We start from the raw sequence: 47,638 nt of genomic DNA, 5'->3' as shown, positions 1-47,638 counted from the left end.
GCTTCACTTTACCTTTTTATGGCACGGAGACATCATTTTTGTCTATGGGCTATTTGGCTTACTTCTTACCTTTTTCTTTTTTAGAGCAGATAGAACACTTAAGATTTGGTCCCGAATTGTATTTTTCGTCTCAACATTTTTCATGGTGTTGATTGGCGCATTGGCCCTCATGGCTGAGTACTTATTAAAGGAAGATCTTGGATCAAGCACTGTGTCGAGCCTTGATGAGATTCTTAGGAGCGGAACTTTCCTGGAATCAATACCGGCGAGACTAGAAGCTTGGGTACTCGGCATCGCAACGGGGATATTCCTGCAAGGTGGTTTGGCTTTTGCGGCGTTCTTGCTTGGAGTTCGTTTGGCTCGCGCTAATTTCTTATCTTCACCGATGGATAAAGCAGCTAATGAAAGATTGATCAAAAAGGGTCTCATTCTTGGATTGCCAATTCAGATTATTGCTGCGGTGATCCTTCTCCAAAACGAACAATCCGCTGAACCTTCCGAAAGCGTTTATCTAATCTCGCTAATTGTTTCATTGGTAACAGCTCCACTGCTTTCAGTGTTATATGTGGGACTTATTCGTAAGTTAGTTGAGGAGCGGCCAAATCTAGTTTTGTGGATGAAACCAGCCGGCAAAATGTCGTTGACGATCTATATCTCGCAATCAGTAATCACTTCCCTCATCTTTGGTCCTTGGGGTTTTGGCTTATTCCAGGATCTGCAAACTTGGCAGGTATTTGTACTTGCATTCGCGATTTGGCTGCTTCTTTCCTACCTTGCAGCACTTTGGCTAGAGAGATTCAAGCAAGGACCTCTTGAATCACTCATGAGCAATATGACTAGATCTCGCTAGCGTTTATTCTTTGCCACAACTTAACTGATCTATCCCATTAATTATTTGGGGGCAATTATGAGGGCAATTGCATTTATTGAGCGTGACCTTACGCATAACAATGTCGTCTCCGGCTTATAGGGAGACTCTTCTTCACAGATTGTTACTCTGCGTAACATCGTTTTGTGTAATGATTGGCGCAACGATTGTTTGGTAGTAATTGGGACTTGGTTAATCACCGAGTCCCTTTTGCTTTGCTGCTTCTAAATCTGTGCAATAATTCATTTAACAACGGATTGGTAGTGATCGGGACTTGGTTAATCGCCGAGTCCCTTTTGCTTTCGTCCCATAATTTTTTATCCACAGGTTTGATTGTTAACGATATTCAACTATCGGCAAAGCCTTAACTTCACCCTCGTGTTGGGGGCGTGTTGTAATTGGCAGCCTAACTGATTACCAATCCGTTGGAGCGGGTTCAAACCCCGTCGCCTCCACCACAGTCTTAACTGCTACAACTCGATCTATTGGTAATGGTCAAAAGAGTTGCATCAGCTTTGCATGGGAGGGCCTCGAGAGATCGGGGCCTTTTCCAATTTTCTGGCATATAGGGCGACCCTTCTTCATTTTTGTTTGTAGATACATTAAAATTTGCTCATGGCTGAGAAAAAAGTTACTGGTCCTGCTTCACATTTTCCTTCTATCGAAAAGAAGTATGGAAAGCCGATTGAACATTGGATGAAAGAATTGAAGAAGGTTTCAAAGCTTGCACATATGGAACAAGTCGCTCACTTAAAAGAAAAGTTCGAAATGGGCCATGGTCATGCAAATGCAATCGTGGCTGTGTTCCGCCAGAAGAATGGCCTTTAGGGAGACTCTTTCATAGACATTGGGTTATTCGGGTAGTTATGATCACCTTCAGATTTAAATCGACGAAGGGTCAAAAGTGAGTAATTTTCTAGCTGAAGCACAAGAAATCCAAGATGAGTTAGTCACCCTTCGCCGACGCTTTCACCAAGAACCTGAAATTGGACTAGATCTACCTAAAACGCAAGCAAAGATTTTGGCCGCACTCGATGGTTTAGGCTTAGAGGTTACAACTGGAAAATCACTTACCTCTGTCACTGCAGTACTACGCGGCGCTAAATCTGACAAGACAGTGTTGCTACGTGCAGACATGGATGCACTTCCTGTGACTGAACTAGCAGATCTTCCTTACAAGAGTCAGATTGATGGTGCTATGCATGCATGTGGCCATGACTTGCATGTTTCAATGTTGATCGGTGCAGCTAAATTGTTAGTCAAGAATAAGTCACAGCTCAACGGTGATGTGGTCTTCATGTTTCAACCAGGTGAAGAAGGATTTGACGGCGCGGGACACATGATTAAAGAAGGTGTCTTGACTGCAAGTGGACGTAAAGCTGATTCAACGTATGGCATTCACGTTTCGTCATCTTCAACTCCAACAGGAGCGTTCACCACTAAAGGTGGCACCATGATGGCCTCTGCCGATGAAATACATGTAACCGTACTTGGCATGGGCGGACATGGATCACAGCCTCACACTGCAAAAGATCCAATTCCAGTTGCTGCCGAAATGGTGAGCGCCTTGCAACTAATGATTACTCGCTCCTTCGACGCTTTTGATCCTGTAGTAATTACTGTCGGTCAATTTCATGCTGGCACAAAGGCAAACATAATTCCAGATACTGCAGAGTTCCAGGCGACAATTCGAACATTTTCCCCAGAGAATAGAGTTCGCATCAAGACCGAAGCAGTTCGCTTGTGTACTTCAATTGCTGAAGGATATGGACTAAAAGCTGACGTTAAGGTTGTTGAGCAATATCCAGTTACAGTAAATAACGATTCGCACGCGCAATTTGTAGGGAAAGTGGCGGCTGAGCTCTTTGGCAAAGATGCGTACATGGATATGCCACACCCAATAGCAGGAGCGGAGGATTATTCCCGAGTTCTAGAAGCGGTTCCAGGTTCTTATATGTTCCTTGGTGCATCTGTTGATGAGGATTTCATGAACTCTGAAGTCAATCATTCACCTCGAGCAATGTTTGATGATTCAGTGCTGTATCGAGGAACCGCCATGCTAAGCGAGTTAGCAGTTCGATCACTTAATGAAATGGTGTGAAGCTCTGACTGTCCGTGCGTACTTCAGGACAGGGGATTCCAGGAATCGCCACGATGTTGCGGCAATCAGAATAGATGCCAAGAGAACTACCGAGCTGATAATCACCCATTGCAACGAATCTGTAAACCCGTAGTAAACATATTTACCCAGGAACTTTCGCTGAATAATTTCAATGATAAAAAAATGCCACAGGTAGATACTGAACGATAACTTGGCTATCCAACTAAACAGTTTATTGTCCAGCAATCTATAAATCTGAGTACTCATTGATGCCGAGACCAAGGCTCCTGCCATGAGAATCGCATAAAAAGGAGCAACATATGGCTGTTTAGTAAAGCTATCGGGTGCACCAGGTGTAAGCCGAGTAGAAACTAACCAAGTCGCAGCAGCAGCAAATAGTACAAATGAAAGATCAAATGTGCGTGACTTCAATGTGCCACGAGCTCTTAAAGCAATGATGATTAACGCGGCAAGTGATCCACACAAGAATTGCCCGAAGAAAGAGCTAACATTCCAATATGGCAGCCACTGCTTTGCGCCACCAGTAAGTCCATATTGCCAGCCCTTTAATTTGTCACCAGTCATGAAAGTGCTGATGATCCATGGATTCAATAGTTGCAGAGCAAGAATCCAAGTGATCATTCCTATGATCGCAAAAGATATCTTTCTGGTGTTTTTTATGATTACAAAGAGAACAATCGGAAGCAACACGTAACAGGAGACTTCAAGTCCTATAGACCATAAGGGACCATTTAGTTCTGCTGGGAAAAATGATGAGTAGTGGTAGCTATTGATGAATAGAAGGCCTGAAATCAATCTCCACCAATTTACTTTCTGATCGAACATCCAGATCGCAATAACTGTGCAAAAGATCAAGTTAAACCAATATGCCGGAATGATTCTTGCAGCACGATTAATTGCATAGAACCGAAGTCGTGGGACAGGATCACCATTGACGAAGGAATTCCAAAATGGAAGAGAGAGCAGGCACCCTGAAAGCACAAAGAAGAGACTGACTCCAACCTCGCCCCGCATTCCAAAGAAATGGATGTTCTGGATCCACGTCGCTGAATTTTCTGGATTAAAGCGCTGCGTGGTGTGGTGCCAAACCACTAAAAGACAGGCCACTGCCCTAAGTCCATCAGCACCTGGGATGCGCAAGAGTTGTTTACTCATGCCGCTAAGTATCCATTACAGCTCTTGTACTTCATGGACGACTCTTCTTGTATTGACTAGTTTGCTTAACTTCCTGGGCTAACCGTCGACATATTGAAATCTTTAATGACAAGAGGCGGAATAGCCATATTTGACATGTCGCCAGCCCATTCACGAGGCTGAGTCCATTCAGTTGCACCAGCATGTGCGATGCGCGAGAGAACAGAAACTGGAGAGTCATTCCAGCGGAAGTTGTTAGTCGCTCCAACTACTTCGCCACCCTTAACATGATAAACACCGTCTCGAGTTAAACCAGTAAGCAATAGTGAGTTGGGATCAACCATGCGGATGTACCAGAAGGTTGTCAGTAGAAGTCCGTTATCAACTTTCTTGACTAGATCTTCGAGAGACCCGGATGCTCCATCAACACTCATCACCAAGTTTTCACCTAGTGGTGTGAAGTCTAGATTTGTCAGCTTTGCTGATGCGCGAGTTTGAATCAGCGATTGCAGCACGCCATCTTTGAGCCAGTCAACGCGTTTGATGGGTTGACCATTATCAAAAACAGATGAGAATGGAGAACTTACAGCCGTTGCAACAAAGTTAGCCGCCGGTAGTTGCTTGAAATCTGGATCGCTAAAGAACTGCAAAGAAACATTTGACAGCTTCTCGCCAATTCGCGTTCCGCCACCCTTTTTAGAAAATACTGATTGACCTTCGTGAGCATCGCGAGCAGTTGATACCCACATCATGTAGGTAAACAAATCTGCCACAGAACCTGAAGGCAAGATGGTGTCATAGCGCCCTGCTGGTAGATCTACTTTGGTTCCTTGCCAGTTAAGACGTTGACGAATTTGTCCATCAATATCTGCAACAGATACATCGGTAAAGTCGCGAGTTTCAACACCGGCCCAGGTAGAACGGGAACGATCGTGGGACTTTCCAGTCATTTCTACACGGCCAACTGGTGAATCCTTTCGCAAACGCAAACCACCCTTTGATCCGACCCATGTTGTTTCATTGGTGTGTTCGGAATATCCAAAGAGCTCGATTTTGTCTGCAACAGAGCGTGAAAACATGTCACCTAGGGCTGGTGCAAATGTGGAAAACACTTCTGGACCAGTTGGTACATGATCTGCTGACCAATCGCCGATAGAAACATTGGTAGCAAGAGGGGAGTAGTCATCGGCTGGACCTGCAGCTTTTGCTGCAGCGATTGCTTCTTCTAGCAGTGCTGGAATGTCAGCAAGTGAAACATCTGTGCGGGTTACTCCACCAGAGGCCATCGCGCCATTAACTGCAACAAAGGCAACAACGGTGACGCTGCGCTCTTGAATTACACCATTAGTTGTCAGTGTGCTTCCCGCCCAACGCAAGTTTGCTTGAGTCTTATCTTTGACTACAACAATGCAATCATCACACGTTGCAGCAGCTGTAATCTTTTCAATCAGATCTTGAGCAGAAATCATTTTCCAGCCTCCGCAACAGTGTTTAGAATATTTACCTTGTCAAAGATTGCCGCTGGGCAACCATGACTTACCGCCGCAATCTGACCCGGTTGAGCTTTGCCGCAATTAAATGCGCCACCTAGAACATAGGTAGAAGGTCCGCCAACAACCTTCATAGATCCCCAGAAATCAGTTGTAGTTGCTTGGTACGCAACATCCTTTAATTGACCAACAATTTTTCCATTCTTAACACGGTGGAACTGTTGCCCAGTAAATTGGAAGTTGTAACGCTGCATGTCAATTGACCATGACTTATCGCCCTTGATGATGATTCCATCTTCCATTGAAGAAACCATCTCGTCATAAGTTGGACCTGTTGGGTTTGGTTGCAAAGAAACATTCGGCATGCGCTGAATTGGCACATGTGCAGGCGAATCAGCAAAGGCGCAGCCATTGCTTCGATCACGGTTAACGCGGGCTGCGATACGGCGATCTAATTGATAGCCAACAAGTAGTCCACCTTTAATGATGTCCCAACGCTGGGCTGCAACGCCTTCATCATCAAAACCGACGGTGCTTAGACCGTGAGAAGTACTGCGATCTCCGGTCACATTCATCAATTTAGATCCATATTGAAGGGTATTTAATTTGTCAGGTGTAGCAAAAGAAGTTCCTGCGTAATTAGCTTCATAACCTATCGCGCGATCCAATTCAGTTGCATGGCCAATTGACTCATGAATTGTTAGCCACAAATTTGATGGGTGAACTAATACGTCATAGCGACCAGGTTCAACTGATGGAGCCGCAACCTTTTCAGCTAATAATGTTGGAAGTTCGGCTATTTCTGCGTCCCAATCCCAATGCTTGTTACCCATCCATTCCCAACCAAAGCCCGCAGGTTGTGCCAATGTGCGCATAGCTTCAAAGCCATGAGCGCCAATTGAAATTGCTTCAATCTGCGTTTGTATCCGAACACGTTGCTGCGTTGTGGATGTGCCATACGAATCGGCGTAATGCTTTTGTTCTTTAACAAACATGGTCTGTGCAGAGGTGTGATTAACGCCTGCGCTCTTGAGCAAACTATTACTTAAATCAGCAAGGCGATCCTTCTTGTCAGAATCAGAAACTGTGAATGGATCAATCTCATAATCAGATACCCAGGTTTGATTTGCATAGACCGGTTCGGCAACAAGTGAGACTAATTCTGTTGATAAAGGCTTAGAAGTCTTAGCCATTGCAACCGCTGTCATCGCTAACTTCTTAGCAACATCAACAGAGATCTCAGGAGAAGAAGCAAATCCCCAAGCGCCGTTGACGATTACACGCACACCAACTCCTGCAATGGTTTCATCGCTTTGTGTTTCAGGGCGAGCATCGCGCAAGGACAATAAACCACTTCGCGTGCGTTCGATTCGCACATCAACATGTGAGGCACCAGCATCTTTGGCTGTGCTTATCGCGGCATCACTAACTGCGGCTAGTGGAAGGGCTAAAAAATCTGCATCAACGGTTTTATTCACCCCCGAACCTTAATTCAAAATTAGGGCTAGGCATAGCATTTTGAACTCCTATCAACAATAATGTAGACATTTGATGGGGGAGAAGAAATATGAGCACTTCATATCAAGCATCACCGGCAGATAAGTTCACTTTCGGATTGTGGACGGTTGGTTGGCAGGCTAGAGATCCATTTGGTGATGAAACTCGTCAACCGATTGATCCGATACGTACTGTGGCCGAACTTGCTCAACGTGGTGCCTACGGGGTTACCTTTCATGACGATGACTTGATTCCTTTTGGGTCCGATGACTCCGCTCGCCTTCATCACATTAATCGCTTTAAGAAAGCTCTTAGTGATAACGGGATGGCTGTTCCGATGGCAACAACTAATTTGTTTTCACACCCTGTTTTTAAAGATGGCGCATTAACAAGTAATGATCGAGACATCCGTAGATATGCGATTCGCAAAGTTATGCGGAATATTGAATTAGCAGTCGATCTGGGCGCTGAGATTTATGTGTGTTGGGGTGGCCGAGAAGGTGCAGAATCAGAGAGTTCTAAAGACGCTTACGTAGCTCTAGAGCGTTATAAAGAAGGTTTCAATATTCTTTCTCAATTCGTTCTTGATAATGGTTACAAAATTAAGTTTGCAATTGAACCAAAACCAAATGAACCACGTGGAGATATTTTCTTACCTACGATTGGACATGCCCTTGGTTTTATTTCTGAACTAGATCATCCAGAGATGGTTGGTCTTAATCCCGAGGTAGGACACGAGCAAATGGCTAACCTCAATTTTGTGCATGGAATTGCGCAAGCATTGTGGCAAAAGAAGTTGTTCCACATTGATCTCAACGGCCAACGTGGTCCAAAGTATGATCAGGATTTTGTCTTCGGTCACGGCGATCTAAAGAGTGCATTCTTCCTAGTTGATCTACTCGAGAGATATCAATATTCAGGACCTAAGCACTTTGATTACAAGCCTGTACGTACTGATGATGATTCTGGTGTTTGGGCATCTGCAACTTCAAATATGCGGATGTACCTCATTCTTAAAGATCGTGCGGCAAAGTTCCGTAAAGATCCACGAGTAATTGAGGCGATGAAGAACTCCAACATTCCAGGTTTAACTGAACCTACCTTGACGGGTACTGAAACATGGCGAGATTTGGCTGCTGACTCCTTTGATGTAGAAGCTGCTGGCAAACGCGGATACAGCTATGAAATTCTGGATCAATTGGCACTTGAACACTTAATGGGCGTCTCGGAAGAGTAATGAAGAAAGTTTTAGGCGTTGATTCATCTACACAATCAGTAAAAGTTGTTGTGCGTGACGCCGAGACCGGTGAGTTCATACAGTCAGCATCGCGCCCACATCCGGATGGGACCGAAGTTGATCCTCACTATTGGTACGACGCTTTGACGGAAGCGATTGCCGAAATTGGTGGGTTAGATTCGGTTGATGCAATTTCTATTGCTGGTCAACAACATGGAATGATCGTTTTGGATGAAAAAGGTGAAGTTATTCGCCCAGCACTACTGTGGAACGACACGAGATCAAGTAGCCAAGCCGACGCGCTTAACTTGGAGTTTCCAGATATTCATGAACGCGTGGGTTCAAAGCTAGTTGCTTCCTTTACAGCTTCAAAGCTTCGATGGTTACAAGAAAATGAGCCAGAGAATGCAAAGAAAGTTAGAGCCGTTGCTCTGCCACATGATTGGCTTTCGTGGAAGATTTCCGGAAGTAAGAATCTAGAAGATATATTCACTGACCGTTCTGATGCATCAGGGACTGGATATTTCAATCCTTCGACTAATACTTACCAGCTAGATATTCTCAAATCTTCAATTGGTCATAGCGACATCCATCTGCCACAGATAATTGCGCCTAATGCATTTGGTTTTGATAACGGCGCTTTGAAAATAGCAGCCGGAGCAGGTGACAATGCTGGAGCTGCACTTGGGCTAGGTGCACAAATTGGTGACTTGGTAATTTCTTTAGGTACAAGCGGAACCGCTTTTCTGATTTCAGCATCGGGAAGTTCTGATGCATCGGGAGAAGTGGCTGGTTTTGCAGATGCGACAGGCAATTTCTTGCCACTTGCTTGCACCTTAAATGCGGCAAAGATATTTGCGACGACCTGCTCAATGCTGGGTATCTCATTTGAAGAATTTAGTCGCTTGGCACTTTCTGCCAACTTTGGAGCTGATGGATTAATGTTCTTGCCTCATCTTGATGGAGAAAGAACTCCTAATCGCCCTAACGCTAAAGGGCAACTTCACAATATTTCACACTCAAATTTCACAGCAGCAAATATTTGCCGCGCCTCTATAGAGGGTGTAATCGCAAGCATGGCTTATGCAACCCAAGCACTGCTAGATCTTGGCCACACCTTCGAAAGATTTATTTTAATTGGCGGTGCCGCACGAAATCCTGCGGTGCAACAAATAGCAGCCGACTTATTTGCTCGCGAAATTGTTGTACCGGCTGAAAGTGAGCATGTGGCCGATGGCGCTGCAAAGCAAGCCGCATGGGCATTGTCTGGCGGTTCGCAACCACCGCGCTGGCAAAGTGGTGGGGAAGCGGTTGTACAACCGTTAAACATTAATCTAGATGTTCGTAACTCTTACTTAAATGCAATCAGCAGAATTTAAGCAAAATTTCTTTTATAATAAAGCCATGAAGTTTTTAATTTCTGTAATCGATGATCTTGAGAGTCCAGGCACTGCAGCTGAGATGATTGAAATTGATAAGTTCAATGATTCCTTGCGCACAAACGGTCAGTGGATATTTGCCTGGGGACTACAACCACCCGAGACTGCAACTGTGATTGATAACCGTAATGATGCGAATTTAAGCACCGGAAAACCTTTGTTTGATGCCACAGAGAACTTCAGTGGATTGTGGTTGATTGAAGCCGAAAGTGCTGAAATAGCTGAAAGGTTGGCGTATTCGGCATCGAAGGCATGTAATAGAAAAGTTGAACTTCGCCCAATGCATTAAGCATGGATACACAACGCGCCAAAGAGTTAGCGGCGATAAATAAGAAAATCTCAAGAATTGATCCGGCTTTCATGCCAGCGATCAAAAATCTAGAACCGTGCACATTCGGTTTAGTTAAACCAAAACTCACTCAATTTCAATCTTTGATTCGAGCAGTGATTGCCCAGCAAGTGAGTACCGCTGCAGCCACAACAATTACTGGTCGTCTAGAAATCAAGTGCGCAGGTTTCATCACTGCCGAAAAAGTTGATGCACTTACACCAAAGCAACTGCAATCTGTTGGGCTAACTGGTGCAAAAGTACGAACCATTAGCGAACTGACATCTGCTGCATTGTCGGGAGATATCAACTTTAGAAAATTTCCTCACATGTCGGATGAAGAGATTATTCAAGAGCTAATGCCCTTGTTTGGCATTGGCCGTTGGACGGTAGAGATGTTTTTGATCTTTCATTTAGGACGATTGGATGTGTGGCCGATTGATGATCTAGCAGTACGGCGGGGTTGGGATAACTTGCATAAAAACGCTGAACCCATCAAACCTAAAGCTCTACAGGGTTTAGGCGAACAATTCGCAGGGATGAGAAGTGTTGTTGCTTGGTATTGCTGGAGAGCATCTTAACTATTGAGCTTGAATTGCATCATGAACATATTGAGCTAAGCCTTTAACGCGTCCGTCGTAATACTCTTTAAATCGTGGATCTTCCACGTACATAACAGCCAAGTTCTTTTGCATCTCAATAGAGCAGTCATAAAACCATTTTGTTATTGCATCCCGATGGGCAACAACTGCAGCCTTTGTTTTGTCGGAATCAATAGGAAGTGAGTTCCCAAAGGCATACACAAACAGTTCAGTAGCAGCTTCTTGATCTACTTTTGCGGCATGAAAATCATCTTTTGAATACTTAGAAGACTTGGCCTGGGATTGCTTATATGCGTCGGTATCACCCCAACTCTCTTGGACTTCTTTCTCATATTCATTCATATGTAAGAACTTTACAATGCCTGTTGGTTAATTCCTAGGATTTGCTTTCAAGTAGCCATTGTTTACGTTCACGCTCTGGTAGCTTTTCGATCGCATACCTAAGCATGGTCCGCGGCATCTCATGTGCATGGTCACTTAAGAATCTTCGCAATAACATCACATCGCGCTTACCAGCTTCGCGAAGCATCCAGCCCACGGCTTTGTGAATCAAATCGTGATCATCTTTAAGTAGCAACTCTGCAATGGTGATTGTTGGTTCCAAATCTCCGGCACGAATTAAGGCAAAAGTTAAGATCATTGAAACACGACGTTGCCACAGAGATTTGGATTTAGATAGTTTGATTAACAGCGGCAATGGATTTTTAACTTCTAATAAATAGACACCCATCCAAGGAGCAGACACATCAACAATGTCCCAGTTGTTGACTCGTTCAGAACTTACTTGCTTCATATAGAAGTCAAATATCTTCTTACGTTCCCGTGATGTTTTTGCTTTAGCAAATTGGTGATTAAGAATTATTGCTGCACATAGACGTGCTTCGTGAAAGGGTGAGCCGAACAACTTTGCAACTTCAACCAGTTCTAAACTCTGGTATTTCTTTGCAACTGATCTTGTTTGGGGGACTGTTCCGCCAAGGAAAAGATCACCCTCGGCATATTCGCCGGGGCCGGTCTTATAGAAGCGTGCTAGATCGCTAATTCGGCTTTTTGTTCCAAAACTTCTCAACTCGTCAATCGCATGACTGGCTTTCATTCCTGAAATATACCGAAACATCATTTTTCACTTCATATAGGGCAATAACTTCTGGTTGCTCGTTACAATTAGGGCTTACTCATGGTGATGGAGGCGGTACGTGCTTGAAGCGTTAATTCTCGGCATAGTCCAAGGCCTCACAGAGTTCTTACCTATTTCATCTAGTGCCCATATTCGCATCGTGGGTGAGTTCATGAACAAGGCTCAAGATCCCGGTGCCAGGTTTACTGCAATCACACAAATCGGCACAGAGCTGGCGGTGGTTGTTTATTTCCGCAACGACATCAAGGCAATCCTTGTTTCCTGGATTAAGCAGGTTTTTCAGCGCGCAGAATTAGTTGGTGAAGCAAAGGGCCAAGCACGCATGGGTTGGCTCATCATTATTGGAAGCGTGCCGATTGTTGTACTTGGCTATTTTGGCAGAGACATCATTACAAATGATCTTCGTTCATTGTGGCTCATTGCATCGGTAATGATCATCTTTGGTGTGATCCTTGGTATTGCAGATAAGTATGGAAAGAGTGAAAGAACCCTGGAACAGCTAAGCACGAAGCACGGGCTTCTATATGGCGCAGCACAAGCGCTCGCATTAATGCCAGGAGTATCACGCTCTGGTGCAACTATTGCGATGGGTCGCTTCTTGGGCTATTCCCGCGAAGCAGCACTTCGTTACTCGTTCTTGTTGGCGATACCTGCAGTTTTTGGAAGCGGTCTGTATCAGTTAAAGGATGCTTTTTCTGCAGACGCAGCACCTAATGTATTTTCGATTCCAGAAACTTTTGCCGCTACTGCAGTGGCATTTGTCATTGGATATTTAGTCATTGCCTGGCTTCTAAAGTTTGTTTCAACAAAGAGCTTTATGCCATTTATTATCTATCGCATAACTCTGGGTTCTGCGATCTTGGTTCTCTTAGCAACGGGCGTTATTTCAGCCTAAGCAATTCTAGTAAAAGCCAAAGCGGGCCTTTATAAAGTCAAATATTGCGCCAGGGGCTAACTCTCATGCAACAGCCAAATCCTTCGACAGATTTCGCACAATGTAATCTGAAATACATGTGGTGACCTACTTAATATTGTGTAAAGAGGTAGCCCTCGCAAAAACTCCCTAACTGATTTTTACAAGTGGAAGCCTTGCTCCTGTCAGAACAGCAAAACTCAGGGAGAGTGGGGATACATAATGAAAAAGAATTATTCAAGAAAAACCAACGCGCTAGTTCTTGTTATTGCAACGGCACTTGTGTTTGTAAACGGTGCACCAGCTAATGCAGCCAATAGAACTATTACCTGCTACAAAGGCACGATAGTTAAGAAAGTAACTGCCGCAAAGCCAAAGTGTCCAACCGGCTATACAACAACTAAACCAAAGGTCACCGCTAAACCAAAGGTCACAGCTAAAGCAACAACACCGGCAGCAGCCGCAACAGTTGCATTCAGCGGCACATATAAAGGAAACCTCGCAATCGTATGGGGAGACACTTACTTGCAGGTTACTTCTGTAACTGGAAAAGGAACTGGAAATGTTCTTGGCCTAACAGATTTGTCTGGAACTGCAGCAGCAGCACCTGCTGGTCTTTGTGACTCATTTGATGCCAAAGGATCAATTGGCGGTGGCGGAAACACACTTAACGTTTCATTTGATACATCAGCAAAGGGTTGCGCAGAAGATGAATCAGCCCCAACAACGATCAAGATCACTGGTAATGCGCAAATAACTGGCGGTACTGGAATCTACGCAGGAGCAACAGGAACTCTCAAAGTTTCAGGAGTTTTCAGTGTTAAGGGTGGGGTCAAGGAGACAGCGGCTTTCACTATGGATGTAAGTGGAAATATCAAAACCAAATAATTAGTAAACCCGTAACAACAAATGAAGGAGTTGTAATGAAGAAGGTAATTTCAGGAATAGCAGTTGTTGTACTGGCAATAGCTGGTGGCGCTGTAACTAGTGGAGCTGCTTATGCGGCACCGGCCGCATCGACATTAATCGTGTCAGGTGGCAACGGAGTATTTGATCTAGGCCCAATCGTCATTAACGGAACAGCAAGTGCTGCTGGTTCGGTCGCATTTACAGTTAACGGCAAAGTTGTATCAGGCTGTGAAGCTGTACCAACAACTTCGGTTACTCCATTTGTTGCAAAATGTTCTTGGATACCAGCAGCATCCGGTACAACCGTGATAACTGGTGCATTTACTCCAACAGATGTAGCAAGTTTCGCGCCTGCTACAAGCAACAATTTGACCGTAAAAATTGGCGTTCCAGTTCAGGGAATAGTTTCACCAATTCACATTTATGTAGACACAGTTCTTGCAACTGGTTCAACTGGCGCACTTGCTCCACGTTTCAACGGTTGCGCCATCATGAATGAGTTTATGGTTGGTCAAACAATCGTTTTTCGTGTCTATGCCAATAACGCCGATCAAGGTGGAGCAGTGATGGATTCATCCAACACTTCAAAAGCATTCATCCAGATAGCTGGCATTAAAGATCCAGTCGCGATGTCCTATGGAAATCACAGCGGTGTTGCTTTTTGGACAGCGATTCTTAAGACAGGTGTCGCACCTTTGTACAGCACCATCGGAGTTATTAACTACAAAGTCACCATGATTGCTAAAGATTCCAGCACTATGAAGGTACTTTCAACAAAGTTGACACCAAAATTGGAGAACGGAAAGCGCGTTCTGGATGCAAACGGTCGCACAGTGTATGAGCGAGTTAGTTACTACCGCACAGTTAAATTGTCAGTTCCACTAAAAGGCGCAACTGGGATTTGGACTTCAAACTTTACTGCCAACTCACAGTTGAGTTTGTTTGCAGCACCAGTCGCTACAAAGTAACAAGAATTAACTAAACGATCGGAGAGAAAATGCTTAAAAGATATGGTGTGGCACGAGTAGGAGCGGTGTTAGTTCTAGCTTTAGGATTCATCACTCCTGCTCAAGCCGCAGATAATCCAGTCAAGCTTGTTGCACCAAAAGAAATTAGTAAGCCTGTACTTCCTTTCACAGGCCTAACTGCACAAAGCTTCACGACGCCATCCACAATGGTGAACCTCGAAGTGACACCAAATCAGGTGGTGCTTGGGGATGCATTTACAATCACCGGAAAAGGTTTACCCGGAAATACTCCGGTGACCCTTACTTGGTCGACAAGTGATGCAACCTGGATCGCTGATGTTCAGCCAAACACTGTTAACTACATGGGTACTTCGTATTCAAAATTCAATGTAGTTATCGCAACAATTTCAACTGATGCACTTGGCGGATTTGTATATAAGACCAAAATCCCATCAGATTTTGGTGGCGTGCATGACATTTATGCGGTCAACAATAATGTTGCCCTGGCTCATGGTGGCCTGCAAATAGCCCGTACTTTAAAGATTTCTCCAACAAGTGGGCCTATTGGAACTCCTGTGACAATTACTTACACAGGCCTTGGACCCTCTTTGTATGCAGCAGGATCAGCGTTGTATTACGACGGCAAGTACACAGGGTCAATGCAGGCACGTTGGACTCGCGGCACTGCAACGACAACGATTCTGGCGACAGGCCCCGTTGGCAAGCACTATATCCAAGCTAATGAAGCAATCAGTTTTTCTTACTTGAATGCCATGCAGTCACCGGTTCCATTTGCCAATAGCGAAATGGGTACATTCACCGTTACAAAAGATAATGGAATATTCAAGCCATATCTCATCTATCCACAATTGATGACGCCAACTGTTGATCAACGTACAACTTTGACAACAGCTGGATTGGATCCTGACACTAAAGCAGTCATGAGTTTGTCCCCAGATCGTGGAATTGTCGGAAGTAAAACAACAATTAAGGTTTCAGGAATTCCTACAAAGGGAGTTCACACAATCGTGTGGTCAACTGTTACAGGCAATCGTGTTAACTGCACAACGGGTACCTGCTGGGTATATAACCCAATTCCACTAGGTACTGTCGACATAACAGATGGAACAGTGAACAAAGTCGTAACTATTCCAGATCACTTGGGTGGTTATCACGTTATCCAAATCAAGCTAGGCGATGTTGTTGAAGCCCAACAAGTGTTCTACGTTAAAGAGAGCATCGAACCTCTTCTTGATAAGAATGGAAAAGTTCTAACACTGGGCGTTGCAAAAGCAGATCTATCAGGCTCTGTAGATGCCTTCCAACGTGGCGGACAAGGAATTCCAACATACACATTCAAGGAAGGCGAAGAGTTCACTCTTAGCATGAAGGGTGTTGGCTGGACACAGATGGATAACACATTGGCTGTTGCCTATGACAATAGTTATGTTGGTTACGGCTGTGGATTTAATTCAAATGGTTACTTAGTAGTGCACTTAAAGGCCTTAGGAGGCGTTGGAACACACATTATTTCAATGCGCCCATTGCTGTATACACAGCAGCCATCCTTTGCTAATACTCCTTATGGAATGGTGCCAATCCTTACATCTGAAAATGATCTTCCAGGCCTAGCACTTGGTTATCAAATTCCTACCGTTTACTTTGCAATAAAAATCGTTAAGTAAACATTTCTCCGGGACTAAAACCCCATCTCTTAATTAGGTAAGAGGTGGGGTTTTTCCTGGCTGCCACCAATTCCATTTACCCAACATGACCATGGCACTAGGCAATAGCAGACCACGAATGATTGTTGCATCGATTAAAACACCGGCAGCAAGCCCGATACCTAATTGTTGCAGTCCTGCAAAGTGACCTGTGATTAGCCCGGTTAAGGCGGTAATAAAAATTAGCGCAGCTGCAGTTACAACTGTTCCAGAGTTTCGCATGCCTTCGCGAATCGCTTCTTCATTACTAGCGCCGCGATCCCATGCCTCTCGCATTCTGGAAACAATGAATATTTCATAATCCATGGAAAGCCCAAACAGAATGGCTAAGAGCAGAACAAGCACCCATGCTTCTAATTGCTCCAGCTGGTATGTCCCAATTCCAAATTTGAAAACAAGTACCAATATTGCATAGGCAGCTGCAATCGAGATCAGATCAAGAACAATTGCTTTGAAGGCAAGAACTACGGACCGAAATGTTCTTAAGAGAATAAAAAAAGTAATCAACAAAATTAAAGAAATTATTGTTGGTAATGAAGATTTAATGGCATTGAGTAGATCAACACCTTGTGCTGGCGCACCACCAAGGTAAATTCTTGATCCATCCGGAAATCCTGCATTAGGGATATATACATCGCGCAGCTGTTGTACTAATTGCTTGGTTTGATCAGAGCCAAGATCATGTTGCCCAAAAACATAAAGTCGCAGATATCGGCCTGAAGCATCCATAAAAGGCCACTTTTCGCCACTTGCCACAGTAAAGACTTCAGGATTAGCAGCTAGTTTCTTTGCAAACTCAAAACGTATTGTCGGAACATCTGGTGAACCCGCATGAACGCCTAGATCAACGACAATTTCATGGGGAGTAATCACGCCAATGCCCACCTTGTCGGTAACACTATTTAAGGCCTGAGCTGACTCTAAATTAGTAGGAATTGCACTGAGCGAGCTTGGAGTTACTTGAAACCACATCAGAGCCGACAGAAGAATTGAAAGGGCAAATAGTGTTGATGCAAAAACCTTGCCCGGTTTGGCGATTGCGATATTTGTGAGGCGATCAAAGGAAAACTCAAGAACTCCATTAAAACCAACTTTGGGCTTTGCTGCCAACAAAGCTAAAAGAATTGGTTGCAAAGTGATAGCTGCAAAGATTGAGACTAAGGGCAGAATTAAACAAGCAAGACCTATTGATCGAACAAACGGAACTGGTACTAATAACAATGTTGCCAAACCTAAGGCAACAGTGATTCCAGAAATCACAGCGGTTCTACCCGCAGTTTTCATAGTTTGGGCAATTGGATCTTGGCTTTGGCCCAGTTCGCGGCGATAGCGATGGACCATAAGTAATGAGTAATCAATCGCAAGGCCCAAACCAATTAATTCGACAATGTTTGGTACATAGAGCACCATCAGAAATTTTTGGGCAAGCAAGTAAATGATTCCAAGAGTTGTGGCAATCGTTGCCAATCCAAAAAGAAGCGGAATCAAAACCGCCCACGAGAATCCAAGTGTTGCAATGAGCAATAGAGTTGCGAGTACGACTGCAATTAACTGACCTCTGTGAAGATCACTGGAAAGAATTGGAACCACATCACTTTCTATTGCCGGGGGACCGGTAACTAGAGCACCAGGGAGACCTTGAGCAATTAGTTCGCCGCGTAGTAATTCGGCATATGTAGCTGCGTCCTTTAGCTCAAAGGGGGTACCGATGTTGGAATACAAGGTCCCTGCGAAAGCTTTTTCATTTGTTATTTCCGAACCGGGGATAACCCGAGAGGCACGAGCAACAGCTATTTTAAAATTAGCAATCTGTTCAGCACTTGCCTGCTTGTATTTATACATCACCGTAAAAGCGCCTTCGGTGTTTGCCTTGAATTCCTTGTTCAATATCTCATTAGCGGCTGCTGATGAACTTCCAGGTACGGTTAATGAAGTTGTTAAGTATTGATCAAGGTTTGATGCACCGAATAATCCAAATGCGGTCAGAGCAATCCACATAGTAAGCACTAGCGCGCGGGCCTTAAGGGCTGCCTTTGACCATGTTACCAACATTTAAATAGTCTATTCATTTACCTAACTGCGCATGCAGATGGCATGATTTGAGTATGAAGGCCAATGTTCTCGTTGAGATTGTTCAACCAAATGAGTGGCAGCGCTTGCGCGCGTTAAGACTCAAATCCCTTCTAATCAATCCAGAAGCATTTGGTGGAACACATGAGATTGAAAGTACAGAGGATGAATCCGTTTGGCGAGCGAAGTTTGAAAAGCTAGATTTTATAATTGCATCAATTGATGGTGTTGATGCAGCACTAATGTCGGTTGAAGAGTTAGTTGGAGATTTTGGAGCAACGTGTTGGATTGGTGGATGCTGGAGCGATCCAGACCATAGAGGAAAAGGCTTATTACGAAAAATGTTTGAGTTTGTAGATTCTCAGAATCGAGATTGGAAGATTCAAGGATTAGGTGTGTGGATCGACAACTACAGTGCAATTGCCGCTTATGAAAAATTAGGTTTTGTAAAGATGGGTGAAGATACGCCAAGCACGCGACAACCAGGCAAGTTTCATCAACGGATGATAAGAAAAACTGCGGTCTAAATGTTTTCTAGTTTGTACCCAAGTCCGCGAATAGTTTGAATTAGGACTGGATTTGCAGGATCTGCTTCAATCTTTGCTCGCAGACGTTTGATGTGAACATCTAAAGTCTTTGTATCACCGTAATAATCGCCACCCCACACACGGTCAATTAATTGCGAGCGGGTAAGAACTCGGCCCGAATTACGCATCAGGAATTCAAGTAACTCAAACTCTTTAAGAGGTAGTGAAATAGGGACTCCATTGACAGAAACCTGGTGCTTACCAGTATTGAGCTTTACGGGACCAACTTCCATCAAATCTTGATCTTGAAGTGAGCCATCATCTGTGATGCCACGTCGCAATACCGCTTTAATACGTGCGATTAATTCGCGCGATGAATAAGGCTTAGTTACATAATCATCTGCACCGATTTCAAGCCCTACAACCTTGTCGATTTCAGCATCTTTTGCTGTCAACATAATTATCGGAACTTGCGAGGTTGTTCGAATTGTTCGGCACACTTCCACACCTGAAACCACAGGAATCATGAGGTCTAGCAGGATTAGATCCGCGCCTTCTTTGGCAAAGATTTCAAGTGCCTTGCGCCCGTCTTCGGCCACTAAAGTTTCAAATCCCTCTTTACCTAACAGAAAGGCCAGCGCTTCTGAAAATGATGCTTCATCTTCTACGATGAGAATCTTGGTCATTAATTGGCCTCCGCTTGGTTGTTATAAATAGGTAAAAGTAAAGTGAATGTACTTCCGATATTTTCTGCGCTCCAGACCTTCACATCTCCGCCATGCTTTGATGCGACATGCTTAACAATTGATAGACCCAGTCCTGTGCCACCTGTTTGGCGAGAACGCGCCGGATCTACTCGATAAAAACGTTCAAAGATTCTTAAAAGATCAGTTTCCGGGATTCCGATACCTTGATCCGTTACTGAAATTTCAACAATGCCATCAATCAACTTGCTCGTGACAGCAACCTTTGTATTTTCGGGGGAGTAATTGATTGCGTTATCAATGAGATTTTGAGTCGCCATTGTTAACTGATCGCGGTCACCCCAGACAGTCAAATTTTTCTCTTCCTGAAAAGTAACTGTGATGTGGCGGCTCTCTGCGTTGATCTGACTTTGATCAATTGCCTCTTTGACTAGATAACTAACTTCTACTTCCTCGGCAAGTTGCAGCGGATCCGAGTCTTGAATGCGAGACAGATTTATAATTTCTTGTACTAAATCAGTCAAGCGCTTGGATTCTGACTGCATGCGAGTTGCAAACATTGTCACCGCTTCAGGTTCATCTTTTGCACCAAGTACAGCTTCGCTTAACAGTGAAAGCGCGCCGATTGGTGTTTTCAATTCATGTGAAATATTTGCAACAAAGTCACGACGAATTTCGTGAACTCGCTGAGCTTCGCTTTCATCAGAAATTAAAACAATGACAAGATCACCTTCGGTCAAAGGAAAAATGTTGACCGTTAATTCGTGAATACCTTCGCCGATTGGCCCACGAGGAATATCTATTCGACCGGTGTGTTTTGTATCTGTGCGACGTACAACTCTTATTGTCGCTAGTAGTTCGGGACTATCGATTCGCCCATCTTTTAAGATTCCAAGTCGATCAATCCCAGATGATGCATAAACGGGTTGCTCGCCCGGGGCCAGAACCAGGGCATCGCCATCTAGGTTATTGAGGGTCTTTATAAGCATGTCTGGCAGAAGGCGAGGGTCACTAGCCTCATCTATAACCCGGCGCTTTAACCTCATATAGAAACTCTATCGCCCTAAAACCCCAGTTAACCGCCCGTTAACCCAATGGTTTGCGTATGTTAATCATTGAGCCTTAGGTTGCACCCATGGCCCTTATTAGATCAGCGTTTCAGGACGAGCTAGACAATGTCTCGCAATCCTTGGTCGACCTTACAAACATGGTTTCTGAATCAATTGTTAAGGCGTCCAAAGCGTTGCTGTCCGCTGATTTAAATCTTGCCGAAGAAGTAATTGCAACAGATGTAAGAATCGATGATTACCAGCACGAACTAGATGCTCGCATCATTGACATCATCGCCCGCCAGCAACCAGTTGCTTCAGATCTTCGGGCATTGATCACAGCTCTTCGCATGAGCGCTGATTTAGAACGCATGGGCGATCTCGCACATCACATTGCAAAAGTGGCACGTCTTCGCCACCCAAGCACAGCCGTTCCTTCTGACTTAGTTTTAGCTTTCACCGAAATGGGACATGTTGCCGAAAAGCTTGCAACAAAGGTGGCAACAGTAATCACAACTCGCGATACAGACATGGCATTGCAAGTTGAAAAAGATGATGACGAAATGGATGAATTACACAAGAAGGTAATTATTGGAATTACAAAGGGTGGCGGAGCAATCAGCATCGAATCTGCAATTGACCTTACTTTGCTCGGTCGTTACTACGAGCGCTTTGCAGACCACGCTGTTGCGGTTGCTCGACGTGTGTACTTCCTGGTCAAGGGCGAGTTTCCACAGTAAAAATCATGTTCCTTGATATTCAAGAAATTGCTTCTGCATACGAGGCGGCAACTAAAGAGTTTCTAAATATTGCAGCGTCCGTTCCTGCAGATAAGTTGGATGTAAATGATGGTGAAAACTGGAGTTCTCGCCAGGTAATTCATCACTGTGCAGATAGTGAAGCTCAGTCTTATGCTCGCCTGCGTCGATTAGTCGCAGAACCCAACCCAGTGATACAGGGCTATGACGAAAATTTGTGGGCTAAGGATCACACCCTTGGATATACAGAGTTGCCTATCGAAAATTCAATTGCTGTCTTTACCGCCGTTCGCGCTGCCTCCTTAGACATCATCAAGCGACTAAAGCCTGAGCAGCTTGAGCTTTCAGGTACCCACACTGAAAGCGGTGAGTACTCACTGAAGCGTTGGCTTGAGACCTACACACGCCATGCCAATAACCACGCAGATCAAATTAAGCAGAATTTGGACCAGAAGTAGCCATTTAAAAATAACCTCTTTATCTCACCCCAACAGGGGTGAGGCAACCTTGAATAAGTAGGGGCTACCCATCACCCTTTAGGAATGAAAAGCGGCGTAACCCTTGGGGTCAATCTGGCTCGTACTGTCGCCCCAGTTGTTCCGGCTAGTTTTCTAACCCGAAAGCACCTATTTCACCTGTTTGAAACCAATATGCCAGGCGCAACCATTGTTGCCGCACCCGCTGGATATGGAAAGACCATGTTGGTGGCTGAATGGGCGCAAGCTCAAACCAGACCAACGATTTGGTGTGCTGTTGATCCAGGTGACTCTCCACAAATGTTTTTCGCACATATTGTGCAGGCGGTTAGAAATGTTTTCCCTAAATTTGGCGCTGATTTTGAAAGTGAAAGATTTTTATCCCCAGATAGCTACATACAGTTTATGGTTCGTGAAGCAAGCGCCGTTAAAGAAGACTTTAACTTTGTCATTGATAACGGTCCTGCAGATGCTCAGGAGATAACGCCATTTGCGCAGGCACTGGTTGATAACTTGCCGACTAATGTCCATGTTGTAATCGTTAGACGCGTTACCCCCGCTACATCACTGGCACGATATGCAAGTCTTGGAAACTTAAGTTTGATCACTAGTCAGGATCTAAAGTTTTCACAGGATGAGATTGAAGTAATCTGTGAATTAAGTGGTCTAGATGCCAAAGACCAGAATGTTTCAAAGTATTTAACTAAGTGCAATGGCTGGCCCGCTGCAATCCAAATGATGGCAAAAAACATTTCCCGTGGTGTCATGGACAGTGAATTTAAAATAGCTGAAACTTCCAACCCACTAGGAATTTTGGCTCTTGAGTCATTCAATTCGCTAAATGAGGAGAATAAGCACAATCTGTTGAAGCTTGGAATAGTTGAAGAGTTTGATCTGGAAGTCGCTGCAATAATTTTGGGTCAGGATTTTTCAGAGACTTACATAAACAAACTTGCAACAGATGGAATGTTTGTGTCAGTTTCATCAGGAACTCAACGTAAATTTACGATGAACCCGATTGTTTATCAGGTACTCCAAGAACGACGGGCTGAATATTTAGATCAAGACATTGCTACTCACAAAAAACTTGCTGATTACTATGTGTCTATTGGCTCTCCGACGGAAGCCCTAGAACACATCTTTCACTCAGGCTCACAAATTGAAGTAACTGAAATGCTTCGAGTCTCGATTAGGGACATGGCGGCAGTTGGACGTGGCGATCAAATTCTTCGTTGGGCTCAGTACGGCGCAGATGACACCCCACAAGGTGAATTAATGAAAAAGAGCATTCAAGTCGTTGGTCACATGGTGAATTTAGATTTTCAAAAGACTGAGGCCTTGGTTGCAGAATTAGATTTTGTTGCCTCACAAAATCCTCAGTTAGAGTTCTTAACTCAGATAACAGCAATGATTATGTCGCATGTGTATTTTGCTCGAGGAGATTTTGAGCGTTCTCGGGTAATGATAACCAAAGCTTTGGCAAAAGATTATGAGTACACATCAATTGAAAACGTCGACAAGATTGCACTTTTGCGGCTGCAAGCAGATATCGCTTACATTTATGATGATGGAGATTTAATTACATCGTCCTTGAATAGCGCTAAGAAAATCCAGGATGGAAACAATCTAACAATAACCGGCTATCACATCGGCTGCATGACAGCTATGTTGCTCTGGTACGAGGGCAGATTTTTTGAGGCAGCAGAATTTGCTTCGATCGCAATCACACAAGCTGAAAATAATGGCTTCTCGGGCATCACAGGCCCATTTGATGCCCTCTTAGTTTTGTCCAGATGCCAACTTGAACTTTCGAAATTAGAGAAATCGATTGAAACGTCAAATGTGATTGAGCAAAAAGCAGAATCTTCACAAATATGGCCTTGGTACTTCATGGCAGTTGGCACTCGTTCACGCATACAGATAACTCAAGGTCGAATCAATCATGTAGTTGATGAAATTGAAGCACAACGTGAAAAACACAAGCAGATTCAGACTCCCAATCAGTTGGGTTGGATAATTGATGTCACCGATATCTTCTTGCGCTTTGTCTTAAACGACTGGAAGCGGGCTGATGAGTTATTGCAACGTATGCCCAAGATCGAAATGGTCCGTCAAATTGATATGAACTTAAAGTTTGAAGCAGACCCTAAGCGTATACACGCACTAGTTGCTCAGCTACCTGAGACAAATCCGCGTGAAAGAGTTAACAAGATTTTGTACCAAGCCACTATCAATATTGATCAAGAAAATGTGGCACTTAACTACTTGCGAACAGCACTAGATCTTGGTGCCGAAGTTGGGTTCCACGAATATTTTGTTCGTCAAAACAGGCTATATCCAATCATGGTGAAAGCTGCTGCAGCTAAGCCAACTATCTTCATAGAAAGCGTGGTGCACGAGATGTCAGAGCGGATTAAGAGTTCAAATTCAGATACCGGTGCTCTTGAAGAGAAATTGACTAACCGAGAACTTGAGATTTTGAAGCACCTGACAACAGGTAATCCCATTAGTGCAATAGCAAAACAGCTTCACATTTCACAAAACACGATGAAGACTCATTTGCGCAATGTTTATCGCAAGCTAGATGTAGATGGCCGCCATACCGCTGTCGAAAAAGCAAGGAAACTGCTTCTTATCTAAAGCAGTCCTCAATCAATGGCTGCCATATAGGGTTGTGGGTATGGGTCCGGCTTTTAATCGCATGTGGGCATCGAGCATTGTTTCCAATCTCTCTGATGGAATTTTAATTGCTGCCGCACCATTGCTTGCAATCACCTTAACTGACAGCACGGTCTTGATTTCAGCAATAGGTGCGATGGTGATGTTGCCCTGGCTGCTCTTTGCAATACCAATTGGCGTCATAGTTGATCGCATCGATCGTCGCTTCATATTGGCGGGGGCTAACGCCACGCGAAGCGCCATTGTTGGCGTTCTTGCGCTTTTAATTGCTACAGACCACGTAACAATTTATTGGTTGCTATTTGCCTCATTTGTGATCGGCGTGTGCGAAGTAGCGGCTGACACAACCGCCCAATCATTGATTCCTCAAATATTGGAAGAAAAGAACTTTGAAAAGGGTAATTCTCGGTTACAAATTTCAGAAACAGTGATTCAAGGCTTTGTCGGTGCACCTTTAAGTGGCTTCATTTATGCTATTGCTATTTCGCTCCCGTTTTTCATCAACAGTCTTGGCTTGGCAGTTGCGGCGTTGCTGGCGTTATCGATTCCGATCAAGTATTTGCAAGATGTTCGAACAGATGATGTTGACCAGGAAAAAAGAAAGTTTGTTGCAGATATGAAGTTTGGCATTAGATATCTGTTTAATGAAAAGGTCTTACGCAGACTTGTTGTAACGACTGCTGCCATAGGTTTGTGTTATTCAATGGGTACGGCAACTATGGTCTTGTTCATCATTAAAGAACTAGAACTACCTAAACAATTTTTTGGTGTGATTCTTACGATTCAGGGGATAGGTGCAATTGTTGGAGCATTTATGGCTCCGCGTTTATCTGAAAAATTTGGTCGAAGCAACGTAATGACATTTGGAATTGTCTCGAGTTCAGTTGTTTTGTTATTGCAAGGATTATCTCCAAACATTTATGTCTTTGTCGCACTCGCAACTTTTGGTGGCTTTGCTATTTCGCAGTGGAACATATTGTTGATGGCCACGTATCAAACGGTGATACCAACCGAGTTGTATGGACGAATTCATGGAACCCGCCGAACCTTGGTGTGGGGGATGATGCCGATTGGATCCTTGCTGGGTGGAGTCCTGGCCCATTACGGGTTGAGATTGCCAATGTATGTCGGCGGGGTCATTGCAACCGTTATTGCTTGTGCATCAATTGGCTTCCTGCTCAATATTGCTGAAACGGCCAAGCCAGTCTCTGATGCAGCCACACCTGCCGCATAGGCCACATATCACCCCGATTTGCGCTAAATCTTTACATGACCGTTATAAAGCCGCGCTCATGCAAACTGTTCACCTCTTGCTCATTTGCCGTTCATTAAGGCAGACTTCCACCACCAAAAGCGCCTATGGGGCAGGTCGACTCTCCACAGACGCTTTTCTTACACCCTCAAGGAGGATCTATATGAAGTTCACTCGTAGCGCAAAGTTTGCGCTCGCAGCTGCAGCATCAGCGGCGTTAGCAGTTTCACTGCTTACACCAGCACAGGCTGCAACTCGTTCAACAGTAGTTATTCACCACACCAACGTACAGACAGGTTTGAACTGTGGTCTAAGTACTACAAACTCAACGGTATGTACTGATCAAGCAGCACTAACAGGTATGGGATTCAATTACTACAACGAAAAGAAAGAACTAATCAAGAACACAACTTTTGGTTCTTACAAAGTAATCAAGAATTCAAAGACTGACTTCCGTGTTACATACACAGTTGCTCCAGGACGTGTTTGGTCAGATGGAACTCCAATTACTGGAGTAGACCTTCTACTTTCACACATTCTTTCAAGCGACACATATTCAATCGAAGCAGGACTTGGCGATCCAGCAAGCAAGACTGAAAAGCCAGCATTCAATACTCAGGGATACGGAAGCACTTACCACAAGAACATTGTGGGAGAGCCAGTTCTTTCTTCAGATGAAATGTCAGTGACATTGCGTTGGAAGAGCCCAATTGCAAACTGGGATCTTTACGGTCCAGGACCATCTCCAGTTCACGCAATGGTTCTTCTTGCTGAAGGAAAAGATGGACTTCAGTCAGCATCTGCAAACCTTTCAGCTAAGGAGCGTTTCCTAACTGCATACAAGAACAAGGAAACTGCACTTCTTAAGAAGATGGGTAAGGTGTGGTCTGAGGATTACACAATTACAACTATCAACAAGAGCACGAACCCATTGCTTCTAATCAGCAACGGTGGATTCATTGTTGAGTCTGCAGTTCCAAAGACATCAATGACACTAGTTCTTAACCCTAAGTACAACTCAGGTCCAAAGATGACTGGTTCAATTGAGACAATCGTATTCAAGGTAATCACAGATGGAACAGCTGCAGTACAGGCTCTTTCAAATGGCGAGCTTGATGTTTACTCAGGACAGGCAACTGCTGATGCTGTTGCAGCTCTAAAGAAGATCACTGCAGTGAACATCACTGGTGGAGAGCAAGCTGTTTACGAGCACTGGGACTTGCACTACGACAGCGTCGAAGGTGAGCCTCCATACTCAGGCATCTTCTCAAAGAATGGTGGAGCGAAGGCTAAGGCACTTCGTCAAGCATTCCTACTAGGTCTACCTCGTGATGAAATCATGGAGAAGATCATTGCTCCAATCAACGGAATCACAAAGCCACTATGTACTGCTTGGGTCGCCCCAGGATCAGCTGCATACGACAAGATCTGTGCTGTTAACGGTTCAGCGTTCTACACTCGTGGAACACAAGAATCACGTAACAAGTCAGCACTTGCATTGGTACAGAAGTTCTACCCAGATGCACTCAAGAACCCAGTTACAGTAAATGTTCTTGTTCCAGGTGGTAACACTCGCCGTGCTGCACAGTTCGCTCTTGCTAAGGCAAACTTGGCGAAGGTCGGCTTTAACCTAGTTGGCGATGTCCAATCTGGTTGGGGAGCACTTCTTGGAAATGGTAAGTATGACGCGTTCTTCTTTGCCTGGGTTTCAAGCTCAGTAACACAGAAGCAGTCATGTTCAGTTCTAGAGACAACTGGTGGATCTAACTACGTTATGGGTTACTCAAACTCAACAGTAGATAAGGTCTGTACTGATCTAGATGTTGCTATGAAGCCTGAACTACTTATCCAGAAGTACATCACAGCAGACCGTGCACTATTTGCGGATGCTGTAACTCTTCCGGTCTTTACTCACCCTGGTGTTACTGCAATTAACAAGAACCTCAAGGGACTAAAGCCAGCTCCATTGTCACCACAGTTGACATGGAACTACTGGGAGTGGTCATACTAAGGATTAATCTCCTTAGTTAGCATTACCTATTTAGTCCATTGGACGCCCGGAGATCACTCTCCGGGCGTCCTTTGGCTGTATAGTCGCCCAGTAATTTAAGTTCACATTCATTTCGAGGGGAATACACAACACATGGCAGCCTTTATTCTTAGACGGCTCGGGGTCTTGGGTGTAATTCTTTTTGGATCTAGCTTTATCTTGTACAACCTTGCTGCGATTTCAGCAGATCCTTTGGCCGATTTGCGATTGAGCACAGATCCGGACAGAGATGCAAAAATTTTGGTTCTAACACGCGAACTCCAACTGGATGTTCCACCACCTTTGCGCTATTTCTTGTGGCTGCGAGGGGTCTTTGGAGTATTTGTAGGAAAGCCCGACTTCGGTGTTGGCCGCGATGGCTTGGCCGTTCTCGACTCATTAGCTCTGGCAATTCCCGTAACTCTACGTTTGGTATTTGCTGCAACTTTGCTTGCAGCAGTTTTGGGAATCATGATCGGTATCGTTACCGCACTTCGCCAGTACAGTCGCTTTGATTACTCAATGACATTTGTTGCATTCCTACTGTTCTCGCTACCAATCTTCTGGGTCGCTGTTCTGCTAAAAGAGTATCTAGCGATTTCATTTAATGACTTTTTGCGAGAGCCAAATATTCCATTTAATTGGTTAATCGGAATTGGACTTGTCACAGGTTTGTTTTGGGCATCGGTTGTTGGTGGCTCGCGAAAAACGTACTGGACTACATATGGTGTTGCCTTTGTCGCATCCACAATTTTGGTCTACACAATTGGTGCTACAGGTTGGCTCCTAAACCCATCACTCGGTCCTATCGTTATCTTGGCACTTTCAATCGGAATTGCATTTGGTGTTACTCAACTGTCAGTTGGGTTGACCAACAAAGCTGCCCTCCGTGCATCTTTAACTATGGCCGGACTTTCAATTGTTGCTTTTTACCCAGTCAATTGGGTCTTCGACAATCACCCAGGCTCACTTAGCATTTTCCTAATGGTGTGCGCGCTCATTACTACAGCCGTATTTGTCGGATTGGCTTTCGCAAAGATCGATCGCGCTCCAGTTGTTCGAACCACAATTATCACTGCAGTTCTTTCAGCTAACTTGGTTTTGGTCGATAAGTTCATGCAGACCTGGAAGCCATATATGGAAACAGATGCAATTAACTATCGACCGGTTCCAACCGTTGGTGAAAGAAATGATCTATTAGATTTAACTGATTTCTGGATCTCTGGTTTAGATGTGATCACTCACCTATTTTTGCCAACGCTTGCTCTAACTCTTATTGGCTTTGCTGGCTATATTCGTTTTGCTCGCGGAACCCTGCTAGAAGTTTTGAATCAGGATTACATTCGTACCGCGCGCGCTAAAGGACTTTCTGAGCGCACTGTGATTATGCGCCATGCTTTCCGTAACACAATGATCCCTATGGCAACTATCTTGGTTGCAGATTTTGCAGGTGTGATCGGTGGAGCATTCATCACGGAAAGCGTATTTGCCTGGGCCGGAATGGGAACCCTTGGGTTGTCGGCAATTCGTGGACAAGACCTAAACCTCTTAATGGGAGTCTTTTTTGTGACAGCAACTATGGCGGTATTGGCTAACTTCGTTGCAGATTTGTTGTACTCAGCCTTAGACCCACGTATTCGAGTAGGAAGTGGTGCATAAAGATGGCACGCAAATCAAAGGCCAGCGTTGAGTCAACAGAGGTTCTCTCTGGTGAAAACGCAATTCAAAACAAGGAAATTGAAGGCTTAAGCCAGGGCCAAATTGTTCGCAAGCGATTCTTTCGCCACCGCGCAGCTGTAATTTCTCTGGGCACCATTTTCAGCATTGTTCTGATTTCCTTCTCTGCTCTAGATTTTAAACTCTTTGGAGTACTGCGAATTCCTGGTTGGTGGAAGTGGACACCAGAGGATTTGCCAGAGCTTCGTTTTGGAGATTGCCCTGGAGGAACAGTTGGATGTCCAACGATTTCTTTCCGCCCTAAGTTTTTAGGTGGAGAAGGTATTGGACTAGGCACTCATCCATTTGGACAAGATGACATTGGCCGTGATTATTTCGCATTAGTAATGAAGGGTACGCAACGTTCCCTTTCAGTAATGGTTGTCATTGGCAGCATTGCAGCAACGCTAGGTGTGGTTGTTGGATCAATCGCTGGTTTCTACCGAGGCCGCATTGATGCAATCTTGATGCGTTTTGTAGATTTCATGATCACAATCCCAGTAATCATTATTGGTTCAGTTGTTGGTTACCGCTACGGAAATCTTGGAGCTGTATTCCTTGCCTTATTGCTTGGTTTGTTTGCTTGGACAGGTCTTTCACGCCTTGTACGTGGTGAGTTCTTGTCTCTGCGTGAACGCGAGTTTGTTGATGCTGCTCGTGTTGCCGGTGCGACCAACAAGCGCATCATCTTTAAGCACATTTTGCCTAATGCGATTGGTGTCATCATTGTGTCAGTGACGCTTCTGCTATCGGGTGCGATTTTGCTTGAAACAGCCCTTAGTTACATTGGCTTTGGTGTAGTTCCACCAGATGTTTCCCTGGGTCTACTTATCAGCCAGTACCAGGATTCATTTACAACTCGTCCATGGCTGTTCTGGTACCCAGGTCTATTCATTATTTCTATCGCCCTAAGTATTAACTTTATTGGTGACGGATTGCGTGATGCTTTTGATCCTCGTCAGCGCCGTCGTATTTCTAAGAAAGAACGCCAGGAATCGGCAACAGCTAGAAAGTTGGCACAAGCCAATGATTAAATCTTTAGAAAATGGCTGCGCCTGCACCAATCAGAACCAAAACAACGAAGAGATACAGCCCGCTGTTATCGCTAATGATTTCAAACTCGCTGGCACCCTTAGCAATGAAATCTTTTCTTCGAATATTGGCCATGTATGCGCAGACACCAGAGTCACTTTTAAGCGAGTCACCTACACGTCGCGGAGAATCAGCACCGGGAAGAAGATCAGTTTTGTGCATTCTTCTACTGTGTCGACCACTCGGCGCGGGAGCAGCCCAAGCGTGGTAGGACTCACCTCTGACCTGAATGGACATGCTGTACTTAGTTTCGATCTCCTCAACCAGATCCCACGTAGCGGTGATCTCTTTGGTTGGATTAACAATCTTGATGCCTTCATCAAAGATCACAACGTAGGGCTTAAGGAAGAGCAGGTAAGTACCAATGGCACCAGCGCCGCAGATTCCAATAGTCAGCATGATGTCGCTGGCGTAAAAGAAACTTTGAACAATAAAACCACCAAAGAAAGCGATCAGGATCCATCCACTAGCAATCGCACTACCGGGTCTGAACTTTTCACTATTCGTCATTTCGCAAGTTTCTCACAGATGGGGTCAACCAAATGATTAAGCCAGTCTTAGAGATCAAAGATTTTAATGTTGATTTCTGGGTAGATGGAGTGTGGTACCCAGCTGTTATCGGTATGAACCTCTCTCTTGAACCCGGCAAAGTCACCGCCATCGTTGGTGAATCAGGTTCTGGTAAGTCCACAACAGCACTTGGCTTGATGTCACTTTTGGCATCAAATGCTCGCATGTCTGGATCTGTCAAAGTTAAAGATCAAGAAATGCTTAATGCAAAGGGAGCAACGCTTCGTAAGTTCCGTGGAAAAGAAGTTGCTTACATTTTCCAGGAGCCAATGACTGCACTTAACCCTATTTACACAATTGGTTTCCAGATTATGGAAACACTGCGTAATCACTTTGATATGGGTCCAAAAGAGGCACATGCTCGTGCTTTGGAATTAATCACCATGGTTGATATTCCAGATCCAGCAAAGTCAATTGATAAGTACCCACATCAACTTTCAGGTGGACAGCGTCAGCGCGCAATGATCGCTCAAGCACTTGCGTGCGATCCAGGACTTTTGGTTGCTGACGAACCAACAACTGCGCTAGATGTAACTGTTCAAGCTGAAATTCTTGATTTAATGCGTGGACTAAAAGATAAGCTCAATTCAGCGATTCTTTTGATCACGCATGACATGGGCGTTGTTGCTGACATGGCTGACGAAATTCTTGTAATGAAGGATGGAATCACTGTTGAATCTGGAACAGCAGATCAGATTTTTAATAAGCCACAGCATCCGTACACGCAACAATTGCTAGGTGCGGTGCCAAAGCTTGGATCAACGAAGAAGCGCGAGCTTCCTTACGCAGAAAGCGCGAAACCAGCACCAGTTTTGAAGTTAGACAATGTCACCATCGAATACCCAAAGCGTGGCCGTATTCCAGCTTTTGTGGCGGTTAAAAACTTCAGCCTGGAAATCTACCCAGGTGAAATCGTTGGACTAGTTGGTGAATCAGGGTCTGGTAAGACAACAGTTGGTCGCGCATCAATTGGATTACTACCAATTAAGGAAGGCTCACTTGAAATTGTTGGCAAGGACATCAGCCATGCAACTCAAAAAGAGCTGTTCACAATTCGTCGCCACACCGGAATTGTTTTCCAAGATCCTGCATCATCACTTAATCCGCGCCTTCCAATTGGTGAGTCAATTGGCGAGCCTTTACTACTGGCAAAGATTGCAAAGGGTCCGGATCTAGCACGCATGGTTGAAGAGCTTCTGGATCAGGTAGAACTTCCACGTAGTTATCGCAACCGTTACCCACACGAGCTTTCAGGTGGACAGCGCCAACGCGTAGGTATCGCCCGTGCCTTGGCATTGACGCCAGATCTGCTGATCGCTGATGAACCAACATCAGCGCTAGATGTTTCTGTTCAGGCACGTTTCTTGGATCTGTTGCAAGAGCTACAAGGCAAGTTGAACTTTGCCTGCTTGTTCATCTCGCACGACTTAGCAGTTGTTGACATCCTGTCGCACCGAATTGCAGTAATGCAAAATGGTCTGCTGGTTGAAGAAGGCGATCGTGATCAGATCTTGAAGAATCCAAAGAATGATTACACCAAGCGTTTAATTTCTGCGGTTCCAGTTCCAGATCCTGCAGAACAACGCATTCGCCGCGAAGCACGTTTAGCTCAAAAGTAATAACCCTGTCATGGATCTAGACCTTTTGGTTTTTGGTCTAGACCTTGTTTCAACCTTTGCATTTGCACTAGTTGGCGCGCGCGTTGCGGCAAATAAAGGTTTAGATTTTGGTGGGATTTTATTCATTGCAGCGGTTGCATCAATTTCAGGTGGCACATTGCGCAATCTTTTTATGGGGGAGCAGCCACCATGGGTACAACGCCCTTGGTTATTTGCACCAATCGTTGCTGCATTTTTAATCACCATTGCTCTGGGCAAAAAACAAGCAGTTGGTCGCATCGCTTTATCCCTAGATACTTTGGGGCTGGCTGTTGCAACAGTTTCTAGCGTGCAGTTTGCATTGATCAATGAAGCACCCATAGTTGCAGCAGCTGTCTTAGGTTTAATTGGCGCGGTATCTGGTGGATTATTCAGAGACATCATGTGCCAAACAGAGCCGGTGTTATTGCACCGCGAAACAATCGGAACCGCCTGCTTGTCGGGCGCCATTGTTTACTTAGCCCTTGATGCTTTCAATCTCAACGAAGCGGCTGTCGTCGCAGTGGCCGGGATCGCTGTGGTTTTGGTGCGCGAGTTATCGATCAAATTCAATTGGAACTTGCCCACAATCGTTAAGGGCAATTAATCCCTGGCTTGACCGCTTCGGTGGGTGTAGCGGCCTAAGAAATCAGCCTTCATGTCGGCAAAGTTTCCATCTAACAATGCCTGGCGCATCTGATCTACCAACCGCACAATAAATCTTTCATTATGAATCGTTGCCAAGGTCGCGCTAATGATTTCTTTGCCACGGAATACATGGTGCATATACGCCCGTGTGTAATGCGTACAGGTGTAACAGTCACACTCATCGTCAATTGGGGTGAAATCCCGCTTAAATCGGCTGTTAGACAGGTTAAAACGCCCTTCCATCGTGTACACGGCGCTCGTGCGTGCGATTCGGCTGGCCAATACGCAGTCAAAGGTGTCACAGCCGTTTTCAACGCCAACAAATAGATCTTCTGGCGCACCGATCCCCAAAAGATGTCGGGGCTTGTCTTCGGGCAATATTTCATTGACCCACGAAACGATGGTTCCCAGTTGTCCCTTATCTAACGCGCCACCGATTCCGAATCCATCAAAGGACTGACCGCTAGATTCCAAAGTTCCAAGATCTGTGGCCGCCTTTTTGCGAAGGTCTTCGTATTGGGCCCCTTGGATGACACCAAATAATGCTTGATAGGGCTTGGTCGCACGGTCATCAGTTAATCGCTTATGTTCATCAAGACATCTAATAGCCCAGGCATAGGTGCGATCCATGGCCAGTTCTTGATACGGGCGAGTGTTGTGCAAGGTCGTGCATTCATCAAAGGCAAACATGATGTCAGCCCCGATCTGGTGCTGCACCTGCATCGAAACCTCTGGAGTAAAGCGATGCATGGATCCATCAAGGTGTGATTTAAAAGTTACGCCTTCATCATCAACATGTGCCAAACGATCTTTGTTTCCAGCGATCACATCATCTCTGCGAAATGTTTGGGCATCCATTGCTAAAACTTTTTTAAATCCAACGCCAAGTGATAAGACTTGAAATCCACCAGAGTCGGTAAATGTTGGTCCGGGCCAATTCATGAATTCGCCGAGCCCGCCAGCCTCATCCAGGATGTCAGAGCCCGGCTGCAAATACAGGTGATAAGCATTAGACAACAGTGCTTGCGCACCTAAATCTGCCATGGCTTCAGGCAGTACAGATTTAACCGTTGCCTTTGTGCCCACCGGAATAAAAGCTGGGGTTTGAATTGACCCATGAGGTGTATTGATAGTTCCAACACGTGCAAGCGAGTTGCTGTCAGCGTGCTTGATATCAAATGAAAAACTCAAAGTGTTACCAAATCTGAACTCGCGATTGTTCATCGAGCCAGAGAGCATCTTTTTCAGTTACGCCGAAGGCTTCATAGAACGGAGTGAAGTTTTTAAGGATTTGGTTGCATCTAAATTCGGCAGGAGAGTGCGGATCAGTTGCAATGCGACGGCGCATTTCTTCAGGACGAACCTTTGCGCGCCAGATCTGTGCCCAGGAAAGCAGCAACCGTTGTTCGCCACTAAAGCCATCGATGACAGGAGATGGTGTGCCACCCAAAGAAAGTAGATATGCCTTGTAGGCAATCGTTAGCCCACCAAGGTCTCCAATGTTTTCACCAATAGTTAAAGCACCGTTGACATGAACATCTGGTGCCTCTTCTGGAATCAAGGCATCGTATTGAGCAATCAACGCTTTGGTGCGTGTTTCAAAAGCATCACGATCAGCATCGGTCCACCAATTATTCAGCGCGCCATCACCATCGTATTTAGATCCTTGATCATCAAAGCCGTGGCCAATTTCGTGGCCAATTACCGCGCCGATGCCACCGTAATTAACTGCGTCATCATGGTCCAGGCCGAAAAACGGTGGCTGCAAGATGGCCGCAGGGAAAACGATCTCATTCATTACCGGGTTGTAATAAGCGTTAACGGTTTGTGGCGCCATGTGCCATTCATCGCGATCTACTGGCTTTCCAATCTTTGCTAACTCGTGATCGCGCTGGAACTTAATGACCCGGCCAACATTTCCGTATAAATCATCGGCAGTCGTCTGCAAAGCGCTGTAGTCACGCCACTTATCTGGGTAGCCAATCTTGGGACGGAACTTGCCCAACTTTTCTAACGCCTTAACCTTGGTGTCAGGACTCATCCAGGCTAGCTCGTTAATGCTGATGCGATAGGCCTCAATCAGGTTAGCAACTAGCTGTTCCATTCGAGCCTTTGCTTCGGCCGGAAAGTGCTTCTGCACATAAACCTTTCCAACGGCTTCACCCAATGATCCTTCGATCATCGACACTGCGCGCTTCCAGCGCTCGCGAAGTTCAGGTGTTCCGCTAAGTGTCTTGCCAAAGAAGGCAAAGTTTTCATTGACCAGTTCATCTGAAAGATAAGGCGCAGCGCCACTAATGATGTGCCACTTCATCCAAGATTTCCAGGCATTTACATCAAAGTTAGCCAGGATTGAATTGAGGCCCTCAAAAAATGATGGCTGCTGAACAATGACTGAATCCAAAACAATTGCTGGAATTTCACCAGCTGTTAAATAAAGCTCCCAATCAAAAGCAGTCATCAATGCCTTTACCTCTGAGCGGTTCATCTTGTTATAGGTCAGGGTCGCATCGCGATCTTTAACCTGATCCCAATGATGGCTAGCAATGCTGGTTTCAAGTGCCATTACCTGTTCAGCTAATTCTGCGCCGTTGTTGACTCCGGCTAAATCAAACATCTTTGCAACGTGGGCCACATATGCGGTGCGAATATCTGCATACTTTTCTTCGCGGTAGTACGCCTCGTCAGGCAGTGAAATGCCGCCCTGTTGCAAGTACAAAATGTTTGTCGAAGCATCCTTCATGTCTGCGTAAATAAAGGTGCCGAAAATGCCAGAGGTCCCGCGGGCTTCTAATTTCGAAAAGGTAGAAACAAAATCAGTCAATGATGAAATCGAATCAACCTGGGCAAGCTCGCTAGCAATAGGGGAGCCACCTTTTGCATTTACTGCAGCTGCATCCATAAAGGACTTATAGATATTGGAAATCTTGGTCGCCTCATCTGTACCGGTGGCACCTTCGATGATTTCGCGAACCCGAGCTTCAGATTGAATGCGAAGAGTCATGCCGGCGCCGTCACTTGCTCGGTCGGCCGGGATAACTGAAGTCTTTAGCCACTGGCCATTAAAGTGACGATACAAATCATCTTGGGGGCGAACAGTTGAATCCTGATGTGAAAAATCTAGCCCCGCCTTTTTGATACTCACGATCTTCTCCTTTTTAAGTACTGATGAAAGTAGTTGAAGCTTCAACCTTTGCCGTAGACTGCACTCATGGCAAGTGAAAACGCTACCGCACCCCGGTGGCTCAACCCCACTGAAATGAAGGCTTGGCGCCGGTACATCTTGGCTAGCCGCCGCCTAATCGATGTCTTAGATGCCGATCTTGGCGAACATGATTTATCCATGCCTGATTATGAAATATTGGTGCAGCTAAGTGAAGCCCCTGATCGCAAAATGCGTATGAGCGAACTTGCTGCAAACGCCCTGCTGTCACGGTCGCGGCTTTCTCACCGCATGAAGGTTATGGAAAAGGCCGGCTGGGTTAAACGCGAAGCCTGCCCTATAGATAAGCGCGGGTATTTTGCGGTGATGACACCTAAGGGATGGAAGGCGATTGTTACTGCCGCCCCAGATCATGTTGACAGCGTGCGCGCCAGGTTTATGGACCATTTAACAAAAGCGGATCAACAAGTGTTGGCAGAAATTTTTGAACGCATCGAGGAATCACTTCGCAAAGATGCGGTTGAAGAGCAAGTCGTTTGCTTAACAATAAATAAAAGTAAAGGAGCATAAAAAAACCCGCCACATAAAGTGGCGGGTTTTTTTAATATGCTTGAGGGCTTTACTTAGCCTTCTTTGCTGCCTTCTTGCGACGCTTCTTTGGAGCTGCTGTTACTGCAGCTGCCTTCTTGCGACGCTTTGGAGCTGCCTTCTTAGCAGTTGCTTTCTTAGCTGCCTTCTTGCGCTTTGGAGCTGCCTTCTTAGCTGCTGCCTTCTTGCGACGCTTTGGAGCTGCCTTCTTAGCTGCTGCCTTCTTGCGACGCTTTGGAGCCGCCTTCTTTGCAGTTGCCTTCTTAGCTGCCTTCTTGCGCTTTGGAGCTGCTGTCTTCTTAGCTGCTGCCTTCTTGCGGCGCTTCTTTGGTGCTGCTGCTACTGCAGCTGCCTTCTTGCGCTTCTTTGGTGCAGCTGGTGCTGCTGCCTTCTTGCGCTTCTTTGGTGCTGCTTTCTTTGCTGCGGCCACGTACTTCTCCTATCGGAATGGTTCGGATCCGTCACCCAAACCTGTTCATGGATAAGCGTGACATCATTTGGGCAAAAATGCCAACATTTTGTGACAAATAATTTAGTGCGTGTCGCAAATTTATATTTTAATTTATTTATGCATTTGCGGAAATTTCGCCATTTTTTATTTTTGCACTTAAATATTTTTATAAAAAAACACAAAAATCCCAGAAAAATCTGTCAAGTTAGGAATTCTCGTCCTTGGATTGAGGGTTTACGCGTAATTTTTCTGCCATTTTCTGGTTTTCGAGGGCATATTTGTTGGTTCGGATGTCGAATTTTCTAAAATCGGGCAAAAAACTGGCCAGTACTACGACCACGATTACGCAAATAATTCCACCACTTGTTACCGAGAAACTCAAAGTAGTAGCCGCTGCCATTGAAGCTGCGCGCATCTGACCGGCCAGTGGTCCAATTGAATACGACAGCAATTCAATTCCGGCAAGACGTCCTCGAAGATTGTCGGGGATGGTTTGGTTCCACATTGCAGACCTGAAGAGCGCACTAATCATGTCTGAAGCCCCGGCCAGAGTTAGAAATAGAAGTACCAGCCATAGGTAATTGGTGGCACCTGATAACGCAATGGCTACACCCCAGCCGATTGCAGCCCACATAATTGCCCGTCCATAGAAGTGAACATTTTTAGCCCAGCCACTTGTTAGAACAATTGCAATCGAACCAATTGTGCCGGCGGCATACAGCAAACCAAGTGCCCAGGGTGCACCCAGTTGATCTGCCCAAAATGGAATCAAGGCGGTTGGCATTGCAAAAAACATTGCAGCTAAATCAATCAGATATGTGCCCAACAAATCTTTGCGGCTAAAGGCATATTTCACGCCATCAATTAACGCTGACAGGGATGGGGCTTCGGCCTCGTGCGATGGTGGAATATTTTTCATGAATGCGATTAATGCTATGGAAATGATGAAGGTCGCAATATCGGCGGCATAGCCAACTGCTACGGAATACGAGGAAATCAAAACTCCACCAATAGCTGGTCCCACAATTACGCCGATCTGCCAACGCAAACTCATCAACGCCGCAGCAGCTGTCATATCTTCATGATCGACAAGACGTGGAAGGGCGGCCTGCATGGCAGGTTGGCGCAATCCGCTGGTCGCAGCAAATAAGCCCGAGACGATGTAGATCAGTAGCAGGTTGGGTGAATCCATCATCGCGTTGATCAGCAATACTCCGGTGAAGAGAAGGGACAACAGTTCGGTTACCCAGATCAATTTTTTGCGGTCCAAGGCATCGGCCAAGACGCCGCCATAAAGGCCAAAAATAATTAGGGGAACAATTTCAACTAGTCCACTCACGGCAACTGCAACATACGAACCGGTCAGCTCTTTGATTTGAAAGGGCACCGCAACGTAGGTGATCATCGAACCGAAGTAGGAAATCAAGCCGGCAGCCCACAATAAGGAAAAGTCCTTGGACTTTCTTAAAGGCGCTAGATCGATCGTAAAATTGGCCACACGCCAACCCTAGTTGAAGGTCTGGCCTAGTTGAAGGTCTGCGCCTCGGTGGGGAAGTTGCCCGAACGAACATCGTCGGCAAATTCATTGGTAGCAGCCAACATTTCGGCCCGCAAATTGCGATATGCCTTGGCTAACTTCGGGGCTTTTTTAGTTATGCCCATTAAATCTGTCCAGACCAGGACCTGTGCATCGCAATTAACACCGGCACCAATTCCGATTGTTGGAATTGTTAACTCAGCTGTAATTCGAGCAGCTAGTTCAGCAGGGACAAGTTCCAGGACAATCGCAAATGCTCCGGCTGCCTCTAACGCTTTAGCAGCTTCCACAATTACATCGCCATCTGTGCGACCCTGAACTTTGTAACCACCTAATTGATGCAGTGATTGCGGAGTTAATCCCAAGTGACCCATCACCGGTATTCCACTTTTCACAAGTTTTTCAACGGTCTGAATATGTGCGCCTTCCAATTTTACCGCCATGACCCCAGCCTCTTTGAAGAAGCGGACCGATGTTGCCAGTGCTAATTCGGGTGATGCTTCATAAGAACCAAAGGGCAGATCTGCAACGACCATGGCCCGTTGTGATCCGCGGACTACTGCGCGAGCAAGGGGTATAAGTTCATCAACTGTTACTGGGATTGTGTTTTCTTCACCCAGAAAATTATTGCCAGCGCTATCGCCTACAAGCAGAACAGGGATACCGGCCTCATCAAAGATTTCGGCGGTCATGGATTCATAAGAAGTAAGCATTGCCCACTTTTCACTGCGCTTTTTGGCGGCGGCCAAATCTAAGATTGTGATGCGTCGGTGCAGCGCACCTCCGTAAAGGCTTTCCATTTATTGTCCTCTCCTCGAAGCCGCCTGTAGCAGTCCCCGGGCCATTCATATTGACCGGCTCGTAGACTCACCGGTTAATAGCCAAATGCTACCCCCGTTACACTTGAAAAATGAAGTTGCGCGTGGCGCTAGCCCAAATCAACCCAACGGTTGGTGACCTTGCGGGCAATGCTGGGCTGATCGCAGACTCTGTAAAAAAAGCGCAGGCACAAGGTGCCAATCTGATTGTTTTCCCCGAAATGATTGTGACCGGATACCCCGTTGAAGATTTAGCCCTGCGTCCATCTTTTCAAGCCGCGAGCATTAAAGCCGTTGAAGAAATCGCTGCCAGCATCACCGGTGATTTAGTGGCCGTAGTTGGGTATTTAGACAAGGGGCCAAAAAACGCCGTTGCCGTAATTCATGACGGAAAAATTAAGGCGCGATATGTGAAGCGTCATCTTCCTAATTACGGAGTCTTTGATGAGTTCCGAAACTTTGTAGCGGGGGATCAAAGCCTGGTTGTTCGTATCCATGGCGTTGATGTCGCTGTGGCAATCTGCGAGGACATTTGGCATTCATTAGATTCCATCGCAGCACGTACTCCAGGATTATTGGTTGTTCCTAATGGTTCTCCTTTTGAACGCAACAAGGATGATGTGCGTTTAGCTCTTGTGCAAAAGCGGGCCAAGCAAATCGGAGCACCGCTTGCTTACGTCAATATGACAGGCGGCCAGGACGATTTGGTCTTTGATGGCGACAGCATTGTTGTTGGTAAAGATGGCGCTGTCCTTGCACGGACCGCCCAGTTTGATGATCAGTTAATAGTTGTTGATATTGATTGCACTGAAGGCTCAGCACAACCTGATGTAGTTATTTCCGAAGCACCAACCGCACATTCGGATTCAGCAGATTCTTCAATTGCCACAGCACTTTCAGATGATGCTGAAATGTGGAACGCACTTGTTATGGGACTTCGTGATTATGTTGGTAAGAATGGCTTTAGATCAGTTGTCCTTGGGCTTTCAGGTGGAATTGATTCTGCACTGGTCGCGGCTATTGCAATTGATGCCTTAGGTGCACAGCGGGTCAATGGTGTTGCGATGCCAAGTAAGTATTCCTCAAATCATTCTGTTGAAGATGCACAAGCGATGGCAGCTGCCACTGGCATTCACTTCAGGATTACTCCGATTGCACCAATGGTCGATGCCTATATGGATAACCTGGTTTTAAAGGGTTTGGCCGAAGAAAATCTGCAGGCACGAGTTCGCGGAACAACACTGATGGGTATTTCGAATCAAGAAGGACATCTTGTTTTAGCAACTGGCAATAAGAGCGAACTCGCTGTTGGTTATTCAACTCTGTACGGCGATGCGGTGGGCGGCTTTGCACCGATAAAAGATATTTACAAAACCGATGTGTGGGCTTTGTCCAAGTACCGAAATGACGTGGCCAGAGAGCGCGGGGAAGTGCCACCAATTCCGGAGCGATCAATTACCAAAGAGCCAAGCGCCGAATTGCGTCCAGATCAAAAGGATTCAGATTCGTTGCCAGATTATTTGCTGTTGGATCAAGTGTTGCGTGCCTATGTTGACGAGGATCATGGATACGCGGCTTTACTTGCTGATGGTTTTGAACCCGATCTTGTGCGCCGAGTTGTTTCAATGGTGGACAAGGCCGAATACAAGCGTCGCCAATATCCACCTGGCACCAAGGTATCGGTGCGTGCTTTTGGAAAAGATCGCCGTCTGCCGATGACCTCAGGCTGGAAAGAGCAGTAACCTGCAAATCATTTGCAACTCGCTTAAATAATTCTATTCAGTAGAATTTGCACATGCTTACGATCATCAACTGGTTATTTACACGAAACCGTGTTGTTGATTTCTGCCTGGCTACTTCCTGCAGCTGCTAATTCATTTTCTTTTCCGCAGCCCAGCTTTAATCCTTTTTTCCATGAATTACCAAAACTATTTTTTAGGGGAGAACTATGAAGGTCTATAACAGCATCACAGAAATTTTCGGAAACACACCATTGTTGCGCATCAATAAGATCACAGATGGTGCGGCTGGAAATGTTTATGCCAAGCTGGAATTTTACAACCCAACCTCATCTGTTAAGGATCGTCTGGGAGTTGCCATGATTGATGCTGCCGAAGCAAGTGGTGAACTAAAGCCTGGCGGCACAATTGTGGAAGCAACATCTGGAAACACAGGAATTGCGGTAGCGATGGTTGCTGCAGCTCGTGGTTACAAGGCGATTATGACAATGCCTGAATCTGTTTCAAAAGAGCGTCGCAAGCTAATTCGTGCATACGGAGCAGAGTTAGTGCTGACTCCTGCTGCCGAAGGCATGAAAGGCGCAGTTGCCGCTGCAGAAAAGCTTGCTGAATCTGGTGCTGTTTTGGTTCGCCAATTTGAAAACGAAGCTGGTCCATTTATTCACCGCACAACAACCGGCCCAGAAATCTGGCGCGATCTAGATGGCAAAGTTGATGCATTTATTTCAGGTATTGGTACTGGCGGAACAATTACAGGCACCGGTCAATACTTAAAGGAAAAGAATCCTGCAATCAAAGTGTTTGGTGTCGAGCCAGCAGCATCACCAATTTTAAATGGTGGAGAGCCAGGTCCACACCCAATCCAAGGAATTGGGCCTAACTTCATTCCTAATGTTTTGGATCGCTCTGTTTATGATGAGATCTTGGATGCAACTGCAGCAGATGCAATTAAGTACGCACGTCGCGCAGGAGCCGAAGAAGGCTTCCTTGCCGGAATTTCTTCAGGTGCAACTTTGTGGGCGGCATCAGAGATTGCAAAGCGTCCAGAGTTTGCAGGCAAGAACATTGTTGTTATCTGTGCTTCAAATGGTGAGCGTTACCTATCAACAGTGTTGTACGAAGATTTGGTTGATTAATTAATGCCGATTCTAAGTCGCATCATTGAAGACCTTGATAACGCAATCAGTCATGATCCGGCTGCGCGCAATCGTTTAGAGGTCGCTTTGGCATACCCAGGTGTGCATGCGATTTGGGGTCACCGAATTTCACATTTTTTGTGGAATCATAAACTTAAGCTTGCTGCGCGAATTCATTCAAATTTAGTACGTTCAACAACAGGAATTGAAATTCATCCAGCAGCAAAAATCGGACGACGTTTCTTTATTGACCACGGCATGGGAGTCGTCATCGGCGCAACATCAATCATCGGCGATGATGTGATGATGTATCACGATGTAACTCTTGGTGCTCGCGGGATTGAACATGGCAAGCGCCATCCAACCGTCGGAAACAATGTAGTAATCGGTGCTGGTGCCCGCGTGCTCGGAAATGTCACGATCGGCGAAGGCTCGCGCATCAGTGCCAACGCTGTAATCACCAAGGACTTAGCTCCTAAAACAGACCTGGATCACGCTGATTTCTTTGTTATCTAGGGGTAGTTAACACAGTCGTAACCTGAATTTGTAACAATGCCACTTATGTCGACAGATCTAAAGAAGCAGCAAGAATTCGTACTTCGCACTCTGGAAGAACGCAATATTCGCTTTGTGCGTTTGTGGTTTACCGATGTCTTGGGATTTTTAAAATCTGTAGCGATTGCACCTGCAGAACTTGAAAATGCCTTTGATGAAGGAATTGGCTTTGATGGTTCTGCTATCGAAGGTTTTGCTCGTATAACTGAATCTGACATGTTGGCAAAACCAGATCCTGCAACATTTTCTATTTTGCCATGGCGAACTGAAGCACCAGGTGCTGCGCGCATGTTCTGTGACATCACAATGCCAGATGGTTCTGCTTCTCCATCTGATCCGCGCAATGTTTTGCGTCGAACATTAGATAAAGCTGCCACTATGGGTTACACCTGTTACACACATCCTGAAATTGAATTCTTCTTATTTAAAAACCCACCTGAAACAGGAGTTGCACCAGTTCCTGTAGATCAAGGTGGGTATTTTGATCACACGCCTGCTGTAGTTGGCCACGACTTCCGTCGCCAAGCAATTACATTGCTTGAAGCTATGGGTATCAGTGTTGAATTTTCACATCACGAGGGTGCTCCTGGTCAGCAAGAAATCGATTTGCGGTATGCAGATGCATTAACAACAGCGGATAACATCATGACTTTCCGGCATGTGATTAAAGAAGTTGCCATGGATCAGGGCTTCCACGCATCGTTTATGCCAAAGCCTTTTACACATCATCCTGGCAGCGGAATGCATACACATGTTTCACTCTTTAAAGGTGAAGACAACGCTTTCTATGATTCAACTGCCGAATTTAATTTGTCAGCAGTTGGGCGTTCATTTGTCGCAGGCCTTATTAAGCACGCACCAGAAATCACTGCCATAACAAATCAGTGGGTAAATTCTTATAAGCGTTTACACGGTGGGGGAGAAGCACCGGCACTTGCCAATTGGGGTCAAAGCGATCGTGGCGCATTAGTTCGTATCCCGATGTATAAGCCAAAGAAGGAAAACTCAACACGCATCGAATTTCGTTCACCGGACACCGCCTGTAATCCATACCTTGCTTATGCAGTTATGTTGGCAGCTGGATTAAAGGGCATTGAAGAGAAGTATGTTTTAAGTGATTCGAAGGATGCTGTTGCTTTACCTTCAAATCTGAATGAAGCAATTACGGCAATGGAAAATAGTGAATTAGTGCGCGAGACCTTGGGAGAGCATGTATTTGAGTATGTACTGCGCAATAAGCGCGCAGAATGGCTCGATTACAGCCGCCAAGTCAGTGCATACGAATTGGATCGTTATTTGCCCGTCCTTTAAGTCACGCGTTACCCTTAGCAAGTGAACTTCCCAGAGCAGCGCCCATCAAAGATGCCGGTGCATCGCTATGAGCCTTTTCACCCTGTAGATCTTCCAGATCGCACCTGGCCAAATAAGAAAATTACCAAAGCGCCTAAATGGTGTTCAGTTGATCTTCGCGACGGAAATCAAGCGCTGATTGATCCAATGGATACTCCGCGCAAATTAGCAATGTTTAAGTTGTTAGTTGCAATGGGATACAAGGAAATTGAAGTTGGATTTCCAAGTGCGAGCCAGACTGATTTTGACTTTGTTCGAAAGATTATTGATGAGAACTTGATTCCTGATGATGTTGTTATTCAAGTTTTAACTCAGGCACGCGAATCCTTGATTATCCGCACCTTTGAAGCAATCAAGGGTTCTGAGCAGGCGATTGTGCACTTATACAATTCCACATCTACCTTGCAGCGACGAGTAGTTTTTGGGCTAGAAAAAGATGGCATCAAAAAGATTGCAACCGATGCCGCCAAAATCTGTTTAGATTTAGTAGCAACAGTTCCTGAAACCAAGGTTTCGTTTGAATACTCACCTGAGTCATACACCGGCACAGAGCTTGAGTTTGCGGTCGAAGTTTGTAACGCAGTAAATGATGTCTGGAAGCCAACTCCGCAATGGAAGACGATTATGAACCTTCCGGCAACAGTTGAAATGGCTACACCTAATGTTTATGCCGATTCAATTGAATGGATGTGCCGCAACCTTAATAATCGTGAGAGCGTGATTGTTTCACTCCACCCTCACAATGACCGAGGCACGGGAGTTGCAGCGGCTGAGCTTGGTTATTTAGCGGGCGCAGATCGCATCGAAGGAACATTATTTGGAAATGGCGAACGTACCGGAAATGTTTGTCTTGTAACCCTAGGAATCAACTTGGTTACACACGGTATTGATCCACATATTGATTTTTCAAATATCGATGAAGTGCGTCGCACCGTTGAATACGCCAACCAATTGCGTGTCCCGGAGCGACATCCTTATGGCGGCGACCTGGTATTCACCGCCTTTTCTGGTTCACACCAAGATGCAATTAAGAAAGGCTTTGATCATTTAGCACGCGATGCAAAAGCTGCCGGCAAAGAAGTACGTGATCACACCTGGGCTATTCCTTATTTGCCTATCGATCCACTTGATATTGGTCGTTCATACGAGGCTGTTATTCGCGTTAATTCACAATCGGGTAAGGGCGGTGTTGCCTACTTGATGAAGAATGAACATCACCTCGATTTGCCTCGTCGTTTACAAATTGAATTCTCGAAAAATGTTCAGGCAAAAACAGATGCCGAAGGCGGCGAAGTAAGTGCCGAAGATCTGTGGAACATTTTTGAAGATGAATACTTACCAACAGAAAGCACGCCATGGGGACGTTTCCGTCTAAAGGGTCTGTCACAAAATTCAGTACTTGGCGAAGATGTTTACTTGACTGTTGCACTGACTGATCGCGGCGAAATGCAGGAACTTAAGGGACAAGGAAATGGTCCAATTGCAGCTTTCTGCAATATTTTGCAGGCTTACGGAGTAGATGTCCAAGTGCTGGATTACTTCGAGCATGCGTTATCTGCAGGTGGCGACGCCTCTGCCGCTGCATATCTTGAATGTTCAATCGATGGCGAAGTCTTCTGGGGCGTCGGAATCGATCCCAACACGACAACTGCTTCCTTAAAAGCGGTCGTGTCTGCGATAAATCGCGCAATTCGCTAACGCACGCACTACCTTTACCCGTATGAGTTTGTACCGGGACGAGGCAATTGTTTTACGCACTCAAAAACTCGGAGAAGCAGACCGCATCATCACAATGTTAACTCGTGACCATGGACGCATTCGTGGGGTGGCAAAAGGAGTTCGCCGAACAAAATCAAAGTTTGGTGCTCGATTAGAGCCAGGAAGCCATGTTGATATTCAGTTGTATACCGGAAAAACTTTTGACACGGTCACACAAGTAGAAGCATTAATGAATTACGGTGAAGCGTTGACCGAGGATTATCAACGCTGGACAGTTGCTGCAGCGATTTTGGAAGCAGCAGAGCGATTTACTAGCCAAGAAAATGAACCAGCACTTCAAGAGTTTCAATTAGTTGTTGGTGGCATGAAAGCTTTGGCAGAAAATAGATATGAACCGCTTTTGATCCTTGATGCATTTTTACTGCGGTCATTAGCAGTCGCCGGTTATGCACCATCAATGACGATTTGTTCCAAGTGTGAAGCACCGGGACCACATAGATACTTTTCATTAGTAGGCGGTGGATCGGTATGCGCAGATTGTCGACCATCTGCATGTGCAACTCCTGCCCCAGAAACGCTAGATCTCATGGGCGCGTTGCTTTCTAGTGATTGGGATCTTGCATCTGCAAGTGAAGGAAAATTTCGCCGAGAGGCTAGTGGTTTAATTGCAGCTTACTTACAATGGCATCTTGAACGCGGGCTACGTTCTTTACCGATGGTGGAGCGGGTATGACAATAAAGATTCCTAATCACGTTGCAATAGTGATGGATGGCAATGGTCGTTGGGCACAAAAGCGTGGACTGCCTCGCACAGCAGGACATGAGGCCGGCGAAGTAGCTCTATTTGATGTTGTTGAAGGCGCAATTGAATTTGGTGTTAAAGAAATCAGCGCATATGCATTTTCAACTGAGAACTGGCGGCGATCACCTGAAGAGGTCAAGTTCTTGATGGGCTTTAACCGGGATGTTATTCGCAGACGCCGCGATCAGATGAATGAGATGGGTG

The 47,638-nt window shown here is 45.4% G+C and carries 43 protein-coding genes; 29 read left to right on the top strand and 14 right to left on the bottom strand.

The genetic code is table 11. The annotated features are described in order from the left end of the window. The 3 genes from AC9UGD_RS05110 to AC9UGD_RS05100 all read left to right on the top strand — a co-directional run. On the top strand, positions 1 to 850 hold an 850-nt coding region (locus AC9UGD_RS05110; RefSeq protein WP_509570457.1), incomplete at its 5' end, for a DUF418 domain-containing protein. Between the two features lie 633 nt (positions 851 to 1,483). Beyond that, positions 1,484 to 1,696 (top strand): DUF4287 domain-containing protein, encoded by a 213-nt coding sequence (locus AC9UGD_RS05105; RefSeq protein ID WP_509570454.1) that lies wholly within the window; start codon positions 1,484 to 1,486, stop codon positions 1,694 to 1,696. 76 nt (positions 1,697 to 1,772) lie between these two features. Beyond that, a complete protein-coding gene (locus AC9UGD_RS05100) occupies positions 1,773 to 2,969 on the top strand; it encodes a M20 metallopeptidase family protein (RefSeq protein ID WP_509570451.1) in 1,197 nt (398 codons plus the stop codon). Here the strand turns inward: AC9UGD_RS05100 and AC9UGD_RS05095 are convergent. The 3 genes from AC9UGD_RS05095 to AC9UGD_RS05085 form a co-directional block, all read right to left on the bottom strand. Continuing rightward, positions 2,949 to 4,145: an acyltransferase family protein gene (locus AC9UGD_RS05095; RefSeq protein ID WP_509570448.1), complete on the bottom strand. Its 1,197-nt coding sequence runs from the start codon at positions 4,143 to 4,145 to the stop codon at positions 2,949 to 2,951. The genes AC9UGD_RS05100 and AC9UGD_RS05095 overlap by 21 nt on opposite strands. A gap of 65 nt (positions 4,146 to 4,210) precedes the next feature. Further along, positions 4,211 to 5,593, bottom strand: a complete 1,383-nt coding sequence (locus AC9UGD_RS05090; protein ID WP_509570445.1) for a metallopeptidase TldD-related protein — start codon at positions 5,591 to 5,593, stop codon at positions 4,211 to 4,213. Continuing rightward, a complete protein-coding gene (locus AC9UGD_RS05085) occupies positions 5,590 to 7,092 on the bottom strand; it encodes a TldD/PmbA family protein (RefSeq protein WP_509570442.1) in 1,503 nt (500 codons plus the stop codon). Before AC9UGD_RS05085 ends, AC9UGD_RS05090 begins: the two co-directional genes overlap by 4 nt. Before the next feature lie 89 nt (positions 7,093 to 7,181). On the opposite strand from AC9UGD_RS05085, the gene xylA reads away from it, so the two are divergent. From xylA to AC9UGD_RS05065, 4 genes are read left to right on the top strand one after another with little or no spacing between them, the layout of a single operon-like run. Beyond that, positions 7,182 to 8,348, top strand: a complete 1,167-nt coding sequence (gene xylA / locus AC9UGD_RS05080; RefSeq protein ID WP_509570440.1) for a xylose isomerase — start codon at positions 7,182 to 7,184, stop codon at positions 8,346 to 8,348. Next, entirely contained in the window at positions 8,348 to 9,727 is a 1,380-nt protein-coding gene (gene xylB, locus AC9UGD_RS05075; protein WP_509570437.1) for a xylulokinase, read from the top strand. Before xylA ends, xylB begins: the two co-directional genes overlap by 1 nt. Before the next feature lie 25 nt (positions 9,728 to 9,752). Continuing rightward, positions 9,753 to 10,076 (top strand): YciI family protein, encoded by a 324-nt coding sequence (locus AC9UGD_RS05070; RefSeq protein ID WP_509570435.1) that lies wholly within the window; start codon positions 9,753 to 9,755, stop codon positions 10,074 to 10,076. A 2-nt stretch (positions 10,077 to 10,078) separates the two neighbouring features. After that, positions 10,079 to 10,696, top strand: coding sequence for a DNA-3-methyladenine glycosylase family protein (locus tag AC9UGD_RS05065; RefSeq protein WP_509570432.1), 618 nt, complete (start codon positions 10,079 to 10,081; stop codon positions 10,694 to 10,696). On the opposite strand, the gene AC9UGD_RS05060 is transcribed toward AC9UGD_RS05065, so the two are convergent. After that, the gene (locus tag AC9UGD_RS05060; protein WP_509570430.1) at positions 10,697 to 11,059 is read right to left on the bottom strand and encodes a TipAS antibiotic-recognition domain-containing protein; all 363 of its coding nucleotides are present in this window, start codon (positions 11,057 to 11,059) and stop codon (positions 10,697 to 10,699) included. Positions 11,060 to 11,093: 34 nt separating this feature from the next. Next, positions 11,094 to 11,813, bottom strand: coding sequence for a DNA alkylation repair protein (locus tag AC9UGD_RS05055; RefSeq protein WP_509570427.1), 720 nt, complete (start codon positions 11,811 to 11,813; stop codon positions 11,094 to 11,096). A 100-nt stretch (positions 11,814 to 11,913) separates the two neighbouring features. Here AC9UGD_RS05055 and AC9UGD_RS05050 point away from each other — a divergent pair, with 100 nt between their 5' ends. The 4 genes from AC9UGD_RS05050 to AC9UGD_RS05035 all read left to right on the top strand — a co-directional run bounded on the left by AC9UGD_RS05050 (position 11,914) and on the right by AC9UGD_RS05035 (position 16,330). Beyond that, the gene (locus AC9UGD_RS05050) at positions 11,914 to 12,750 is read left to right on the top strand and encodes an undecaprenyl-diphosphate phosphatase (protein ID WP_509570424.1); all 837 of its coding nucleotides are present in this window, start codon (positions 11,914 to 11,916) and stop codon (positions 12,748 to 12,750) included. A 240-nt stretch (positions 12,751 to 12,990) separates the two neighbouring features. Then, positions 12,991 to 13,656: a hypothetical protein gene (locus AC9UGD_RS05045; RefSeq protein ID WP_509570423.1), complete on the top strand. Its 666-nt coding sequence runs from the start codon at positions 12,991 to 12,993 to the stop codon at positions 13,654 to 13,656. Positions 13,657 to 13,691: 35 nt separating this feature from the next. Further along, the gene (locus tag AC9UGD_RS05040) at positions 13,692 to 14,645 is read left to right on the top strand and encodes a hypothetical protein (protein WP_509570420.1); all 954 of its coding nucleotides are present in this window, start codon (positions 13,692 to 13,694) and stop codon (positions 14,643 to 14,645) included. Between the two features lie 47 nt (positions 14,646 to 14,692). After that, positions 14,693 to 16,330, top strand: a complete 1,638-nt coding sequence (locus AC9UGD_RS05035; protein WP_509570418.1) for a hypothetical protein — start codon at positions 14,693 to 14,695, stop codon at positions 16,328 to 16,330. A 33-nt stretch (positions 16,331 to 16,363) separates the two neighbouring features. On the opposite strand, the gene AC9UGD_RS05030 is transcribed toward AC9UGD_RS05035, so the two are convergent. Next, positions 16,364 to 18,421, bottom strand: a complete 2,058-nt coding sequence (locus AC9UGD_RS05030) for an MMPL family transporter (protein WP_509570417.1) — start codon at positions 18,419 to 18,421, stop codon at positions 16,364 to 16,366. A gap of 53 nt (positions 18,422 to 18,474) precedes the next feature. Between AC9UGD_RS05030 and AC9UGD_RS05025 the strand changes: the two genes are divergently transcribed. Continuing rightward, entirely contained in the window at positions 18,475 to 18,966 is a 492-nt protein-coding gene (locus AC9UGD_RS05025; RefSeq protein ID WP_509570415.1) for a GNAT family N-acetyltransferase, read from the top strand. Here the strand turns inward: AC9UGD_RS05025 and AC9UGD_RS05020 are convergent. After that, a complete protein-coding gene (locus AC9UGD_RS05020; protein ID WP_509570413.1) occupies positions 18,963 to 19,652 on the bottom strand; it encodes a winged helix-turn-helix domain-containing protein in 690 nt (229 codons plus the stop codon). The genes AC9UGD_RS05025 and AC9UGD_RS05020 overlap by 4 nt on opposite strands. Then, on the bottom strand, positions 19,652 to 20,659 hold the full coding sequence (locus AC9UGD_RS05015; protein WP_509570410.1) for a sensor histidine kinase: 1,008 nt from the start codon (positions 20,657 to 20,659) through the stop codon (positions 19,652 to 19,654). Before AC9UGD_RS05015 ends, AC9UGD_RS05020 begins: the two co-directional genes overlap by 1 nt. A 155-nt stretch (positions 20,660 to 20,814) precedes the next feature. Between AC9UGD_RS05015 and phoU the strand changes: the two genes are divergently transcribed. From phoU to AC9UGD_RS04980, 7 genes are all read left to right on the top strand, one after another. After that, positions 20,815 to 21,459: a phosphate signaling complex protein PhoU gene (gene phoU, locus AC9UGD_RS05010; protein ID WP_509570460.1), complete on the top strand. Its 645-nt coding sequence runs from the start codon at positions 20,815 to 20,817 to the stop codon at positions 21,457 to 21,459. 5 nt (positions 21,460 to 21,464) lie between these two features. Further along, positions 21,465 to 21,935 (top strand): DinB family protein, encoded by a 471-nt coding sequence (locus AC9UGD_RS05005; RefSeq protein WP_509570407.1) that lies wholly within the window; start codon positions 21,465 to 21,467, stop codon positions 21,933 to 21,935. An 84-nt stretch (positions 21,936 to 22,019) separates the two neighbouring features. Next, a complete protein-coding gene (locus tag AC9UGD_RS05000) occupies positions 22,020 to 24,593 on the top strand; it encodes a LuxR C-terminal-related transcriptional regulator (protein WP_509570404.1) in 2,574 nt (857 codons plus the stop codon). Between the two features lie 40 nt (positions 24,594 to 24,633). Continuing rightward, positions 24,634 to 25,866 carry an MFS transporter gene (locus tag AC9UGD_RS04995; RefSeq protein WP_509570401.1) on the top strand — a complete coding sequence of 411 codons (1,233 nt, stop codon included), beginning with the start codon at positions 24,634 to 24,636 and terminating at the stop codon, positions 25,864 to 25,866. 181 nt (positions 25,867 to 26,047) lie between these two features. Then, positions 26,048 to 27,895: an ABC transporter substrate-binding protein gene (locus AC9UGD_RS04990; RefSeq protein ID WP_509570399.1), complete on the top strand. Its 1,848-nt coding sequence runs from the start codon at positions 26,048 to 26,050 to the stop codon at positions 27,893 to 27,895. A gap of 132 nt (positions 27,896 to 28,027) precedes the next feature. After that, entirely contained in the window at positions 28,028 to 29,572 is a 1,545-nt protein-coding gene (locus AC9UGD_RS04985; RefSeq protein ID WP_509570397.1) for an ABC transporter permease, read from the top strand. A gap of 2 nt (positions 29,573 to 29,574) precedes the next feature. Next, a complete protein-coding gene (locus tag AC9UGD_RS04980) occupies positions 29,575 to 30,663 on the top strand; it encodes an ABC transporter permease (protein ID WP_509570395.1) in 1,089 nt (362 codons plus the stop codon). A 4-nt stretch (positions 30,664 to 30,667) separates the two neighbouring features. Here the strand turns inward: AC9UGD_RS04980 and AC9UGD_RS04975 are convergent, their stop codons facing one another. Beyond that, positions 30,668 to 31,231, bottom strand: a complete 564-nt coding sequence (locus AC9UGD_RS04975; RefSeq protein ID WP_509570392.1) for a hypothetical protein — start codon at positions 31,229 to 31,231, stop codon at positions 30,668 to 30,670. 32 nt (positions 31,232 to 31,263) lie between these two features. Here AC9UGD_RS04975 and AC9UGD_RS04970 point away from each other — a divergent pair, with 32 nt between their 5' ends. Then, positions 31,264 to 32,910, top strand: a complete 1,647-nt coding sequence (locus tag AC9UGD_RS04970) for an ABC transporter ATP-binding protein (RefSeq protein WP_509570390.1) — start codon at positions 31,264 to 31,266, stop codon at positions 32,908 to 32,910. Positions 32,911 to 32,920: 10 nt separating this feature from the next. Continuing rightward, positions 32,921 to 33,535 carry a trimeric intracellular cation channel family protein gene (locus tag AC9UGD_RS04965; protein ID WP_509570387.1) on the top strand — a complete coding sequence of 205 codons (615 nt, stop codon included), beginning with the start codon at positions 32,921 to 32,923 and terminating at the stop codon, positions 33,533 to 33,535. Here AC9UGD_RS04965 and tgt read toward each other — a convergent pair. Both tgt and AC9UGD_RS04955 read right to left on the bottom strand, forming a co-directional pair. Next, the gene (gene tgt / locus AC9UGD_RS04960; protein ID WP_509570384.1) at positions 33,532 to 34,800 is read right to left on the bottom strand and encodes a tRNA guanosine(34) transglycosylase Tgt; all 1,269 of its coding nucleotides are present in this window, start codon (positions 34,798 to 34,800) and stop codon (positions 33,532 to 33,534) included. The two genes, AC9UGD_RS04965 and tgt, sit on opposite strands and share 4 nt — an antisense overlap. Further along, complete coding sequence (locus AC9UGD_RS04955) at positions 34,772 to 36,721, bottom strand: M13 family metallopeptidase (RefSeq protein WP_509570381.1); 1,950 nt, start codon at positions 36,719 to 36,721, stop codon at positions 34,772 to 34,774. Before AC9UGD_RS04955 ends, tgt begins: the two co-directional genes overlap by 29 nt. A 66-nt stretch (positions 36,722 to 36,787) precedes the next feature. Here AC9UGD_RS04955 and AC9UGD_RS04950 point away from each other — a divergent pair, with 66 nt between their 5' ends. Beyond that, complete coding sequence (locus tag AC9UGD_RS04950) at positions 36,788 to 37,309, top strand: MarR family winged helix-turn-helix transcriptional regulator (protein WP_509570378.1); 522 nt, start codon at positions 36,788 to 36,790, stop codon at positions 37,307 to 37,309. A 49-nt stretch (positions 37,310 to 37,358) separates the two neighbouring features. On the opposite strand, the gene AC9UGD_RS04945 is transcribed toward AC9UGD_RS04950, so the two are convergent. The 3 genes from AC9UGD_RS04945 to panB all read right to left on the bottom strand — a co-directional run bounded on the left by AC9UGD_RS04945 (position 37,359) and on the right by panB (position 40,115). Beyond that, positions 37,359 to 37,757: a hypothetical protein gene (locus tag AC9UGD_RS04945; protein WP_509570375.1), complete on the bottom strand. Its 399-nt coding sequence runs from the start codon at positions 37,755 to 37,757 to the stop codon at positions 37,359 to 37,361. Between the two features lie 226 nt (positions 37,758 to 37,983). Then, positions 37,984 to 39,276, bottom strand: coding sequence for an MFS transporter (locus AC9UGD_RS04940; protein ID WP_509570372.1), 1,293 nt, complete (start codon positions 39,274 to 39,276; stop codon positions 37,984 to 37,986). Positions 39,277 to 39,302: 26 nt separating this feature from the next. After that, positions 39,303 to 40,115, bottom strand: a complete 813-nt coding sequence (gene panB / locus AC9UGD_RS04935; RefSeq protein WP_509570370.1) for a 3-methyl-2-oxobutanoate hydroxymethyltransferase — start codon at positions 40,113 to 40,115, stop codon at positions 39,303 to 39,305. 110 nt (positions 40,116 to 40,225) lie between these two features. On the opposite strand from panB, the gene AC9UGD_RS04930 reads away from it, so the two are divergent. From AC9UGD_RS04930 to AC9UGD_RS04900, 7 genes are all read left to right on the top strand, one after another. Then, the gene (locus tag AC9UGD_RS04930) at positions 40,226 to 41,875 is read left to right on the top strand and encodes an NAD+ synthase (RefSeq protein ID WP_509570368.1); all 1,650 of its coding nucleotides are present in this window, start codon (positions 40,226 to 40,228) and stop codon (positions 41,873 to 41,875) included. Between the two features lie 206 nt (positions 41,876 to 42,081). Continuing rightward, entirely contained in the window at positions 42,082 to 43,008 is a 927-nt protein-coding gene (gene cysK / locus AC9UGD_RS04925) for a cysteine synthase A (protein ID WP_509570365.1), read from the top strand. 3 nt (positions 43,009 to 43,011) lie between these two features. Further along, entirely contained in the window at positions 43,012 to 43,524 is a 513-nt protein-coding gene (gene cysE, locus AC9UGD_RS04920) for a serine O-acetyltransferase (RefSeq protein WP_509570362.1), read from the top strand. 45 nt (positions 43,525 to 43,569) lie between these two features. Then, positions 43,570 to 44,874, top strand: a complete 1,305-nt coding sequence (locus AC9UGD_RS04915; protein WP_509570359.1) for a glutamine synthetase family protein — start codon at positions 43,570 to 43,572, stop codon at positions 44,872 to 44,874. A gap of 21 nt (positions 44,875 to 44,895) precedes the next feature. Further along, positions 44,896 to 46,611 (top strand): 2-isopropylmalate synthase, encoded by a 1,716-nt coding sequence (gene leuA / locus AC9UGD_RS04910; RefSeq protein WP_509570356.1) that lies wholly within the window; start codon positions 44,896 to 44,898, stop codon positions 46,609 to 46,611. A gap of 22 nt (positions 46,612 to 46,633) precedes the next feature. Beyond that, a complete protein-coding gene (recO, locus tag AC9UGD_RS04905; RefSeq protein WP_509570353.1) occupies positions 46,634 to 47,365 on the top strand; it encodes a DNA repair protein RecO in 732 nt (243 codons plus the stop codon). Further along, positions 47,362 to 47,638 (top strand): undecaprenyl diphosphate synthase family protein (locus AC9UGD_RS04900; protein WP_509570351.1); only part of this gene is annotated, 277 nt, incomplete at its 3' end. The genes recO and AC9UGD_RS04900, both read left to right, overlap by 4 nt.

This window comes from Candidatus Planktophila sp. (assembly GCF_044232745.1).
GTDB lineage: Bacteria > Actinomycetota > Actinomycetes > Nanopelagicales > Nanopelagicaceae > Planktophila.
Note: the sequence above shows the minus strand (reverse complement) of the source record. Positions and strands in the feature narration are given on the sequence as shown.

Coding starts and splice junctions, on each gene's coding strand:
- AC9UGD_RS04990 (WP_509570399.1), top strand. CDS start 26,048: ATGAAGTTCACTCGTAGCGCAAAGTTTGCGCTCGCAGCTGCAGCATCA.
- AC9UGD_RS05105 (WP_509570454.1), top strand. CDS start 1,484: ATGGCTGAGAAAAAAGTTACTGGTCCTGCTTCACATTTTCCTTCTATC.
- AC9UGD_RS05090 (WP_509570445.1), bottom strand. CDS start 5,593: ATGATTTCTGCTCAAGATCTGATTGAAAAGATTACAGCTGCTGCAACG.
- AC9UGD_RS05065 (WP_509570432.1), top strand. CDS start 10,079: ATGGATACACAACGCGCCAAAGAGTTAGCGGCGATAAATAAGAAAATC.
- AC9UGD_RS04995 (WP_509570401.1), top strand. CDS start 24,634: ATGGGTCCGGCTTTTAATCGCATGTGGGCATCGAGCATTGTTTCCAAT.
- panB (WP_509570370.1), bottom strand. CDS start 40,115: ATGGAAAGCCTTTACGGAGGTGCGCTGCACCGACGCATCACAATCTTA.
- AC9UGD_RS05060 (WP_509570430.1), bottom strand. CDS start 11,059: ATGAATGAATATGAGAAAGAAGTCCAAGAGAGTTGGGGTGATACCGAC.
- cysK (WP_509570365.1), top strand. CDS start 42,082: ATGAAGGTCTATAACAGCATCACAGAAATTTTCGGAAACACACCATTG.
- tgt (WP_509570384.1), bottom strand. CDS start 34,800: ATGAACAATCGCGAGTTCAGATTTGGTAACACTTTGAGTTTTTCATTT.
- AC9UGD_RS05000 (WP_509570404.1), top strand. CDS start 22,020: ATGAAAAGCGGCGTAACCCTTGGGGTCAATCTGGCTCGTACTGTCGCC.
- AC9UGD_RS05055 (WP_509570427.1), bottom strand. CDS start 11,813: ATGAAAGCCAGTCATGCGATTGACGAGTTGAGAAGTTTTGGAACAAAA.
- AC9UGD_RS05030 (WP_509570417.1), bottom strand. CDS start 18,421: ATGTTGGTAACATGGTCAAAGGCAGCCCTTAAGGCCCGCGCGCTAGTG.
- AC9UGD_RS04980 (WP_509570395.1), top strand. CDS start 29,575: ATGGCACGCAAATCAAAGGCCAGCGTTGAGTCAACAGAGGTTCTCTCT.
- AC9UGD_RS04970 (WP_509570390.1), top strand. CDS start 31,264: ATGATTAAGCCAGTCTTAGAGATCAAAGATTTTAATGTTGATTTCTGG.
- recO (WP_509570353.1), top strand. CDS start 46,634: ATGAGTTTGTACCGGGACGAGGCAATTGTTTTACGCACTCAAAAACTC.
- xylA (WP_509570440.1), top strand. CDS start 7,182: ATGAGCACTTCATATCAAGCATCACCGGCAGATAAGTTCACTTTCGGA.
- AC9UGD_RS05025 (WP_509570415.1), top strand. CDS start 18,475: ATGAAGGCCAATGTTCTCGTTGAGATTGTTCAACCAAATGAGTGGCAG.
- AC9UGD_RS04975 (WP_509570392.1), bottom strand. CDS start 31,231: ATGACGAATAGTGAAAAGTTCAGACCCGGTAGTGCGATTGCTAGTGGA.
- AC9UGD_RS05095 (WP_509570448.1), bottom strand. CDS start 4,145: ATGAGTAAACAACTCTTGCGCATCCCAGGTGCTGATGGACTTAGGGCA.
- AC9UGD_RS05015 (WP_509570410.1), bottom strand. CDS start 20,659: ATGCTTATAAAGACCCTCAATAACCTAGATGGCGATGCCCTGGTTCTG.
- AC9UGD_RS04930 (WP_509570368.1), top strand. CDS start 40,226: ATGAAGTTGCGCGTGGCGCTAGCCCAAATCAACCCAACGGTTGGTGAC.
- AC9UGD_RS05070 (WP_509570435.1), top strand. CDS start 9,753: ATGAAGTTTTTAATTTCTGTAATCGATGATCTTGAGAGTCCAGGCACT.
- AC9UGD_RS05005 (WP_509570407.1), top strand. CDS start 21,465: ATGTTCCTTGATATTCAAGAAATTGCTTCTGCATACGAGGCGGCAACT.
- AC9UGD_RS04915 (WP_509570359.1), top strand. CDS start 43,570: ATGTCGACAGATCTAAAGAAGCAGCAAGAATTCGTACTTCGCACTCTG.
- AC9UGD_RS05045 (WP_509570423.1), top strand. CDS start 12,991: ATGAAAAAGAATTATTCAAGAAAAACCAACGCGCTAGTTCTTGTTATT.
- AC9UGD_RS04950 (WP_509570378.1), top strand. CDS start 36,788: ATGGCAAGTGAAAACGCTACCGCACCCCGGTGGCTCAACCCCACTGAA.
- AC9UGD_RS05040 (WP_509570420.1), top strand. CDS start 13,692: ATGAAGAAGGTAATTTCAGGAATAGCAGTTGTTGTACTGGCAATAGCT.
- cysE (WP_509570362.1), top strand. CDS start 43,012: ATGCCGATTCTAAGTCGCATCATTGAAGACCTTGATAACGCAATCAGT.
- AC9UGD_RS04985 (WP_509570397.1), top strand. CDS start 28,028: ATGGCAGCCTTTATTCTTAGACGGCTCGGGGTCTTGGGTGTAATTCTT.
- xylB (WP_509570437.1), top strand. CDS start 8,348: ATGAAGAAAGTTTTAGGCGTTGATTCATCTACACAATCAGTAAAAGTT.
- AC9UGD_RS05020 (WP_509570413.1), bottom strand. CDS start 19,652: ATGACCAAGATTCTCATCGTAGAAGATGAAGCATCATTTTCAGAAGCG.
- AC9UGD_RS04965 (WP_509570387.1), top strand. CDS start 32,921: ATGGATCTAGACCTTTTGGTTTTTGGTCTAGACCTTGTTTCAACCTTT.